The organism is Nocardioides pacificus, assembly GCF_054775955.1.
Window position 1 is genome coordinate 236,684 of sequence record NZ_BAAHCI010000014.1, and the last position, 54,201, is coordinate 290,884.

Below are 54,201 nucleotides of genomic sequence, written 5' to 3' on the forward strand. Positions count from 1 at the left end.
AAGAAGGAGGCGTCGCCGGCCTTCTCGGTCAGTCGCCCGGCTCTCATCAACCCGAGGTCCTCCATCCAGGACTCGAACTCAGGCAGGGGACGCAGGCCGAGGGTCTGCCTCAGGCTGGGAGCGTCGTGGAAGCTGGTGCACTGGTAGGACAACATCGCGTCGTCGCCCATCGGCACGCCCATGAAGTAGTTGCAGCCGGCCGCCGACAGCAGCACCGCCAGGTTCTCGATGTCGTTCTGCGCCGCCTTGGCGTGGTTGGTGTAGCAGGCGTCGACGCCCATCGAGATGCCGGTCAGCTTGCCCATGAAGTGGTCCTCGAGCCCGGCCCGCGTGATCTGCACGGTGTCGTAGAGGTACTCCGGCCCGATGAAGCCGACGACCGTGTTGACCTGGAACGGGTGGTAGCGCTTGGCCATCCCGTAGATCCGGGCCTCCATCACCAGCTGGTCGGCGTCGTAGTGGGCGTCGGCCGAGAGCGCCGTCCCCTGCCCCGTCTCGAAGTACATGTAGTTGGGCCCGGCGGTCCAGCAGTGCTTCTTGGCCAGCGCATAGGCCTCGTCCATCATCGCCACGCTGACGCCGAAGGCCTCGTTGGCCTTCTGGGAGCCGGCCAGGCTCTGGAAGACCAGGCCCACCGGGGCGCCGCGCTTCATCGCCTCCATCTGGGTGGTGACGTGGGCGAGCAGGCAGTTCTGGGTCGGGATCTCCCAGCGCTGGATGACGTCGTAGGTCATGTCCAGCAGGCGCATCACGCTGCCGACGCTGTCGTCGGAGGGGTTGATGCCGATCACGCTGTCGCCGGACCCGAACGACAGGCCCTCGTAGAGGGAGGCCCGGATGCCCTCGACCGAGTCGGTCGGGTGGTTGGGCTGGTTGCGCGAGGCGAGCGTGCCCTCGAGCCCGATGGTGTTCTGGGCGTGCGCGACGATCCTGATCTTGCGGGACGCGCAGATCAGGTCGAGGTTCGACATCAGCTTGGTGACGCCGGCCACCATCTCGCCGGTCAGCGCGTTGCTGATCCTGCGGATCATGTCGCCGGTCGTGGTGTCGGCCAGGAGCCACTCCCGGAAGTCTCCGACCGTCCAGCTCTTGATCTCGTCGTAGATGGCCTCGTTGACCGCGTCGTCGATGACGCGGGTCACCTCGTCCTCGTCGTACGGAACGGCGGGGTTGGCGCGGATCACCGACAGCGGTACCTCCGCGAGGACGTAGCGAGCGGCGACCCGCTCGGCGACGCTCTCCGCCGCGATCCCGGCCTGCCGGTCGCCCGACTTCTCCTCGTTGGCCTTGGCCAGGAGCTCCTTGATGCTGCCGAACTCGTACGTCTGGCCGAACAGCTTCGTCCTCAGCAACATGTTCGTGACCTCTCGCTCTCGGTCATCGCGGCTGCACCTTTCCTCATTGGTAGAAGACCAGGGTCTTGACGGACACGGGCACGACACGGCCGTCCACGACGGGCTCTCCGATGTCGATGAAGTCGCCCTCGCCGAGCCCGATCTGGTCGATGGCGACGAGTGGCAGCTGGGGCGCGAGCCCCTTGATGGTCTGGCCGAGCGCCTGGGCGTAGTCGCGTTCGGTCACGAGCACGACCGGACTCTGCTCGCGGTGCGTCGCGCCGACGTAGGCCACGACGCCCTCGGCCAGGCGGGAGAGCGCCGGGTAGTCCAGGTCGCCGGGCAGGTCGAGGGCCAGCGCGATGCCGGTCTCGGCTCCGCGGTCCCACCGCTGTACGGCGGCCCTCAGCGCCTCAGCCAGCACGGCGGGGGCCGGCATCGCGACGCCGTCCCCGGCACCGAGCACGGGCTGGATCACCGGGAGGTCGCGCAGCGGCAGCAGGTCCGGCTCCGCCCAGATCGTCGACCCCGACAGCGTGACCGTCTGACTCGCGGCCCCCAGCACGGTGGCGCGCAGCGTCTCGGGAGGGCGTACGACGTTGAGCCGGCGCAGCCGCACGTCCTCGCGCAGCGAGCGGGCCAGGAGCGGACCGCAGTCGCCGTACGCCGAGATCTGCTCGAGCCCCTCGGCGGGATCCTCGTCGTAGAACGACCGCCCCACGCCGCCCGAGAGGAACACCGCGGTGACGTTGTCGATCCTCGGCAGGGGCGGGGTGAGCGACAGCCGGTCGGCCAACGCGCGGTGCTCCCCCAGCACGAGGTCGACGATCAGGTCGGCCATCGCGTCGGTCAGCTGGCGCAGCGCCGGGACGCTCGCGCGCTGCCCCTCCACGAGGTCGATCCCGAGCTCCTCGACGATCGCCCGCCCCGAGGGCCCCAGGTGCGTGACGATCCCCGACGCGCGGTCCAAGGTGAGCTGGCGACCGCCGACCATGATCGCCGCCGAGGCCACGTGGGCTCCGGCGCGGAAGACCGCGGCGTTGGAGGAGCCTCCGCCGACGTCGACGTTGACGACGGTGGTGTAGCGCTCGGAGGAGTACTGCGCGGCGCCGGACCCGCGTCCGGCGATCTGCGCCTCCAGATTGGGGCCGGCCACCGTGACGACGAAGTCGCCGGCGAGCCCCGAGAGCCCGTTGAGGATCGCCTCGGCGTTGCGGGTCCGGGCGGTCTCACCGGTGATGATCACCGCGCCCGTCTCCACGTCCGCGGGGCCGACGCCCGCCGCGGCGTACTCCCTCTCGACGAGCTCGGTGAGGCGGACGACGTCCACCTCGTCGGGAGATGCCAGCGGGGTGGCATGGACGGGGCTCTGGTAGAGCACTGCCCGGGTGTCGACCTCGAGCCTGGGCACGAGACCGAGTCGGCGGCTGTTGCGCACGGTGAGCTGCGAGAGGACCACCTGGGTGGTGGTCGTGCCGACGTCGATCCCGACGCTCAGCATCTCGCGACTCCCGTGCACCTCCTCCGCCTCCTCAGGACTTCCGGAAGGTCATGGAGCCCTCGACGTCGAGCGAGTCGAGGATGGCCATGATCAGGGCGTCGACGGGCCGGTCCTTGGTCTGCTCACTCTGCCGAGCAGCGCTGCCCCGGGCCACCAGGACCAGCTCGCCCTCGCCGGCGCCGACCCCGTCGACGGCCACGAACGGGTCGCCGACGAGCTCGTCGGAGGGGGTCGCCTCTCGCAGGACCAGCAGCTTCAGGCCGCGGAGCTCGGCCGCCTTGATCGTCGAGACGGCCGAGCCGACGACGCGCGCGATGAGCATCCCAGTCCCCGTCTACACGCCGGACTTGTGCTGGGGGGTCGTTCTCTTCTCGGTGGGGGTCGTGGGGTCCGCACCCGATCCGAACTCCGCCGCCTCACGAGGTACGGCGTCGGGCGCGACGGCGGTCGCCGGGTCCAGCGTGCCGCCCGTCTCGCCGGCGTACGCCGGGTAGGTCTTGCGGAAGAAGAGCCAGGCGACGGCGACGGCGGTGAAGCCGGCGACCAGCTTGCCGACGATCATCGGGAAGATCATGTCGCGCTCCACGCCGGCGGTGAAGCCGAGGTGGTCACCGAAGGTGAACGCGGCGCTCACGGCGAAGGCCGCGTTGAGCACCTTCCCGCGGTTGTCCATGTCCTTGAAGATCTGGAACATCGGGATGTTGTTGGCCAGCGTCGCGATCATGCCGCCGGCAGCGCTGTCGTTCATGCCGAGGAGCCCGCCGACCTTCGACAGCGGCTTCTCTCCGAACTTGATGACCAGGAAGACGAACGGGAACGCGCCGAGCAGCATCATGCCGATGGAACCGATGATCGCGAGACCCTCGGTGGGCGGCGCCAGCTCCCAGCCGTCGGGCATGATCTGCGTCTCGGTCATGTACTCGAACACCGCGAGCACGAGCCCGATGGTGATCACGAAGACCAGGCCCTTGCCGAAGTAGAGGAACCCGGTGGTCATCTTGTCCGGCGCGCGCCACAGACCGATCGCGATCAGCGCCGCAGCGATCACGATCGGGACCAGGTTGGCGAAGACCAACGAGGGCGAGAAGCCAGCGACCAGGCCGCCGACAAGCACCCCGAGCGGGATCGTGACGATGCCGGCCAGGACGCCCTGGGCCAGGAACTTGCGGTCCTCGACGTCGATGATCCCGAGCGCCACGGGGATCGTGAAGACGATCGTGGGGCCCATCATCGCGCCCAGGATGGTGCCGGCGAGGAGGCCGGCGTCGGTCGAGTCGGCCATCTCCATGGCAAGCGGATAGCCACCCATGTCGTTCGCCAGCAGGGTGGTGGCGAACATCGAGGGGTCCGCACCGAGGAACTCGTAGACCGGCACGACGACGGGCTCCAGCAGCTTGGCGAGCACGGGGGCCAGCGAGACGACACCCACCATGGCGAGTGCCAGGGCGCCGAGGGCCATGAAGCCCTCTTCGAACTTCTCGCCGATCCCGAACTTGTTGCCGATGGCCCGGTCGATACCGCCGATGACCATGCAGATCATCATGATCCAGACAATGACTTCGTTGATGTCCATGGCCGCCTCCGGGGGCGGTGCGTCCGTGAGCTCGCAGGGGATCCCGCGACTTATACTCCGGAGCGCTCCCATCTCGGATTCTCGCGGTCGATCGTCCCTCTGGGGGGAGGCAAAGGTCCCTCCGAACGGGCTACGCGCGTCACTTGCAGATAGCCCGAACGGACTAGTGCCTCTCGCGCCGCGGAGGCTTCGACGCGACGGCCGGTCTAGCGTCGGGGCCCGTGCTCGCGTGCGACGGCCCGATCCTGCAGCTCCACCCAATCCAAGGTCGCGGCCCCGCCCGCGAGCTCGTCCCCGGCGTGACGGACCACCGGACGTCGAGTACGACGTGCGCCGCCGTCGCGGCGGAAGACCAGGACCGCCAGCACGGGGAAGGTCCAGGGCCACGTCATCATGCCGTCCACGTAGCCGACGGTCAGCTCCAACCAGGAGCTCACCACCAACGAGGCGACGAAGGCGCTGGCGACGACGTCGTCGCGGGAATGGGTCATGGTCGTCAGACGAGTGACGACGCCGATCTGCAGGATGAAGAGACCGAGGAGGATCACTCCGCCGGTGACGGCGGCCTGCACCGCCTGGTTGTGAGCGTGGCTCGCCGCCGAGATGACCGATGATGCCGAGTTCTCCTGCATGTCGGTGAACCATCGACTACCGAGTCCCCACAGGGGATCGCTCTGCCACCATGCCGTGATCGAGTTGCGCCAGATCGAGCCGCGGCTCGTGAAGGCGTCGTCCTCTGGCCTCAACAGGAACGGCAGCGCTACCAACACGCCGACGGAGGCCCCTATCACCAGGCGCTCCGCCCGCGAACGAAGTCCTCGGTCGGTGATCAACGACAGCCCCAGGACCAGGACAACGGTGAGGGCGATCGCGGCGAGCGAGCCACGACTCGAGGACCAGACGCACGCCACGACCACGACCAGGCCACCCAACCAGCGTGCCCGGGAGCGGCGCAGGAGCAGCACCAGCGGAAACCCCAACGCCATGGATTGCCCCAGGCTGTTCTCGTGCGGATACATCCCGACGAGCATGCCCAGCCCGGGGAGCAGTTGCTTGTCGGTGCGCAGGTTGCCGGCGGTGTCCACCTCGGTCAGCCCGACCGAGGGCACCAGGACCCCCATCAACAGCGCCGTGGCGGCCGTGACGATCAGCAGCACAGCCAGGACCCGGAGCACCCGCAGCCGTGGCCGTGCAGCCGCGATCGCCAGCGTGATGCCCACGAATGTGAGGGCACGATGGTCGAACTGTCCCTCGTAGAGGTCCCGCACCGTCAGGTAGAGCGCCGGCGAGATCAACAGCGCAGCCCGGCCGAGCCCGGCCTCGACGATGTCCTCGTGCCACACCACACACACTGCGACCGAAGCGAGACTCACCCCGAGGATGAAGATCTCCGCGACTATGCCCAGGGCGGCGCTCGGGAACCGGACGTTGATCACGATGGCCATCACGTAGACCCACAGCCCGGCCAGCAGGAAGGCCACCACCTGATCACCACGTGCTTCGCGCGCAGTTCTCCGGCGCCCGGCCGCGCGTGGACCGCGTGCGCGGGCGGAGCCGACCATCCGGCGATGCTACGACACCGCTACCATCTGCGGCATGACCGGGCTGCGCATGTCGGTGGTCGTCCCAGCCCACAACGAAGAACGCGTGATCGGCCGGTTGCTCACCGAGCTGTCTGCGCACTCCCACGAGCTCGAGCTGGTCGTCGTGGCCAACGGGTGCACGGACGACACCGCCGACGCCGCGCGGAGCGCGGCTCCTGACGCGATCGTCCTGGAGATCGACACGGCCTCCAAGATCGCCGCCCTCAACGCGGGCGATGCCGCCGCATCCGTGCTGCCGAGGGCCTACGTCGACGCCGATGCCCGCATCACGGGCCCGGCACTCCTGGCCCTGGCCGACCTCCTCGGAACCACTGCGGCACCGCTGACGGCGGCTCCACGGATGGTGGTGGACACGGCGGGCGCCAGTTGGGCGTCGCGCGCCTACCACGCAGTGTGGACGTGCACCCCCTACGTCCGACGCGGCCCGATCGGCTGCGGTGTCTATGGGTTGAACGCGGCCGCGCGCGCGCAATTCGGGAAGTTCCCCGATGTCGTGGGCGACGATCTGTGGATCGAGCGAATGGCCGGTGAGGACCGAACGGTCCTCGAGGGCCACGAGTTCGTCTACACCGCGCCCCGCACGGCGCGGGCACTGGTGGGCCGGCTGACCCGCTCGACCACGGGCAATCTGCAGCTCCAGCGGGACCATGCCATGGCCGCCAGCACTGGCGCTCCCCCGGGGCTGGTGCGGTCCGTGAGTCGCCAGCCGCGACTGTGGCCCGCGTTCACGGTCTACCTCGGGGTGCGACTCCTGGTCGAGCTGCGGGCACGACGACGGCTGGCCGCTGGTGACCTCCGGTGGACCCGCGATGAGACGAGTCGGCAGACGATGGGGTGAACGGCAGCTCTTGCCGGTGAGCGATTTCCCCACGGGCAGCCACCGGCATCGATAGCATTCTCGAAAATTCGTCAGCCACCAGGAGCGCCGTCAGTGACAACTCATCGACTGGTCTCCCTCGTCCGCCGACGGCTGCTGGTGATCATCCTGGGCGTCGTCCTCGGTGTCGGTGCCGCCGGCCTCTACTCGGTGCTCGCGACGCCGGTGTACTCCTCGACGACCAAGCTCTACGCCTCCCCGACGATCACCGACGCCAACGGCTCCGAGCTTCTCAACTCCGGTCTCTACACACGAGACCAGGTGAAGAGCTATGCCCAGCTGGTCACCACACCGACCGTGCTCGACGACGTGATCGACGAACTCGACCTGGACGTCAGCTCCCGAGAGCTCTCCCGACAGGTCTCCGTCACGGTTCCGCTGAACACAGTCGTCGTGGAGATCACGGCCCACGACGATGCCCCCGACGAGGCAGCCGAGCTTGCCGCGGCGATCGCCAAGGAGCTCCCGTCCGTCGTCGAGGCCCTCGAGCAGCGAAGTGAGGGCAAGCGGGCGCCGATGCGGCTCAGCGTCATCCAGGACGCCACCGCTCCCGAGTTCCGGGACTCCCCCAACATCCGCGTCAACCTCTTGGCCGGTCTCCTCCTGGGAGCGATTCTCGGCCTCTCGATCGCCATCGCCCTGGAGGCGCTGCGCCGCCGGGTGACGTCGGTCGGCGAGGTGGAGGAGCTGACCGGTCTGCCGGTGCTCGGGCTGCTCCCCGAGCCCGGCTCGGAGTCCACCCCCGACAGTCAGCGCGCCACCCGCTTGGTCTGGGCCTCGATGCTCGCCGCGGTGGGTCATGCCCCTCGCGCGTTCCTGCTCGCCTCCATCGCCGAGGGCTCCTCAGCCTCCCGACTCGCCTCCCGCCTCGCACCGATAATCGCCGAGACCGAGCGAAGCGTGGTCTGGGTCGACGCCGATCTGCTGGGCGGACGCACCACCACCGCGCTGGGCGTAGGCGTGACTCCCGGGCTGGCCGACGTCCTCTCTGGCGAGGCGACCCTGGACGAGATCGTCGTCCCGTGGGGTGACTCGACGATGAGTGTGGTGCCCTCAGGGTCCTCCACGAGCGACGCGTCCAGTCAGTACGCCGGCGCCGCACTCGCCGCCGCGATCGAGGATCTGCGTGGCGGCTTCGAGACCGTGGTCGTTGACGGGACCTCCACCACGGACCTGTCCGCTCTGGCGCTGCTGGCTCAGCACGTCGAGGCAGTCGTGCTCGTAGTCACCCCGGCCGTGCAACGCGATCAGCTGGCACAGGTCGCCAGGGAGATCCGGGCCGCGAGCATGCGTGTCGTGGGCCTGGTGATCGACGACATCGCCGCTCGGGACCGCGCCGACTTCGAGCGCCGACTGGTGAGCCAGGGGGACGTGGTCGACGACTGACGGATCCTGCGAGGCCGCTCAGGAGCGGTAGTGCTGGAACCGGCGATCGGCGATGCCCGTGAGTTGTCCGGTGTACGCGACGGCCCGCCGGAACCAGGTGAACGCGGACGCTCGGGACTGCGGCACGTGCACCAGTGCCATGAGAAGGGCCACCGGGATCCTCGCCAACGACCCCACCAGCAGCACCACCGAGCGGCGGACGCGCGATGCGCCGCGCAGCCGGACCACCTGGGTCCGCGCGTAGGTCTGCCCGCCGCTGAAGGACCTCACCAGCAGCCACCGACGCGTCGCTCGTTCGGGCGGCACGATCTCGTTGACCATCGCCTCGGCACACCACACGAGCCGGGCCCCGAGGCGTTCCAGGTCCCCGAACATCATGCAGTCCTCGCCTCCGGTTCTCCCGAAGTCGGGGTCGAACGGGCCGGGCAGCGCGCCGAGCAGCTCCCGTCGTACGAGGGCGTTGCCCGTGAAGCTCTCGTTGGGACGCATCCGCTGACCGGTGGGGCGTCGGGGCACGGCGAAGAACCCGCCGTCCCTGATCCAGGGGTCGACGCCGTCGGCGAAGTGCGGACGGACAGGTCCCAGGACAGCATCCGCATCGAAGCGTCGTTGGGTCTCCAGAAGCGCCGTCGCCCAGCCGGGCTCGGGCCATTCGTCGTCGTCGATCATGAGGACGAACACCCCGCGGGCAGCTGCCACCGCCGCATTGCGGGCCAATGCGATGCTCGGCTCGAGGACCCGGCGCACCACCACCGGGAAGGGCATGCTGGATCGGTGCCCCTCGACGACCGGCAGAGCGGACCCATCAGGGTCGTTGTCGACGACGATGATCTCTGCGGTCACCGTCCCGAAGTCGTGGCTGGCCAGCCTTGCCAGGAGACTCGAGAGCAGGGCGGGACGCCGATAGGTGCAGATGCACACGCTGATGTCGGGCGTCGCGTCCGGGCGGGGGTTCATGGCTCCTCCTTGGACGTGGTCAACGGCTTGCCCCGGTGCGGGTAGGGCGGTAGCCCCGGAGCGCGTGCGGCACGAAACGTCCCCACACCAGGACGCCGGTCATCACTTCCACGACCACGAGTGCCGACACCGCTCCGGCCGTACCGAAGAGCAGCAGCAGGACCGGCAGCGCAACAGCGAGCAGCCCGAGGCTCACGACCGCACTGACGAGCAGCACCTTGTAGGCGTCCAGACTCAGCAACAGGACAGTCCCGATCGACCTGAGCGAGTAGGCCAGGAAGTAGACCGCCCAGGCGATCACGAGGGCACCGAGATCGTCGTAGTCGCCGCCGAGGACATGCTCCTCGAGCCAGGGCAAGCCCGCGACGACCACGGCCGAGTAGGCAAAGGCGACCACCACCAGGGCGACCGACGACGTCACGACGAGTCGTCGAAGCACGCCTCGGTCGTCGTCGGCCAACACCCGTCCCAGCATGGGCCGCGCGACCCTCGCCCAGGCGACGACGCTCAACGAGATCGGAACCAGGAGGAGACGCGAGGCGTTCAGCTCAGCGGCGGCTGCGGTGCTGACCAACGCCGCGGCCACGTAGAGGTAGCTGAAGTTCACCACCCATGAGATCAGGGCGCCCGGAAGAGCGAGGCGGGCCCGCACCAGCGCCTCCCTGCGATGGTGCGCATACTCCCCTCGGTCGCCTTCCCGGCCGGGCAGCCGGGCTCCCACCACGAGCGGGACCAGGGCGGCACCCGCCATCGCGAGCAGCACCATCGCGAGATCGAGGCGGCCCCACCAGGCGAGCGCCCCGACCGCACCGAGCATCACGACGCCGTAGGCGATGTCGGTGACCAGCACGGAGCCCGGTCGTCCCTCCAGGAATCCGATCGCACGCTGAAGCTCACGCCTGACGGTGAGGTAGGTGTAGACCGTGAAGGCTCCGGCGACGGCAGCAGCCTTTCCCTCACCGGGTCCCAGCACCAGGTAGGCCGCGAGGCCGAGCACCAGGACGATCAGGCCGGTCGTACGGCGATGGAGAGCCACCAGGTCACCGACCAGAGAGCCACGCTCATGCTCGCGGCGAGTTGAGCCCAGCGTGGTGAGGGGGTTGACCACGACGGCCTCGGCCACCGTGACAGCAAGCAGACCCGCCGCGAACAACTGGGCGTAGGTGCCGTAGTCCGTCTGGGACGTGCCGCGCACCAGCGCGAGGCCGACCCCCATGTTGAGCAGGCTGAGCCAGGCCTGGTCGATGACCGAGGTGAACGAGTGCGCCAGCAAACGCCGTCCCGATGCGGTCCCTGCCGATGGCGAAGTGGCCGTCTCCGGCGCCGAGGGCACGTTCACGCAACGACACCCATCGGGCAGCTCCTCGGTTGCGCCGTCGCGCGTATCTCAGTCGTGGCGATGTGCCGATTCCCCGAGTTGGCGTTGGTCGGCAGAAAGGGTACGTGCTCCTGGCCGACTCGCAGACTCGGGCTCACCGCAGCGGTAGCATGCTGCGGTGAGCTCAGTGCACGTCGCCGTCGTGATCGACGACGACCTGGATCAGATATCTCTGATCTCGACCATCCTGAGCCAATCGGGTTTCGACGTCGTGACCGCCGTTGACGGCCCTGCCGGCATCGAGGCCGTGCGCCGCCATCAACCATTGCTGGTCACCGTCGACTTGGACATGCCCGGCATCGACGGGTTCGAGACCACGCGACGCATCCGGGAGTTCAGCAACTGCTTCGTGCTCATCGTGACCTCCAAGCAGACCGAGATCGACGTCGTCCTGAGTCTGGGAGTCGGGGCTGATGGATACGTCGCCAAGCCGCTGAGCCCTCGCGCGTTCCGGGCCCGTGTCGAGGCACTCGTGCGACGCCCGCGCGCCATGGTGGGCGGGGCAGATCGGGAGCGTCCGGCAGTCACAGCGGTCGCTGCCAGCACGCCGTCGCCGCTTGCAGAGGTCGCCGAGCTGGTGGGCAGCGCCCCCGACGTCCCGCAGCCTCCTCGCATGCCTCCCGTGCCCCCACTTCCCATGCCCCCGCCCCCCATCCCTGCGTCATCACCATTGGCACCGTCACCTGCACCCGATCCCGTCGATCCCGTCGATCCCGTCGATCCGGTCGAACCCGTCGAAGCCGACGAGCCCGACGAAGCCGTCGGGCCCGACGAGCCCGCCGAAGCCCTCGAGGCGGCCCCGGTCAGCGAGGTCGCCCCGACGCTCGAGCAGGCACCCGTTGTCGATCCGGTGACCGATGTCGATGACCCCTGGATCGAGACGCGTGGGCTGTCCCTGCAGTTGGCGACCGGCCAGGTCAGGATCGACGGCGAGAGCATCGACGTCTCTCCTGAGGAGCTGCTCGTCCTGCACGCCCTGCTCACCGGAGCGCGCAAGGTGCACAGTCGCGCGATGATCGCTCGGCTGATCACCGAGACCCCCGAGACACTCACCTTCACGGACCGCAGCGCGGCCGACGCGGTCGTGGTCAGCCTGCTCGCCAAGCTGGGCGAGAGCCGGGTGCGGCCGCGATGGATCGAGGCGGTCTCGGGCATCGGCTATCGGCGCGTCGCCCGATAGCAGCCCCGTCTCGCACCCGCGCCTGATCTGGACGATCACGGCTTCACGGGACCACGCCGCATCGACCTGGCGATGACGAGCGCGAAACGAGGCCCCTTCAGGAGGTAGCGCCCGGCCAGACGTCGAGGCTCCTGGGCCAGACGCCACACCCACTCGCCTCCCACCCGCTGGACCACGCGTGGCGCGCGGCTCACCGCACCGGCCGCGAAGTCGACCGCCGCCCCGGCACCGACGTACACGGCGGGTGGCAGCCGGTCGCGCCAGTGCAGGAACCACAGCTCCTGCTTGGGGGCGCCGAGGCAGACGAAGACGGCATCGGGGGCCTGGCGCGTCAGCTCCTCGATCACCGGCAACGAGGCCTCGTCCTCCACTCCCGTGACGATGGGGAACTCGACGGCGGAGACCTGGCTGTTGGGATAGCGCTCCCGCAGCTGAGCAGAGGCACGCTCGGCCACGCCGGGAGCCCCGCCGAGGACCGAGACCCGCCATCCGCGGGTGGCCGAGTGCTCGGCCACCATCGGCAGCAGGTCTGCCCCGGTGTGCCGGTGCACGTCAGCGGCGCCGAGCATCCGAGCCAGCTGCACGACCGGCTGGCCGTCGATCACGATGAGATCCGCACCCGCATAGACCTGACCGGTCGCAGACTCGCGTTCGAGGTCGAGCAGCTGGTCCACGTTGGCGGTGACCACGAGTGCGGGCCGCTTCTGGCTGAGCAACGAGTCGAAATGCTCGATGAGGGCGACGCTGTCCGAGCTGAAGAGCGGATAGGCGTTGAGGAAGAGCCTCCCCCTGCTGTCGACCCGCAGCCGGACCCTGCTGTCGGGAGCCGATGCCTGGAGATCCGCCTGCATCCGGCTCACGCGACGCAACAGCAGGGTGCGGACCAGCAGCAGTCGGAAGGTCCGCCAGACGATGCCGAGGTCGCGCAGCATCGACCAGTTCTCGACGTACTCCAGGTCGAGCTTCACCGCCTCGTCCCACGACATGTCGGTGCGGCCGCTGACCTGCCAGGTGCCGGTCATCCCCTGCTTCACGAGCAGACGGCGCTGGGCGAGCTCGCTCTGGTCACCTGCCTCCCCGGGGGTCCCCGGACGAGGTCCGACCACGCTCATGTCGCCGGTGAGCACGTTGAACAGCTGGGGAAGCTCTCGGATCGAGGAGCGGTCGAGGAAGGCACCGACCCGGGTGATCCTCGGGTCGTGGGCATCTGCCAGCAGTCGAGGGTTGTCCGGCTCCCCGATCTGTTCCAGACCATCCAGATCGATGGGGTTCGCACGCGGGGCGTCGACGTCCGCCCCCGGCCGGCTGGTCGCGAACCTCCACATCCCGAAGCGCTCGCCCTCGGAGCCGAGCCGCTCGACGCGTTGCAGCGCCGGGCCCGTGCCGCTGAGGCGTACGGCGACCGCGGCGGCCAGCAGCACCGGCCACAGGACGAGCAGGGCCACGCTCGCGAAGACGAGGTCGAAGGCACGCTTGGACGTCTGGTTGCTGCTCGAGTAGCGAGGGGCTTCGACGTGGACGAACGACTGCGACCCGACCTCACGCAGGTGGAGGCGCGGCTGGGAGACGCCGACGACGTTGGGCGAGACGAGGAGCTCGACGCCGAGAGGGTGCAGCTGCCACAGCAGATCGTTGAGCCCATCGGGGCCGAGCTGCTCGCTGGAGGTGGCCAGCACGGTGTCCGCCTCGGTCGACCTCACCACCTCAGTGACGTCACACTGCGCCGGGAAGACGGGGATCGCATGGTCGCCGCCCTCCAGGCCGTGCAGACTCGTCGGCTCGTCCTCCTGGTCGGTCAACAGGACACCGGTGACCCGATAGCCGAGCTCGGGCCTGGCAGCGAACGCCGTGGCGACCCGCCGGGCCGACCGCGTGGTGCCCAGGATCAGGACGCCGCAGTGAGCGCGGCCCACCCGCCGCTCACGGCGCAGCCAGCGCCGCCACAGCCAGCGCTCGGCCGCGAGGCCGGCACATCCGAACACCGCGGTGAGCAGTAGGTAGTGGCGCGAGAAGCTCAGATTGGCCACCAGGGCGGTGATCGCGAGCGCCCCGAAGAGGGTGAACGTCGCGTGTAGCACCCGTGGGAGCTCCTCGGGGGTGCCGAGCACCGCGGGCTCCTGGGCGCGCAGCCCCTTCAACAGCAGCCACCACACCAGCCCGATCACCCAGGCCGCGGTCAGATAGCGGAGGTCTCCGTTGATCCTGTCCGACCCGTCCTCACCGAATCGCACCCACCACGCGGCGTACAACGCCGCTTGGATGACCACAAGGTCACCGGCACTCACCCGCCGCGCCAACGTGAGCTGCCACCGTGGTGGGCGCGCGGGAGCCATCGTGATCTCCCCCCGTCCGGCGAGCGCCCAATGCCTCGCCGGCACGAAAGTAGGAGAGACCGAGCTGAAGTGCAGCCGTAGCGACAGAACGTGTCCGAGTGCTGTCCAAGTTGTTGCCTGGGGGCCCCGATGCCCTTGGCCCGATGCCTTGGCCCGATGCCTTGGCCAGATGCCGCCGGCCGGCCCGGGTGTCCCGGGCCGGCCGACGGTGTCGCTCTAGGTCGTGCTGTGCGTGTCGCTCAGAGGTCGATCGGGCGCAGAACGAGGTTGATGCCGTGCGCGATCTGCTTGTTGCCCTTGTTGATGTCGAGGGCGACCACGCGCGGGTTGGGGTCGTTGCGGTCGGCGTCGTTGAGGAAGACCTTGCCGCCGCGCACACGGACCGTCAGCTTCGAGCCCAGTGCCGTCGTCACCTCCTTGTTGTTCAGTGCCACGACCCGACGAGAGTTGAGGGTCTTGCCGGGCGCGACGTGGTAGAGCAGCACGGTCTCGAGGGTGTCCACGTCCGCCACGCTCGCGATGGCGTTGAAGACACTCTTCTCGGAGTGGAAGCGCTTGCCGGTGAGGTCGTGGGCGAGACGCCGGAATGCGCGGTCGTTGGGCACGAACGCGGTGAGACGCGTGCCTCCCTGGGTGAGGACCTTGACCGCGCTGTCCGGCTTCGCGTCGAGGACCGTGAGGACCGCCTGCTCCACGATGTCGAAGTCGGTCCACTTGCGGTCGAAGCCACTGTCTGCGGCGAGCACCGTGGCCAGGCTGCGATTGCCGGCCTTGCGCGCCGACTCGTCCGCGGCCTGAGCGGGGGCGACGCCCAGGGTGCTGCCGGCCAGGGCTGCCGTGACGACGCCGACGAGGCCGAGCTTGATGCTGTGACGCTGGTTCATGATGCTTCCCTCCGAAAGAAGTGCCGGGACGCGGGCGGATCTGGCTCGCGTTCTCTGTCGATGAGAGTTCGGCACCGGGTCAGGACCGGATGGGTGAATCTTGAACTTTTTTCTGAGGAGCCTCCGAGGCCGGCGTCCTGGCCCCGATCAGAACTTCCGGGACCCACCCCCACCGCTGCGCCGAGAGCCGCCGCCACCGAAGCTGCGGGAGCCCCCGCCGCCCCGCGAGCCGCCCCGCGAGCCACCGCCGCTGCTGCGCCGCGACGACGAGCTGCTCGACCGCCCTCGCGCGGCACTCGCCGCTGACGCAGCCTGCCGACGACGCCGTGCCTCCGCATCACGACGCTGCTGGGCCTCTCGCTGATCGCGACGGGCACGGGCGCTCGCCTCGTTGGCGCGCTCCTTCGCGGCATCGGCAACGCGTCGCGTCTCGACGAGGTCGTCGGCGACATCGGCCCGCCGCAGGAGGTCGGCGGCCTCTGCCGCGATCGAGCGGGCGGCTGCCCCCACATCGGAGTGCCGGACCTCCTGCTCAGCCTCGGAGAGCGCCGACGCGGCGGCCCGCAGCGCGCGCTGCGCGTCGTCGTACTCTGCGATGACGGCGTCGATCACACTGCGGCCCTGCACCAGGCGATCGTCGAGCTGGTGAGCCTCGGCGTCCAGCTCGAGCAGCGCTGCCTTGGGCTCCCGGGCACGATCGCCCAGCACCTGCGCCTCCACACGCAGCTCCTCGACCGCAGGCACGGCAGGCAGATAGGCGACCGCAGCGGAGTGGGTGTCGATGAGCTCCCCCAGCGCCTCTGCCTGTGCCTCGAGACGCTGCGCGGTCAGGGGCAGCTCGGCCGCCAGCTCACGCAGCTGTGCCTCGAGGGCTCCCGCCGCGGCGGCACTCGCGGCGATGCCGTCGCATGCGGTCTGGGCACGGCCGATCTGCTCGCGTGCGGCGCGAAACTCCTGGGTCCTCATCGAGGAGTTGGTCTCGATGACGGACAGTGCGCCGTCGAGCCGTCGGCGCTCGAGCATGGCAGCGTCGACGCCCTCACGCAGCCCGATCACGCAGGAGGGGTGGTAGTCGCGCTCGAGCGCCTCGGTGGTGACGTAGGCCTCGGCCAGCGCGGCGTCGAGCGTCTCGGCGCGCTGATGGAGCGTCGCGGTGTCCGTGGCCAGATCGGCGCGGTAGTCGTCGAGGCCCTCCAGCCAGGCTCGGTCGGCCGCGAGTGCGGCAGTCCCTGCGACCAGGACGGCGTCGGCGTCTCCGAAGCGGAGCTCCGCGCCGAGGCTCTCGGCCTCGCGAGCTGCCTGCTCAGCCTCGGTGGGCGCGGCATCGAGGCTCCCTGTCATGTATCCCTCCGCACGTCGGCGCCCCAGCAGAGCGTCGACCACGGCGGCCTGCTCCCGCAGGGTCGCCACCCGGCCGGGCAGCTCGGCGCGCAGGGTCTCCAGGGAGCTGACGGCCCGCTCGACCGCCGCGATCGCGGCCCGCGCAGTCGTCAGGGACGCGGTCGTCGCGCGGACCGGTTCGAGTCCGGCGACGGCCTCGTCCGTGCCCAGCTGACTCACCTTGGCGCTGTCATAGCTCGCCGACGCTTCGAGATACCGGGCGGTCGCGTCCGCGATCGAGGCCGTGGCCTCGTCGTGGGCTCGTCGGATCGCATCGACGGCCGAGTCCGACACCGCAGGCAGCGTGGTGACCCGCGCGTCGACGTACTCCTGGCTGTCCTCGAGCTCGACCCAGGCCTGGGCCATCTCGTTGGTCGCCGTCATCAGCTCGGCGCGTGCCTGCTCGCGGGCCTTCAGTCGGCGGCGTACGACGACCCTACCGGCCGCAGCGCCGCCCAGAGCGAGCGTGCCGAGAGGCGCTGCCACCATCCAGCCGTCGACGTCGACGCCTTCACCAGCGCTCGAACCGCCGCCCTGCGTCGTGTCGCCGGTCAGGGGGTTGCGACCGGCTCCCCCGCCGCCCGGCCCAGAGCCCCCTTCGATCCCGGAGCCCCCACCGTTCCCAGGCGCGGTGGCAGCGCGCTCGTAGGCCGCCGCATAGACACCGAGCCCCGCCACCATCCCCTCGGTGTAGGCGCCGTTGCCGAACTGAGGGCCCATCGCGTCGCCCTCAGCGGCATCGTTGACTCGGTCGAAGGCCTTGAGAGCAGCCCCGTCGTAGTGGGAGCCGAGCTCGCGATCCCCGGGCGCGACGGAGACTCCCAGGACGAGCAGCGACTGTCCGCCCCATGGCTCGAAGCCCCAGCCGCCGCAGGTGATGCGCGCATCCTGGAGCGCATCGTAGAGATCGCCGCTGCCCGGGATCCGGTCGTAGGTGATGACCTTGACGACGACGTCGTCTCCGAGCTCGCGGGCGGCCCGGCGGACCTGCCCGGCGTCGAGCACCCCGGCGGCGTCGCTGACCACGCCAGGGCTGCAGATCGTCGGGGCCGCCAGCGAGGTAGCCGGTGCCGCGACGGCTCCGGGGGCGAGCAACAGGGTCACCGCAGCAGCGGGTCCCGCCAGAAGGGTCGCCAGGGATGAGCGCATGGCAGACATAGTGCCGCTCTGCGGACGGATTGGGGCGCAAGCGCGACCTACTCGTCGGTCATGTAGGCCCCACCGATGAACCGGCCTGCCGCGAACAGGCTGGCCAGGACGACCAGGGACACGAGCACGAGCGGCGGCAGGGTGTCGTCGAAGCCCTCAACCGTCATCAGCACCATCGCCGCCACGATGCTCGTCCCCATCAGGACGGAGAAGACCAGAAGGGGCCCCACGAAGAACTGCCCGGCAGGGTTGCCCCGCAACGTCTGGTAGCCCGCCAGGATGAACGCCGGCAGCAGCACGGACAGATCGATGACGTGGACCGGGTTCACCCAAAGGCCGGCATCGATCAGGCTCTGCGGCGGCTGACCCGACAGCGTCGCGGGGATCAGCTCGCTCAGCCAGAGCAGCGAGAAGGCCACGCCGATGGCGATGGAGGTGTATCCGGCGAGCCGGCGGTGGCGAGCCGGAGGGTAGCCCTCATGCCTCGCGCGCAGTCCGTTCACCGTCAGCATCACCGCGTAGGCGCTCAGCCCCAGCACCGCGACATAGACCAGGAACAGCGCAGTGAAGTGGACCGCCATCGCATAGACGATGAAGGCGTAGACGAGGTAGATCAGCGTGCCGAGCCATACCATCGCCGCACGCTGCGACCCTCGGGAGCAGGCACGGCCGCTCACCAGCAGGACGACCACAGCGATCAGGTTGCCGATGTCCTGACCCTTGGCCTGGGTGGCCCAGTTCTCGGTCTCCTCGCCGTACACGCGAGAGTCCACCAGGCCCAACACGCTCGTTGCGGTCACCAGCACCGAGATCGCGAGAGACCACACCAGGAACGACCTCGATGCCTGCGTGCTCATGCTCGCCCGTCCGTCGTGACTCCCGGTCACACGACGCTACCGTGAGAGCACCGGAGCTGGAGGCCGAATGCGCCGGCTGGCACCGCGGGCCGCCAGCCTGACTCTGAGGCGCGCTACCTTGGGGGTGCCCGTTCCCACGGCCGATCCTGAGGATGACCCCCATGGTGCGCATGGCTCCACGCACGGTCGTGCTCCACGGCCACGAACTCTCCTACGTCGACAGCGGCGCCGGGCCGGTGGTGCTCTTCATCCACGGGATCCTCGGCTCCCAGCGGCAATGGACCCATCTGGTCGACGACATGGACGACGACCACCGGGTGCTGATCCCTGATCTCTTCGGTCACGGCGACTCGGCGAAGCCGCTCGGCGACTACTCGCTCAGCGCGCACGCGGCTGCCATGCGCGACCTGATGGACCACCTCGAGATCGAGCGGGTCACGCTGGTCGGCCATTCGCTCGGGGGCGGCATCGCCATGCAGTTCTTCTACCTCTTCCCCGAGCGGGTCGACCGGTTGGTCCTGGTCGCCAGCGGCGGTCTGGGACGCGAGGTGAACCTGATCCTGCGCTCCGCCACGCTGCCCCTCGCAGAGCAGGTGCTCAGCATCGCCGCTTCCGCGCCGGTGCTCTCCCGGGTCGAGGCGCTGGGCCGCGGGGCGTCGAAGGTCGGGTGGCGACCCGGGGCGGACGTCGGCGCGATCTGGCGCGGGTTCAGCTCGCTCGGAGATCGCGAGAGTCGCCGGGCCTTCCTCGCCACCACCCGCGCCGTCATCGACATCGGTGGCCAGAGCATCAGCGCCCACGACCACCTCGAGAGCGTGCTGCCGATCCCGACGCTGATCGTCTGGGGATCCAAGGACCGGATGATCCCGGCCTGGCATGCCCTCAGCGCGCAGCGCGCGGTCCCCGACTGTCGCGTCGAGCTGTTCGAGGGCGCGGGCCACTTCCCCCACCTCGAGGACCCCGACCGCTTCGCGCGCGTGCTGCGCGACTTCATCGCCTCGGGCAACGCAGGAGAGCAGCCGACCGCGGCCGAGGGCTGACATGCTGCGGTGCCAGACCAGGTGCTCGGGCCACCGCTGGGCAGGATCGGGATGGTCACGGCCGTCCTGACGGCTCAGCCTCGCAGGCCGTCCCGCAGCTCGGTCAGCGCCCGCTCCAGGTCGACGGTCGGGCGCCATCCCCAGCGCCGGGCACGGCCGGCGAGGATCTGCCCGGTCCACGCCGGTCCGTCCTCCCACACCGGGTCCACGCCGAGCGCCTCCCCCACCGCGCCGTAGTAGTCCCGCTGGGTCGCGGGCCCGCTCGCCACGTTGACCGGCGTGCACGCACCGGCGACCGGGCCGCTGTCCGGATCGGCGGAGGTGGCGACGGCGCCCGTCGCCACGTCCGCGGCCAGCGCCGCCAGGTCGTCGACGTGGACCCAGGCGAAGGTCCCCTCCGGCACGGTGTGCCGCTGGGACTCGTCGTCGCGGATGGCTCTGGGACGCTTCGAGTTCCACACCGACGTCTCGCCGGCGCCGAGGATCGCCGGCGGCCGCAGCAGCACCCGGGTCATCGCGTCGAGCTCGGCCCGCCCGGCCAGCTCGGCGTCGAGGTCCCGCTTGATCACCGGATAGTCGCCGGCGTCGTCGGGCGCGAGGTCCGCACGCTCGTCGACGTCCTGATCACCCGGCCGACGGTCGTAGACAGCGGCGGTCGAGAGGTGCACCAGCCGATCCACCCCGGCCTGCGCGGCTGCCGCGGCGACGACCAGTGTGCCGGTGTGCCCGACCTCGCGCTGGGTCGCGCCGTCCCCGCCCAACGGATGCACCGTCGTCACCAGCGTGTCCGCCCCGGCCACCACCTCTGCTGCGAAGGCGGGATCCGCGAAGTCGCCGACCCACTCCTCGATCCCGGGGAGCACGGGCGCACTTCCCGCACGACGTACGACGGCACGCACCGTCGCACCGCGCTCGCTGAGGGCCGCGCAGATCCGGCTCCCCACCAGGCCGTTGGCTCCGGTGACGACGACGACCGGGAGGGGCGGCTTGTTCGAAGAGGTCATGTCACTACCCTGCCAGTCAGACCGGTCAGGCGACCTCGAGGCGCATCATCGTCCCTACCAGCGTCGCGCAGTGCACCTCCCGGTCGCCGGTGACCGCGAGGACATCGCCCTGGCACACGGTGACGGTGCGCCCGGCCCGCACCACCCGCCCGCGCGCGACGAGCAGGTCCCCCTTCGCAGGGGCGAGCAGGTTGACCTTGAACTCGACCGAGACCACCTCGGATCCCGGCGGCATCAACGTCAACGCGGCGTAGCCGCACGCGGTGTCAGCCACGGCTGCTGACACCGCCCCGTGGAACCACCCCTGCTGCTGGGTCACCGCCGGACCGAACGGCACCTCGACGTCGACCCCACCGGGATCGACGCGCGCCAGCCGTGCACCGAACAGCTTCATCAAGCCCTGTCGTGCGAACGAGGAGCGTACGGCGGTCACGTAGTCCGCATTGCGAGGAGTCAGGTCGGCCATGGCTCCATCCTCTCGTCCGACCGGGCCGGGCCCCTCACCAGCATCCCGGCCGGGCGCAGCTGTTCGAGACGGCATCCCAGGTAGCGTCCGGGGGTGCCCGAATCTCGCCGATCCAGTGCTCGTCGACGCAGCGCGTCGCAGCGACGTCGCGGGACGCCGCAGCCGCTGCTGCCGTCGCCGACCGGGCCGGGCGAGCGGCTGTGGGTGCTCGACGTCCCCTACGGGACCCAGATCGACGGTGCTGCCTGGCACCCGGCGGTGAGGACCCACCTGTTCGTCGGGCGCGCTCTGCCCCCGCACCTCGCTCCCTACGCCCCCGGGCCCCACACACTGGGTCGGTTCATCGAGAACTCGCTGAACCCCGACGACCCCACGCCCGCCCCCGAGCCGACGGGGGAGCTTGAGCCCCGCAAGATCCAGTTCGAAGCAGCCGACGCGATCGCCGATCGTGCCATCGCGGGCGGTCGTCAGTTCCTCCTGGCCGACGAGCCCGGTGTGGGCAAGACGATCTCGGCCGTCCTCGGAGCGACGGCTGTGGGCGACCTCCGCGGCGCACGCCGGGTGCTGGTCGTGGCCGACCGGCCCGCGGCGATCACCATCGGCCACTGGTGCCGCACCATCACGGCGCTGGGTGACGGGGGGCTGGAATGGGTCGTGATCACCTGGGACAGGCTCGAGAAGGTCACGGACCACACGTGGGACGTGATCATCGCCGACGAGGCCCACGCGCTGCGACGTACGACGACGAAGCGGTGGAAGCTCTGGGCGAGGGTCTCGGGGCACGGGCGCCCGCACGACAAGGCGCCGTTCGTGATCGCCACGACCGCGACGCCCGGCCACACTCCGCTCGAGCTGCCCTACCTGGCCCCCGCCTATGCGCAGGTTCTCGGCGAGCCCATGCGGGAGTGGACCTCGGCGGCCCAGCCCGGGACCTCGTTCGCCACCGCGCTCGAACGCCACGGCGTCGGGGTGGAGCACGGCCGCTACGGGGCCGCCTGGACCACCGATCCCGGACAGCGCGCAGCGGATCTCAAGCTGGTGCGCGGGTGGCTCGCCGACGAGCGACCTCCTGCGATGCTGCACCGCGCCGCGCCGTGGGGGCCGGTGCCTATCTCAGGGATGCCGGTGACGCTCACGCCCACGGAGCGGACCGCCTATGAGGCCGAGTGGGGAGAGTTCTGTCGGGAGATGGACATCGCGCGACGCGGCCGCAACGTGGCGAAGGGCCGGGCCGCGCTGCTGCGCTTCCGGCAGAAGGCCGGGTTGATCCGGGTCGACTCGACGGTCGCGTGGATCGCCCAGCAGGTCCAGGCCGAGCGCCAGGTGGCGTGCTCGGTCGAGTTCGTCACGACCGCCGCCGACCCCATCGTCGACCGACTGCGTGACGCCGGCATCGACGTGGCCACGATCTATGGCCGCGACCGGTTCGACGTCGAGGCCGAGCGGCTGAGGTTCCAGACCGGACACGCGAAGGTCTGCGTCTTCACCACGGTCGCCTCGATCAGCCTGCACGCCGGTGAGACCCTCCCCGACGGCCGCCGGGCGAGCACCGAGCCGCGGGTCGGCATCTTCCACCAGGCCCGCTTCTCGGGCATCGCCGCGCGGCAGGTGACCGGTCGCACCCACCGCGATCACCAGGTCTCGCCGTGGCACATCGCCTATGCCGAGGGCACGGTCGAGGAGCAGGTCGGCAAGGTGATGGTGGAGCGGATCGCCGCGGCCTCCGACGCGGTGGGAAGCGACACCACCGGCCTCGCCGACCTCGCGGAGCTCCTCGGGGCCGACTGGCTGCCGCCTGCGGCGATGACAGCGGACGGGCCAGCGGCCGGGACCTGACCAGAGCTCAGGTGCGGCGCATCTCGTCAGCGCCGGGGCTCACGTGCTGCCGTCCGGCTGGTCGTTGTTCTTCTGCGCCCCCCAGCCGTGGACGCGGTCGATCTCGATCAGGGCGCTCACGCGTGCGCGATCACGCTGGGCGTAGGGCCCACCCGTGTAGTGGGTGGACAGGGCGTCGATGTCCGAGAGCCCCTCGTCGTCGTAGATCTCCACGACGCGACCGATGAGCGTGACGTGCGTGTACCACGACGCCTCGTCGATCACCGTGAGCGAGACCCGCGGGTCCCTGCGCAGGTGGTCGAGTCGTTTGCGCCCCTCGTCCATGTTGACGAGGACGCGGTCCCCGCGCAGGAGGTACCACGTGGCGGCCGAGACCGGCTGACCGTCGGAGCGGACGGTCGCGATCACGGCCGGGTTCGGCTTCTCGAGCATCTGCCGAGCCGAGTCGGTCAGGGACGTGGGAGGCATCAGGGTCTCCGTTCATCGAGGGGGCGGGACAATAGTGGGTACCCGGACCGGAACCTCGCCTATCCTCCGGAGCCTGACGGGAAGGCGATCTCGCCGCACGGGGCTCGGCCGGCACCCCCCTGCCGGCGCGGCCACGGTGACAGGATCAGGTCATGACCGACGCCGAGCACCTCGACACGATCGCGTCGTGGCTGGCGCTCGAGGACCCCGAGCCCGAGCACGTGGACCTGATGCTGCTCTTCGGCGGGTCGCTGCCGAGCGGGTGGGACCACGCTGCCGCCGCGCTGCTCGCGGGACGTGTGGGCACGCTGATGCTGGTCGGGGGCCAGGGCCACACCAGCCATGCGCTCCGCAGGATCGTCGGAGACGAGGGCGACAGCCTCGAGGCCGACCTGATGGCCGCACACCTGCGCGACGAGCACGGGATCGACCGGGTGCTGCTGGAGCGGCACTCCACCAACTGCGGCAACAATGTCACGCTCGCCCGCGACCTCGCTCACCGTCATGGCCTGCGTCCGCGCACGGTCGCCCTCGTGCAGGAGTCGACGATGCAGCGTCGCATGGATGCGGTGTTCCGGCTGGAGTGGCCGGAGGCGGTGCCGATCAACCGCCCGGCGCCTGATGGGCGCGGCACCTGGCCGCGCGATCGCTGGATCTCACTGGTGATGGGCGAGGTGCCGCGCTTGCGCGACGACGAGCACGGCTACGGACCACGGGGCCGCGGCTTCATCGCTCACGTCGACGTGCCCGACGAGGTCGAGGCGGCGTACACCGCGCTGCTCGACGCGCACCCGGAGTGGGGACGCCCGGCCTTGGCGGGATAGGCGTCTCCGGCAGAGCAGCGCGTGCTGACGAGTAGGACCGATAGGCGCACTATCAGTGCGCCGGGTGCGCCCGGACCCGGTCGAGCGCACTGAGGGTGACGGCGCGGTGCTCGGGACGGACGACGTCCACGAGATCCGCCAGGACCCGATGCAGGCGCTCGACGACGCGGGGTGCGTCGCCGCCGTAGTGGAGCAGCTCGGCGACGGAGTCCTCCATCAACCGCGCATATCGTTGCGGCCGGTAGACCGCGACCACCTCCCGGTCGGCCACCAGGTAGGGCGACGGGTCGCGCTCCGTGCCCATGGCGCGCAGGACCACGTGGAGCTCGTTGACTGCCTGGATGGCGGTGGTGGGGTCGTTGACCCCCGGAGAGAGCGCCCGGTCGGCGATGTCGAGGAGTTGGCGCACCCCGAACCCGGCGTCCGTGCCGACATCGCGCTCGCGCGAGAGGCCGACGACGGCACACAAGCGCTCACGCGCGTGATCGGCGATCTCGGCGCCCCAGACCCGGCCGAGCACCTGTCCCGCGACGATGTGGTCCCCGGGCGTCACGTCGAGCTCCACGACAGCGTCCAGCTCCCGGGCCGTCTTCACCAGGTGCGCCCGGTCCAGCGTGGTGAGGTATCCGCAGCGCAGGTCGTTGCGGAACTCCACGCTCGGAGTGCCGGGGCGAGGCGACCAGGTCGCGGTGGCGGACTCAGGAGCGAGCTGACGGGCGGCGGTGATCGTGCGCTGCCGCACGTCGGCCATCACGTGGGAGACCTGCACGGAGGTGGTGATGTGGTGGATGAAGGCCAGGAACATCGCCACGGCCACGACCACGTAGACATACGAGACGGTGACGGCCAGCTGCGGCACCAGGCCGTCCTCCCCACCGCGTACGGCGCGCAGCACCGTGAGCGCGTAGAGGAACGAGCCCGTGAAGCACCCGAGCGTCAGCTGCACCACCCGACTCTCCAGGAACGAGCGCAGGATGCGCGGGGAGAACTGGCTGCTGGCGAGCTGCAGCACCACGATCGTGATGGAGAAGACCAGCCCTGTCACCGAGATCATCGCTCCGGCGATGGCCCCGAGCACGCTGCGCGCCCCGTCCACACCGCCCTGGAACACCCAGTTGGGGGTGTTCTCCGCCCAGGCATCGACCGCCGGCAGCAGCAGGCCGAGGGCGAGCGACAGACCGGCGATGATCATCGGCAGCGTCCAGAAGCGGCGCCACAGGGCATCCCACCAGCTGAGGCGCGACACGTCCGGCCACCCCGTCCTCACGAGGACTCACCGCCCCCCACAGCGGCCAGCAGCCGTGGTCCACCCTCCACGACGACGACGTCCGCGCCCGTCTTGACGCCCGCCTCCGCCAGGGCGCGGAGCACGGCTCCCACCACCTCGTGCTGGGCGAGCTTGGTCTCCATCTGCCGTGCTCCGGACCAGAATCGGAGGTCCATCCGCACGGTCGCCGATCCGACCTCCTGCAGCAAGGCCTGCGGGGGTGGCTCCGCGGCCACCGCCGGGACCCCGACCATCGCCTCGTACGCCGTCCGGACGGCTTGGCCCAGGTCGGCACTGTCGTCGATGTCGAGGCCGATGGTCGAGCGCACCTGCTCGTAGCCCGTCTGGACCGTGACGATCTCCGAGTGCACGACCGAGTTGGGGATCAGCACGAGCCGACCGTCGTACGTCCGCACGGCCGTGCTGGTGAGCGTGACGCCCGTGACCGTGCCGGCCACGTCGCGGACCGCGATCTGGTCGTCCACCCGGAACTTGTCGCGCGCGAGGATCACGATGCCGGCGAACATGTTGCCCAGAACCGTCTGGAAGGCGATGCCCGCCGCGATGGACAGCACCCCGATCCCACCCAGCGCGTTCACCGGCCGGACGCTGGGGAAGATCACGGTCAGCGCTGCGGCGAACGACAGGAGCAACACCAGCCATCGCGTGAGCGCCGAGAACATCGTGCTGGCACTGGGCGAGCGCCCGCGCCACAGCAGGATCCTGTGCGTCAGCCAGCCGGCGAGGCGAGCCAGCAGATACCCGGCGAGCAGCGCCACCAGACCCAGACCCACGCCCTCCCACGTGATCGGCGGCAGCTGGAGGGCGTCCTCCGGCGCGTCGGAAAGCAGTGCTGATCCGGTTCTCATCCCCCGATGCTGCCACCCCGCCCCCGTCGATGCCGAGCGGTGGCGACCGCCGAGCGTTCTTCAGCCGTTCCCTCCCCCGACGCAACCTTCTGCGCCCGGCCGTCGTCAGGTGGAGTACGAAAGGGGTGCCCGATGGCCTTCTCCACCACGAAGCAAGCGCAGGACGCACCGACGTTCGACGAGTACGCCGTCTCCGCCTGGCCGTGGCTCTACCGGTGCTCCTACCTGCTCACCGGCCAGCACGCGGACGCCGAGGACCTCGCCCAGCAGACGCTGCTCCAGGCCTACCGCTCCTGGGCGAAGGTGAGCCGCGCCGACCAGCCGGCAGCCTATCTGCGGCGGATGATGACGAACCTCTTCATCTCCCAGCACCGTCCCCGGGGCCGTCGGCTGGAGCTGCTCACCGACGCTCCTCCCGAGCCTCGCTCGGGGGCGGGCCCCGGTCCCGAGGACCGGCTGCTGCTGTGGCCGCACATCGCATCCCTGCCCCCGCGGCAGCGGGCCGTGATCGTGCTGCGCTACTACGAGCAGCTCAGCGAGCGCGAGATCGCCGAGACCCTCGGCTGCTCCACCGGCACGGTCAAGTCCACGGCGCATCGTGCGCTCCACAGCCTGCGCGCCGCCATCGGCTCCGAGGCACACGACGCAGAGGAGGCCTGAGATGACCATGGAACTCGAGGAGACCCTGGCCCGTGAGCTGCGTGAGGTGGCCGACGGCATCCAGGTGCCGCCGATGCCGGCGCTCGCCCCCGTCGAGACCAGGTCCCGCGCCGCCCGGACCTGGCAGCCGCTGCTGGTCGCCGCCTCCGTAGCCCTGATCGTCGGTCTGGTGGCGCTCACCTTGGGTCGGGGCGACGACAGCACGCCCCAGCCCGCCCCCTCCCCGACCGTCACGTCCTCCGACAAGGGCGGAAGCGTCTCCAACGCCACCCCGACGGTCGCCTACATCCTCGGCCCACGACTGTTCGTCGACGGCGATCAGGTGCCGGGCGCCTGGTCGTTCGTCGAGTCCCGCGGCGACGTCTGGCTGGGCCAGAAGTCCGAGGGCTCCTGGTGGTGGTCCAACGGAACGAGCGCCGAGCCCATGCGAATCGACGCCCAGATCGACCAGCCCCCGGCGATCTCGCCGAACGGGGGCTATGTCGGGTACGTCGACGTGAGCGGCGGCGAGGCCACGCTGACCGGGTTCGACACCCAGCCGGCGGGCGAGGGCTTCGGCCCCGCGCCGATCGAGAACCTGCCGGTCTCGGAGGACGGTGTCCCGATCCGGGTCCGCGCCGTGACCGACGAGGGCGACGTGATCGTCCAGGGCACGCGCACCAGCCTGATGTGGCGCGCACTCTTCCAGGACCAGCGGACCGTCGTGGACCTGACCGGGACGGCCTCCGACCAGGTCATTCTGGAGGGGACGCCCGTCGGCCTCGTGGTCGTCGACGGAGCCGACGGTGCGACCGACGCGACCAGCACCGCGCCGTACCTCGCCGACATCTCGGTCGACGGAGAGCTCACCCCCCAGGGCGAGCTGCCGACGTACAGCGACATCTCCTTCAGCCCCGAGGGCAGCTGGCTGGTCCGGGCGCCCGCCGGCACCCTCGGGGGCGAGGTCGACTCGCTGTCGAGCCTGACCACCCAGCCCGTCGGCGGCACCGAGGAGACCATCCTGACGCCCCCGGAGGGCTGGGTCTTCTCGACCAGCACCTGGACCTGGGAGGACGAGGACACGCTGATCACGGTCCTGCTGCCGGAGGACCGTCGCGAGCAGCTCGAAGTCCTGAGTCGTTGCAGCATCGGCCTCGCCACCTGTAGCGCTCTCGGCGACGAGACGCCCGGCGCAGAGCCGCAGACCTTCACCGCCGCGGAGACCCTGGACGCCGTGATCGAGGCGGTCGTCGCCGGCGAGCGTTCCGGCCTCGCGGACGAGACCGTGGTCGACGACGGGCTGTGGAACGAGCTGGCCGGCTTCGCCGACGGCGCGGGCGGGTCGGGCTCGACCTGTCGCGACAACGGCGAGGGCACCCAGGACTGCGAGATCAGCTTCGACGCGGCCCCGGACACCGTCTACTACGCGATCCTGGAGCCCGCGCAGAACGGGTACGGCTGGCGCGTCACCTACGTCGGCATCGGCGGGGCCTGACCGGGGGGCGAAGACGGACCGATCCTGACCGCAATCCGCCCTAGGGTCGATGCCGTGACGACGAACGCCCGCGACATCGCCCGGTGGCGCCTGCACGGCCAGCACCTCGCAGCACCCCACGCAGCCTCTGCCCTAGCGGTCATCCGGGACCTCCTGGCCGTCCAGGCCGAGAACCCCGGTCAGGCCGCGCGGGCCGTGGCCGCGCGGACCGCCCGGCCCGACGCCGCCGACCTCGCCGCCCTGCTCGACGCCGGCGAGGTGGTCCGCACCCACGTGCTCCGCCCGACGTGGCACTTCGTGTCGGCCACCGACATCGGCTGGTTGCTCGAGCTGACGGCACCGCGTCTTCGCCCGATCTTCCTCACGCAGCTCACCGACGAGCTCGGCTGGGACGCACCCACGCTCGAGCGAGCGGTCACGTCGCTGACCGACAGCCTCGCCGCGAGGCCCGGCCTCACCCGTGAGCAGGTCAAGGTCGCGCTGGCCGGGCGCGGCGTCGCCGTCTCCGGGCGCGGGCTGATGCTGCTGCTCGGCCTCGCCGAGATGGACCGCCTCGTGTGCAGCGGTCCCCCTCTGGACGGAGTCCACACCTACGCGCTCTTCGCCGACCGGGTGCCGTTCACCCCCTCACCCGGCCGGGACGAGGCACTCGCCGAGCTGGCCCGGCGCTACTTCACCGGCCACGGCCCCGCGACCGAGCGCGACCTCGCCTACTGGGCGACGCTGACACTGAGCGACGTACGCCGCGGGCTCGAGCAGGTCCGCCACCGGCTGGCGTCGTTCGAGCACGAGGGCCGCACGTTCTGGCACGCCCCCGACACGGCAGCGCCGAGCACCGCCTCCGAGCCTGCCGGGCACCTGCTACAGATCCTCGACGAGACCTACCGCGGCTATCAGGACAGCCGGATGGTGATCGACGCCGAGGGCATCGCCCCGCGCGGCCGGGAGACCGCGATCGGGATGGCCGTCATCGATGCTCAGCTGGTCGGGCAGATGAAGCGGACGGTCGGGGCCGGCGTCCGCTTCGAGGTCAGCCCCTACCGGGCACTGCGACCCGGCGAGGTCGCTGCACTCGAGGACGCAGCCATCCGGTACGGCGAGTTCCTGGGGCTCGAGCCCGAGCTGCGGATCCGGCGGTAGCGCCGCCCTCCGGTTCTAGACGGAATCCTCGAGCCGGCCAGCCAGCTCCGCCGCGGCAGCGCGCAGCGGCTCCGGGCCGACGAGCGTGAACGGCGCGTCGAAGCGAGCGCCGGCACACCGGCCCACGACCACGACCACGACCACGACCCCACGACGATCCGCGACGAGTGCTCGGAGAGCGCCTCGAGCACTCCGTCGCCGATCCACGGCGCTACATCGCGGGCCGCGAGCTCGCGGTGAGGAAGGCTGGGGCGTCCGGTCCGGGCAGCTCACGTGGTGTGAACCTCGCGCCCGTCGGGGTGCGTGGCGACATCCGATCGATCCGGAAGCTGCGCCAGTCCTCCCGGTCGAGGTCCCACGCCACCAGGCACCAGCGCCCCCTGCGGGCGACGAGCGCGTGCGGCTCGGTGCGGCGCGCGGGCTCCTCGCCGTCGCCGTACTCGCCGTCGCCGTGGGCGCCACGATCGTCGAGCCGCTGGCCGCCTCGGCCTGGGCACCGGGCTTCGGCATGCTCACCGACCGGTTCGGCGTGACCTGGGTCCTCGACGTGGCGGCGCCGTACGGCGGGTGACTCACGGAGGTGGCTCCTAGGCGCGCAGGACCTTCTCCATCGCCTTGCCCTTGGCCAGCTCGTCGACCAGCTTGTCGAGGTAGCGGATCTTCTGCATCAGCGGGTCCTCGACCTCCTCGACGCGGACGCCGCACACGAGCCCCGTGATGAGGGTCGCGTGGGGGTTCAGCCGGGCGCTCGCGAAGAAGTCCTCGAACGTCGTGCCCGCGGCCAGGTGGTCGTCCAGCTCCGACTCGTCGAAGCCGGTCAGCCACGTGATCACCTGGTCGAGCTCGGCCTTCGTGCGGCCCTTCCGCTCCACCTTGTTCACGTAGTGGGGATAGACCGAGGCGAAGCTCATCGTGAAGATCCGGCTCATGCTGGCGAGGGTAGCCCGGGCTTGCCGGCCTCGGCATAGGAGCGCACCGTCGAGATGTTGAGCGGGAAGTCGATCGCGAGCTCACGGAAGAGCAGCGCTCCGGCGGAGGCGGCCGCTGCCGCTGCCTGCTCGGCGACCGCGTCGGCCAGAGCGATCGGCGTGTGCACGACGACCTCGTCGTGGAGGAAGAACACCAGGTGCGGCCGAGCCACCAGCGGGCCGCCCTCCCCCAGCTCCCAGAGCCGGTTGCGCAGGTCGGCGAGCCAGCACAGCGCCCACTCGGCGCCGGTGCCCTGCACGACGAAGTTGCGCGTGAAGCGGCCGTGCGCGCGCCGGAGTCGAGCGTCGGCCTCAAGGTCCGGCGGCGGCTGGTCGGGGTCCCGGTCGAACGCATCGCCCACGCTCGGCGAGCCACGTCCCAGCAGCGTGCGCACGACGTCGCCCCGCTCGCCAGCGCGGGCCGCCTCCTCGACGAGTCCGAAGGCGGCGGGATAGCGCTTGGTGAGGCCGGCGACCATCCGACCGCTCTCGCCGCTGGTGGCGCCGTACATCGCACCGAGCAAGCCGAGCTTGGCGTCGTTGCGGCTCGCGACGGCGCCGTCGTCGACCATCCCCTGGTAGAGGTCGGCCCCGCGGGCCGAACGCGCCAGTGCGCGGTCGCCGCTCATCCCGGCGAGCACGCGCGGCTCGAGCTGGGCGACGTCCGCGACGACGAAGGTCCAGCCCTCGTCAGCCACCGCGGCGGGCCGCACCTGGACCGGGAACGACAGTGCCCCTCCCCCGTTGGACGACCAGCGGCCGGTCGCCGAGCCCGCCGGTTGGTACGACGGGTGGAACCGGCCGTCGCGCACCCACTGGTCGATCCAGGTCCAACCGTTGGTCTGGAACAGGTGCGCCAGCTGCTTGTAGCGCAGCAGCGGGGCGATCCCGGGATGCTCGAGCGCGCGCAAGGTGGAGGCTCGGGTGTCGCTCACGTCGAGCCCGGCCCGCCGCAGCGCGGCCAGGAGCTCGGGGCGCGAGTCGGGGTTGAGGCCGGGCGCGTTGAAGGCGACGCGCACCTCGGCCACCAGCCCCTCGAGCCGCTGCGGGCGCGCTCCGCGCGGCGGCCGCGGCCCGAGCTGCTCGGCCAGGAGCCGCTCGTGGATGTCGACGCGCCACGGGACGCCGGCGTGCGTCATCTCCGCCGCGACGAGGGCGCCCGCCGACTCGGCCGCCAGCAGCAGCCGGAGCCGCGACGCCTCCGGCGAGGCCGCCACGGCGGCCAGCTGCCGAGCATCCTCCAGATCGGCACGCAGGTGCTCGGCGATGTCGTCGATCGAGAACAGCACCGGTTCCGACGCCGTGCTCGGCCCGAGGCGGTGCCAGTGCTCCGACTGCGCGCCCTCGAGCCATTGGGCGTCGACGGCCGGCGCCCGCTGCAGAAGCTGGTGCCCCAGACGCAGGTCGTGACAGCGCTGGATCCGCACCCCGGCCGCCAGCAGCGGCGGGTACCACCGCGCGGTGTCGTCCCACACCCAGCGCGGACCCTGAGCCTCGCGCGCCTCGACGTACGCCGGCAGGTCGGCCAACGTCAGCTCCTGCTCCGCGTCGCCCTCGACGACCAGCACACGCTCGCCCGGCAGGCGCGAGAGCGAGACCCTGGACATGCGCACACCCTGACATGCCGGGCCGACAACGAGTCCTACCGGCGCCCCACCCGCAGCTCGACCGTCAGCACGTGCCCCAGCTCGATGCCCGCGGCCCGGCGCACCCTGTCCTTCAGCGGAAGCAGGTAGCGGCCGTCCTTGGGGAACAGCGCGGTCGTGAACTCGGTGTCGTCGATGCACACCACGACCGGCACCTGCCCCCAGTACTCCACGCCCTGGGCGGCGAACTTGATGTCGGCGCTCTCCTCCTCCGGGATGTCCACGAAGTAGTACGGCGCAGGACCACGCCACTCGACGACCGGCCCGTCGAACTCGAAGTCCATGGCGCTCATCGGGCGAGTATCCGGCGGTGAGCCCGGCCGGGCAACCGCACCGCCCGCACTCAGTGACTGCCCTTGAGCACCATCCGCATGATGCGCGTGTTGAACACCGCGAACCGGGTCAGCTGGAAGGGGATGCTGCGTCGTCGCCGCAGCGTGGCGGCGGTGGGCAGCGGCGCCTTGGTCAGGTCGGCGACCGGTTGCCGGCCGTGGCCCTGCGCGTCGCGGGACGGTGAGCTCGAGTTGGTCATGGCCTCACTCCGGGATCAGGAACCAGCCAGGGTGGCCCTTGGCCTTGTAGATGAAGAGGTGGTGCAGCATCAGCTTGACCCAGTGCCCGCTGAGCCCGATCTCGCCGCGGGTGTCCTGGAGGCTGCGCCCGGTGGGATAGCGGCTGTAGTCGGGAACGACCGGCATCATCGTCATCGCGGCCGCCGAGCCGGTCCGCATGTTGGCGCCGGCGGAGGCGACGCAGGCCGCACCCATGTCGGCCATCGACGCCCGGTGGGGCTGCGCGGACTGGCCGCTGCGGATCCGGTCGACGATCGTCAGTGCCGCGGTCTTGCCCATCACTCCCGAGGGCATGCCGGTGCGCGGCGGCGAGGGCGCGATCACGGTGCCGTTGACGCTCTTGCGGGGCCGCGAGATCGGGTGCGGCGGCGCGAAGGCGATGCCGACGGCGAAGATGTTCTCGTGGCCCGGCACCTGGTAGGTCTGCGGCCAGTCGGCCGCCCGCCACTCGTCGTACGGCCGGGCGGTGTAGTCGGCGTCGACCTTCATGAACCCGCTCGGCGCGAACAGCTGTCCGGTGATGTCCTCACCCTGGCGGTCGTACGCCGCGAGGCCGACGCCGCCGAACGGCGGCAGCAGCATCGCGAAGTCGAAGGCCAGGCTGTGCGAGGTCCCGTCGAGCGTCTCGTAGACGACCAGCCCCTCGTGGACTCGCTCGACGTGCGCGCCCAGGATCGGCAGGACGTCGCGCTCCCGGAACAACGAGGCCGTCCAGAGCTCGCTGGAGGTCTGGAAGCCTTGGTCCTCGAAGGTCATCCCGTCAACCCCGAAGTCGCCGAGGTCGGCCTCGTTGGTGAGGTAGTAGAGCGTGGCGAGGTCGCGCACGCCGGCGTCGCGCAGCACGTGGTCGACGTTGAAGACGTATTCGAACGCCGCGCCCTCGCAGGTGCAGGTGCCGTGGCCCATGCCGACGACGAGGGTCTGCTCCTGGCCGGCCTTCAGCCGCTGCACCACCTTGTCGAGCTCGCGCGCGGCCTCGATCGCGTGGTCTGCGGTGCAGACCGAGAGCGAGTAGCCGTCGGGGCCGAGCCCTTCGGTGGCCTCGAAGCGGAGCCGAGGACCGGTGGCGTTGATCAGGTAGTCGTAGCGCAGCCGCTCCTCGCGGCCGGCCTTGCCCTGGCCGGTGTAGACGATGTCGACGGCCCCGCGTCGGTCGTAGACATCACCGTCGGGTCGAACGGCGACCGCCTTGGCCTGGCGGAAGTCGATGCCCTTCCTGCGATAGACGGGCTCGAGGGGGAAGACGACGTCCTTCTTCCCCATCTTGCCCACGCCCACCCAGATGTTGGACGGGATCCAGTTCCACTGGGCGTTCGGCGAGGCGACCGTGACGGTGTGCTCGACACCCAGCGTCTTGCGACCCAGCAGCCGGGACAGGTGGAGAGCAGCAGTGTGTCCGGAGACCCCGGCGCCGAGTACGACGATGTCGGTCATGGCGACCCTTTCGAGGGCAGGATTCCTTCCCTTCTACCGCTGCCCCCGGACGCGCGATAGGGCCGTCGGACCCGACCTGGTGGCCTACTCGGCGAGCCGGGGCCGTGCCAGCGGCGGATGGAGCTGCTCCGCGCTGCCGCGGCGGTAGAGCAGCGCCGGCCGGCCGCCGTCGCGACTCGTACTGCCGCCCGTGGGCTCGAGGAAGTCGGGCGTCTTGGTCGCCTTGCGGTGGAAGTTGCGCGCGTCGAGCTCGGCCCCCCACACGATCTCGTAGACCCGGCGCAGCTCGGCGACGGTGAACTCGGTCGGGCAGAACGCCGTCGCCAGCGCGGAGTACTCGATCTTGGCCCGAGCCCGCTCGACCCCGTCCGCCAGGATCTCTGCGTGGTCGAAGGCCAGCTCTCCCTCGCGCAGCAGGTCCTCGACCGGCCGCCAGCCGGCCGCGTCGGCGTCCGAGCCGGCCTCGGGCGAGGGCAGGTCGGGTGCCAGCGCCAGATGAGCGACGCTGACCACTCGCATCCGAGGATCCCGGTCCGGTGCGCCGTACGTCCGCAGCTGCTCGACGTGGACGACGTCGGGCGCCAGCCCGGTCTCCTCCATCAGCTCGCGGGCGGCAGCGGTGTGCAGGTCCTCGTCGGGCTTCACGAAGCCGCCGGGCAGGGCCCACTGTCCCTGGAACGGCTCCTCCCCCCGTCGTACGACGAGCACGTGCAGGCGGTCGCCGCGGATCGTCAGGACCACGAGGTCGACGGTGACAGCGAGCGCCGGATAGGCGGACGGGTCAAAGCTCATGGGGCCACGATAGCCGCTTCGCGTCGAGTTGACGAGAAGTAGTCGACGGACTTATCGTCATTTCGACGACAACCCATCGAACCCCGAGGTGATCCCCGTGGCAGACATCGCCCGCTACCCGCTCGTTCGCCACCTGCGTGGCACGCCGACCATGTTCGTGCAGCACGTGCGCAACGGCCGCACCGTGCACGCGGGCGTCGGATCCGCGTTCTGGTTCCGCCCGCTGAGCGCGGTCCTCTCGGAGGTCCCGGTCGACGACCGTGAGCTGCCCCTGCTGTTCCACGCCCGGACGGCCGACTTCCAGGACGTCACCGTGCAGGCGACGGTGACCTTCCGGGTCGTCGACCCGGTCCTGGTGTCGGGGCGCATCGACTTCTCGATCGACCCCGAGACCGGCCAGTGGCGCAGCACTCCCCTCGACCAGGTCGCGGGCCTGCTGGCGCAGACCGCTCAGCAGTACGCCCTCGACCTGATCGCCGGCGTCGACCTGACCACCACCCTCAGAGGGGGCGTCACTCCGGTTCGCGAGGCGATCGCCGCGGGCCTGCACCAGGACGGCCGCCTCGCCGAGACCGGGATCGCGGTGATCGGCGCGCGCGTGGTCGCGATCCGTCCCGAGCCCGAGGTCGAGCGGGCGCTGCAGACACCGACGCGCGAGCAGGTCCAGCAGGACGCCGACAAGGCGACCTTCGAGCGACGCGCGGTCGCCGTCGAGCGCGAGCGCGCCATCGGCGAGAACGAGCTGCAGACCCAGATCGAGCTGGCCCGCCGCGAGGAGCAGCTGGTCGCGCAGCGGGGTGCGAACGCCCAGCGCGAGGCCCAGGAGGCCGCGGCCGCGGGGGCGATCGCCACCGACGCGGAGGCGGAGCGCGCCGAGCGTCTGGCCGAGGCCCACGCCAGCGCGATCCGGGTGACCGGCGTGGCCGAGGGCGAGGCGGAGACCGCCCGACTCGCGGCGTACCGCGACCTGCCGGAGGCGGTGCTGCTGGGCCTGGCGGTCAAGGAGCTCGCCGCCAACCTTCCCCACATCGAGTCGCTCGTGCTCACCCCCGACCTGCTCGCCCCTGTCCTGGCGCGTCTGGGCACCGGCCCGAAGGAGGCCTGATGGCCGCCCTGGCCCCCCGCGTCGTCCTGGTCCACCGGCGCACCGAGCTCGAGGAGCTCACCGCCCGGCACGGGACCCGCGGCCAGGTCGCGTTCTTCCTCAAGGGCCGTGGCCGCGACCTCGACGAGCTCGAGCAGCGGCAGGCGGCCGACCGGTCCGCGATCGAGACCGTCACCGGGGCGATCCCGGTGGACTGGCGGCGCGGCAGCGTCGAGCGCGCGGACCTCGACCGGTTCCTGTTCGCCCCCGACGACATCGTCGTGGTGGTCGGCCAGGACGGCCTGGTCGCGAACGTCGCGAAGTACCTCGACGGCCAGCCCGTCCTCGGGGTCAACCCCGAGCCGGACCGCAACCCGGGCGTGCTCGTCGCGACGGCGCCTGGGGACGCCGCTCCTCTGCTCCACGGCGAGGGCACCGTCGAGCACCGCACGATGGTCGAGGCGCGCACGGACGACGGCCAGCGGCTGCTCGCCCTCAACGAGATCTACCTCGGCCACCCCAGCCACCAGACGGCGCGCTACCGCCTCGCCGCCCCCGGCGCGGCGGCCGAGCGCCAGGCGTCGTCGGGGCTGATCGTCGCGACCGGCACGGGCTCGACCGGCTGGTGCCGGTCGGCCTGGCTCGAGCGCCGGAGCTCCCTGGCCCTGCCGGGACCCACCGAGCGGCGGCTGGCGTGGTTCGTCCGCGAGGCCTGGCCCTCCCCGAGCACGGGTGTGGGATGCACCGAGGGCGAGCTGCACGACGCCGGCCCGGCCGCCGCGCTCACGATCGAGGTCGAGACCGACGGCCTGGTCGCGTTCGGAGACGGCATCGAGTCCGACCGGTTGACGCTCAGCTGGGGCCAGAGCATCCGGATCGGCGTGGCGCAGCGACGGCTCGCACTAGTGTCCTGATCCCCTCATGGCCGAGTCGGCGCGAACGCACACCCCAGACCCGCCGAGTCGGCGCGAACGCACACTTCCCGATGTGCACTTGCGCCGACTCAGCGGGTTCTGAGCGTGCACTTGCGCCGACTCAGCCCGCTCCCTGGTCGAAGACCCTCCGCAACGAAGCGCGTGCGGCCGCGCGCACAGCCTCGCTCAGCGCCTCGAGCGCCGGGCTCTCCAGCCGCCAGCGCTGCCAGTGCAGGGCGACCGTGACCGGCTTGCCCCCGGGCAACCGGACGAGTTCGCCGGCCTCGACGGCCGGCGTGAGCTGCGGGTCCGGGACCATGCCCCACCCCAGTCCGCACCGCACCGCCTCGAGGAAGTCGGCGCTGCTCGGCACCCGGTGCACCACCGCCGGCCGAGCCACCTTGTGGGCAGCGAGGACCCCGTCCTGCAGCGAGTCCTTCTCGTTGAACACCACCACCGGGATCGACGACCAGTCCACGCCCCGCCCCTTGCGGTGGAGATCCAGGAGGTCAGGCGTCGCCGCCGGCCAGTAGCGCAGACCGCCCAGCCTCTCGACCCGACACCCCTGCACCGGGTCCGCCTCGAGGGTGACCGCCCCCAGCGCCTCACCCCGTCGCAGCAGGTCGAGCGAGAACGACTCGTCCTCCACGTGCAGCCTCAACGCCGTACCCGGCCGGGCCGCGACCGCCGCCAGCACCGGCCGGAACCACGTCGCCAGCGAGTCCGCGTTGACCGCCACCGCCAGCTCCACGACGTCGTCATCGCCCAGCGTCGCCGCGGCCTCGGCACCGAGCAACCGCATCTGCCGGGCGAGCCGCACCAGCGGAGCACCGGCGTCGGTCACCTCGGCCGGCGAGGTCCGTCGGACGACCACCTGACCGGCCGAGCGCTCCAGCGCCCGGACCCGCTGGCTGATCGCACTCGGCGTCAGGTGGAGGCGCCGCGCGGCCCCCTCGAAGGAGCCCTCCTCCGCGATCACCATCAGTGTCTCGAGCTGGGCGGGGTCGAAGCGCATGCGTCCAGTGAAGCACTGCTTCATCAGGTGGAGAATCATTTGCTGGTCTTCACCTTCCGTCGCCCCTACCGTCGACTGCGTGCTTCAGCCTCTCCTCGCCGGCTTCCTCACCGGCGGCTCCCTCATCGTCGCGATCGGCGCGCAGAACGCCTACGTCCTGCGCCAAGGTCTGCTCCGCCACCACGTCGTCGCGGTGGTGGCGATCTGCGCCGTCTCGGACGCCGTCCTCATCGTCGCCGGCGTCAGCGGCATGGGCGCCGTCGTCGACAACGCGGCCTGGATCATCGACGTCTTCCGCTGGCTCGGCGGGGCGTTCCTGCTCTGGTACGCCGCGGGCTCGATCCGCCGCGCCCTCCGACCCGAGTCACTCCACGCCGGCGGCACGAACGCTGCCCGCGCCGAGCCACGTCGTACCGTCGTGGGGCGCGCCGTGGCTCTCACCTGGCTCAACCCCCACGTCTACCTCGACACCGTGCTGCTCGTGGGGTCGATCGCGGCCACCTACAGCGTTCGCGACACGGGAGCGGTCGACGGTCGCTGGCTGTTCGCGATCGGCGCCGTGACGGCGAGCATCACCTGGTTCGCCGGGCTCGGCTTCGGCGCCCGAGGTCTGGCGCCGCTGCTGTCGCGGCCCCGCGCCTGGCAGGTCCTCGAGCTGGTCATCGCCGCCACGATGATCCTGGTCGCTGCGAAGCTCGCGCGCGGGTAGCCCTCACGGTGCGATGCTGGCTCGCATGGAGACGGACCTGGTGGTCGAGGCGGAGGACGCCACCCTCCCGGCAACGCTCACACTCCCCCGCGGCCGCGCCCGCGCCGGCCTCGTCGTGCTGCACGGCGCAGCGGCCGGGGAGCGCTCCTACTTCCTCTACACGCACCTCACGCAGTTGCTGACCCGGGAGGGCGTCGCGGTCCTCCGCTACGACCGTCGCCCCTCCCCCGACGGCCACGACGTGCCGCTGCACGTCCAAGCGGCGGACGCGCTCGCGGCCGCACGGCGGCTGCGGAGGGAGCTCGACGGGGTCCCCATCGGGCTGTGGGCCTTCAGCCAGGGAGCATGGGCCGCGACGCTCGCGGCCGCGACCGAGCCGGAGCGCGTGGCGTTCCTGGTGACCGTGTCGTGCTGCGGCGTCACGCCCGCGGAGCAGATGCGCGTGGCCTGCTCCGCGCAGCTGCTCCAGCACGGGTACGACGAGCACGACGTCGCCGACATGCTCGCCGTACGGCTCCTGCTCGAGCACTACCTCCGCACGGGCGAGGGACCGGAGGCCACCCGCGAGCGACTCGCATGGGCCGCGACCCGGCCCTGGTCCCCCCATGCCTACCTGCCCCCGACGCTCCCGAGCCCCGGGTCCTGGCGGGACCTCGACTTCGATCCCCTCCCCGTGCTGATGCGGCTGACCTGCCCGGTGCTCGCGTTCTACGGCGAGAGCGACGAGTGGATGCCACTCGAGGCGAGCATCGCGGCATGGCGCCTCGCCCGAGCCCAGGGGGCGCTCACCGACCTCGAGGTCGTGCGGCTGGACGGCGCCGGCCACCTGCCGACCGTCGGCGGCCGGCCGGACACCGCGGTCACCCCCGCCTACAGCGAGACGCTCGTCCGCTGGCTCAGCTCGATCCCCTGAGGGTGCTCCGCGAGCGCCTCCAGCACCGCGCCCGCCTCCCACGCCTGCCCCGGAGCGACGGCTCCCGCCGCGAGCCCGCGCCCCTCGAGCAGCCGCGCCACCCCCTCGACCAGGAGCGGCGCGGTGACGGCGTAGATGTCGCGCCCGGACGCAGAGAGCCGACGCTGCCAGGAGCCGCGTCGTACGGCGACGTCGACGACGAAGCGCTGGCCCGAGCGGCCGTAGTCGTCCTCGGCCGTCGGCGCCGGCGTGGCCGGGTCGCGCAGGTCCGCGAGGGCACCGGTGGTGAGCCAGGAGCGCAGCTCGCCGACCGCCAGGTGCCGGTCGATCGTGATCACCTCGGAGAACGGCAGCTGCACCACCTCACGCTCCCCGAACGGCGCATCGAACGCCCACACCTCGACGGGGGCAGGGTCCGCCAGCGGCGCCAGCCGCCCCGCTCGGATGACCTGACGCGGCGCGGTGTTGCGCGCCCTGGTGGCCCGGGTGCCGGCGGTGGGCCACCAGTGGTCCAGGGCGATGGCCACGTCGACCTCGTCGGCGCCCGGCTGAGCGTGGGAGGGGGCCTCTGCGAGCGCGGTCGTGACCAGCAGGTCCGCCAGACCGCCGTAGAACGCCATCGCCGGCACCACGGCGACGCCTGCCTCCCGGGCCGGTCCGTCGAGCTCGCGGTAGAGCATCTCGACGGCCGGCTGCTCGGCCGTCACATCCAGGTAGTGCGCCCCGCCCGCGACCGCCGCCAGCGCGAGGGGTTCGGCGGTGTCGAGGAAGGGGCCCGCGCAGTTGATGACCGCAGCCACGTCCTCGACGCTCCGGCGCAACAGCTCGGGGTCGTCGAGCCCCAGCACCCGCCGCTCCAGGTCGGGACCCCCCACCCTCGCCAGCCTCTCGGCGCTACGCCCGGCGAGCACCGGCGTCAGACCCCGCCGCACCAGCTCGTCGACCACGAAGCGCCCGGTGTGCCCATTGGCGCCGTACACAAGGACTCGCTCTGTCTTCGTCATGGGACGATCGTCGGATCCGTCGAGGGTCTGCCGCGAGTGTCCGAAACGACCTGATGCGTACAGTTTCGGACATGCGCCGGGTGGTCCTCGTCCTTCATGACACCGCGATGCTCTACGAGACCGCGATCGCCGCGGAGATCTTCGGGGTCGACCGCTCCGACCTCTCCCCCGGCGGCGTCTGGCACGACCTCGTGGTCGCCACCGCCGACGGTCGGCCGCACCCGTGGCTGGCGACGACGCCCACCTCGTCGTACGACGCGATCGCCACCGCCGACCTGGTCGTCGTGTCCTCCGTCGACGACACCGAGGCCCCGCCGGACCCCGCTCTGCTCGAGGCTTTGCGCGCCGGGCACCGGGCGGGTGCTCGGATCGCGTCGCTGTGCACCGGGTCCTTCGTGCTGGCGGCGGCCGGGCTGCTCGACGGCCGCGTCGCGACGACCCACTGGATGCACGCCGACGAACTCGCCCGGCGCTACCCGGCCGTCCAGGTGCGCTCCGACGTGCTCTACATCGACGAGGGCGACCTGCTGACCTCGGCCGGCAAGACTGCCGCTCTCGACCTCTGCATCCACCTGGTACGACGCGACCTCGGCGCCGCGGCGGCCAACGGGCTGGCCCGCCGCCTGGTGGTCCCCGCGCACCGGGACGGTGGGCAGGCCCAGTACATCGCAGCGCCGCCGGCACCGCGCGGCTCCGACGGCCTGGCTCCGACGCTGGAGTGGGCGCGCGCCCGGCTGGACCAGCCCGTCACCGTGGCCGACCTCGCGCGCCATGCCGGACTCAGCACCCGCCAGCTCGCCCGCCGGATGCAGACCGAGCTGCAGGCCGGACCGCTCGAGTGGCTGCACCACCAGCGCATCGTTCGCGCGCAGGAGCTGCTCGAGCGCACCGACGCCTCCATCGAGCAGGTGGCCGACAGCTGCGGGATGGGGACCGCCGCCACGCTGCGCCGCCACTTCCACCGAGCCCTCGGGGTGAGCCCGACCGCCTATCGCGCGACGTTCCGGCTGCGGTGAGCCCAGCGATGGTCCTGGCTGCCTCCCGGCCAGGCACGAGTCCGGGACACTTGCCGCCATGGATCACCTGAGCGTCGCAGGCGCGACGTACGCCGTCGCCCGCGCGTCACGAGAGGACCTCGCCGAGATCGTCGCGCTGCTGCGCGACGACCACCTCGGCGGCACCCGCGAGCTCGACGAGCTCGCGCCGTACGAGACGGCCTTCGCGGCGATCGACGGCGACGACCAGCACCTCCTCGTCGTCGTGCGGGACCAGGACGGGACGGCCGTCGCGACGATACAGCTCACGGTGCTGCCCTGCCTGGCCCGGGGCGCGTCGACCCGGCTCCAGATCGAGGCGGTGCGCATCGCCGCCTCCGCTCGCGGAGCTGGTCTGGGGACGGCGCTCTTCACCTGGGCCCATGACTGGGGCCGGGGCCGCGGGGCCGTGCTGGCGCAGCTGACGACCGACAGGACGCGGGTCGACGCGCAGCGGTTCTATCGGCGCCTGGGCTATGTGAGCAGCCACGAGGGTCTGAAGCTCGCGCTCCGCCAGCAGCCGTCTGGAGATCCAGGACCAGACCTGTCCGCTTGACGTGGCACGGTGCCCGGATGGACACCAGCCCTCGCCAACTCCAGATCACCTTCGACGCTCGCGACCCCCGCGCCCTCTCCCGCTTCTGGCGCGACGCGCTGCACTACGTCATCCCGGGCCCGCCCGGCGTCGACCTGCCGGCGGACGCGGACCCGCTGGCCGCCTGGGACGACTTCCTCGCGCGCCTCGGCGTACCACCGGACCAGCGGAACTCGCGCTCGGCAGTCGAGGACCCCACCGGGCACGGCCCCCGGCTCTTCTTCCAGCAGGTGCCCGAGGACAAGGTCGCCAAGAACAGGGTCCACCTCGACATCCGCGCCACCCCCGGGCTCGACGGCGGCGAGCGGATGGCGGCCCTCGAGGCCGAGTGCGAGCGGCTCGTCGCGTTGGGCGCGACCCGGGTGGCCCGCGTCGAGCCGGATCCCCCGATGGCCTCGGGCCACATCGTGATGAGGGATCCCGAGGGCAACGAGCTCTGCCTGGACTGAGTTCCTGTCAGCCCGCGGGTCGCGGGGACACCAGCACGCCCACCTTGTCGATGCGGTGCTCGGGGTTGCCGAACCGGTCCGACCAGTAGTTGCCGACCGCGTGGTCCTCGGCGGTGGCGCACGTCGACAGCGTGATCATCGCCCGCGCCGGCTCGACCCCCGGACGCCCGGGGACCGCGGCGGACTGCCGTGCCAGGGACCGCTTCGAGCGGAACGACGTCGAGCGCGTCGTCGTGATCCGATAGACGTAGGTCGTCCCCGCGGAGCGCACCCGCACCCGTTGCCCGACCTGGAGAGCGGGAAGGTCGCGGAACGGCGCCGAGTCGGAGGTCCGGTGCCCGGTCACGATGAAGTTGCCGACCTGTCCCGGTCCGACGCCGCCGCCCGGACCTCGGGGAGAAGCGGTCGGACCGCCGTTCTGGATGCGGGTTCCGGGTCCGTCGTCCGGCGTGCCGCGGTAGCGGATGACCGGCACCCGGTCGAGGCCGATCGCCGGGATGCTCAGGTGCGAGCGACGCGGCTCAGGGTCGGGCGGCGCGGGCGCGGGCCTCTCGGCTTCCTCCGGCCGCTCGGTCGCGGACTCGCTGGGCGGCTTCATCTCGGGCGACCCCACCTCGGCCAGCTGCTCCTCAGCCGCGCCGGACTCTCCGGCGCCGGCGTCCGAGCAGCCGGCGAGCAGGAGCCCCGCCACCACCCCGGCGAGGAGGCCTGCGCTCCTCACGACTCCGCCAGCTGGTCGTCGAGGAACCGCACGGTCTGGTCCATGGCGGCGTTGAACGCCGGCCCGAACGCGTGCCCGTCGTCGTACCACCGCAGCCGGGAGCTGACTCCCGCCCGCTCGAGCGCGCGCTGCGTCGCGGTGGCCCACCGCGGCGGACAGGTGTCGTCATAGCGCCCGTGCACCATCAGCACCGGCTCGGTGATCTCGTCGAAGTAGGGCCGCGAGGAGTTCTCCCGCCAGGCACGCGGGTTGTCCTCGGGTGTGCCGTGGCGGCGGACCAGCTCCTCGCGCCGGGCGGAGTCGCCCGGGTCCGGTGCGATGAACTGCTCGAAGTTCTCGCCCTCCAGCGAGGAGACCGACGCCCACAGGGCGGCCCCCTGCACGAGACCCGGCTCGGCGACCAGCGCCTTCAGCACCACGCCGCCGCCCATGGACCGGCCCATCAGCGCGACGCGGTCCGCATCGACCGGGACATCGTCGGCGTCGCGCAGCGCCTTGACCGCGTTGATCACGTCGGCGCTGTAGCCCAGCCGCAGCCGCGCCAGCGACCGGCGGTCGTCGTCGGACTCGGCGTGGTTGCGATAGTCCACGTGCAGCGCGATGTAGCCCCGGCTCGCCAGGTAGCCCCGCTCGCGCGTCATCCCCTGACCCCGCTCGTAGACCGCCGGATCGATGTAGCCGTGGGCGAGCACCACCGCCGGGAAGTCGCCGCGACCGGTCGGGACGTTGAGCACCCCGGAGATCGTGTAGGACTCCTCGCCCTGCGGGGTCGTCGAGCGGCTGCGATAGGTCACGTCGTACGACGTGTAGGCGTCGGTCCGCTCCCGCACCGCGCCCAGGCGGAGCCGGTCACCGCGATGCTGCTGCTCGGCGAGGCCCAGGACGGAGACAGGGCGAACCTTCGGCTCCGGTGACGCCGATGGCTCCGACGAGGATGAGTCGGTCGGCTCGGCCGCGCTGGGCGAGCTGGAGGGGTCCGGCTGATCAGCCGTCCCGGGCTCGGCGTCGGAGCTGCAGCCGACCAGCAGGAGCACGCCCGCCAGCAGGGCGACCCCGAGCCGTCCACCTGCACGCATGGGGCACCTCCACCGGTCCGGACCGTGAATGAGCTTTCAGCCTAGCCATCGCCCCCTCAGGTGCTGCGGTGCTCGGACACGTCGGAGAAGCCGTTTCGAGAGACCACATGGACGACTGACTTCTAGACGTTCGGGCACGGAAAGCCGCGACGGACGGCACGCTCCAGCAGGCCGAGCGAGGCCCGCAACGCCTTCTCGTCGATCACCGGGAAGATCGCCTTCCACTCGGGCAACGCGTGCGACCAGTCACAGAAGGACGTCACGCGTGTCCGGTCGGCGCCCACCGCCTCGAGCTCGTAGCCGTACACGTGCCCGATGGGCGGCTTCACGGTGCCTTCGATCGTCCACTCGACGACGGTCGGGTGAGTGAGCCGGGTGATGATGACGCGCACGTCGTAGGTCCCCATCGGCAGATCTCCCAGGGCCTCGCGATCCATGTGCACGACGAACGCATCGCCCACGGCCGTGGCCGGACCGCCGTCGGCCGACTGGAGCATCCCACTGGAATCGATCGCGACGTGTCCGTCGGGATCGGTGAGCACCGCGAAGACCGCATCTGGGGCGGCCGGGATGATCCGGTGTGCTGAGATCCGTTCGGTCATGCAGGGCCTCCCGGCGCGATGGCGTGCTCGTCCGACCAGCATGACGGGTGCCGGGGCCGGTCGCACCCGGCTTTGATGCCGGCTGGTGGGGTACCTGCGCGGCATGAGTGCGATCGACGACCTCCTGACCCGCTGTCAGAGCAGCCTCGACCGGGTCGAGCCTCGCGATCTCGCTGCCGAGGTCGCGGCCGGCGCCCTGGTCGTCGACACCCGTCCCGTCGAGCAGCGCGAGCGCGACGGCGCCCTTCCCGGGGCGCTCGTCGTCGACCGCAACGTCCTCGAGTGGAGGCTCGACCCGACCAGCCCGGACCGGATCCCGGAGGCGACGTCGGCCGACCTGCGCATCGTGATCGTCTGCAACGAGGGGTACAGCTCGACCCTGGCAGCGGTCACGCTGCGGGCCCTGGGACTGCATCGGGCGACCGACCTCGTGGGCGGCTACCAGGCCTGGCTCACCGAGGTGCCTGTGAAATTGCGCCGACTGGGCTGTGAAACTGCGCCGACTGGGCTGGGGGTGGGAGCTGACTACCCCCGCCCCAGCAGGTCCTCGACGCTTGCCAGCGGCACGAGGGCCCCGACCTGGCGGTGAAGGTCGGGGTCCACGCTCACCAGCGCGTCGGCCTGCAGCCGCGTGATCGCGACGTACTCGGCCGGCTCGAGACTCTCCCAGCCCTGCTCCACCGCGACCCGCCACGCCGTACGACGCGAGACCCGGTCGCCGAGCAGGCGCATCTTCACCTCGGTGAGCCGCTCGTGGCAGGCCAGCGCGTCCTTCTCGGTGCGGCCTCCTGATCGGACCTCGTCCAGGAGCAGTTGCAGCGCCTCCGAACGGATCCAGTTGGGGGCGACGAGCTGATGGCCGGGATCGACCGGCAACGCGTGGTCGACGAGGTGCAACAGCGTGGGCGCATCGATGACATAGCGGGCCATGCACCGAGGCTAGGCCCGGATCAGCTGTCGCGGCTCTTGTCGAGCACCGAGAAGTCAGCGTCCAGGTCGACGTCCCACTCGACGTCATCACCGTCGCGGACCTCGACCTCATAGGCCTGGGTGCCGTCGTCGCTGGCCTCCACGTCGACGATCGTGCCGCCACCGACGGCCTCCAGGGCCGCCTTCTCGGCGGAGGTGCGCTCTGCGTCGCTCAGCACGCGGTCGTCGGCGTCCCGGGTGTCGGCCCGCCCGTCGTCGCCGTCGTCGCTGCCGTCGCTGTCGTCGTCCCGGTCATCGACGTCCTGGCCGACCACCTCGAGGTCCTTGTCGAGGGCGACGTCGGTCTCGGTGCCGTCCTCGCCACGCACCTCGACCTCGTAGGCCTCGCCCGCGTCGTCGCTGGTCTCGACCTCCACTGCCTCCCCGCCGCCCACGGCCTCGACGGCGGCGGCGGCGACCCGGTCGCGTTCGCCGCCCTGGACACTCTCGTCACCCGCGGTGGCGGTCCACACGGTCCCGCCGATGCCGAGCACGGCGACCGCCGCGATCGTGGGGATGAGGACGCGCTTGCCGGGGAGCTTGGCGATGTTCATGGGGAGCCTTTCGTCGAGGTGGCGAGGGGGTTCCTCACCTGATGACTCCATGCTGCGACGACCTCGCTGAAGCCAGCCTGAACGCCGCTGAAGGCGCGTTCAGGAAGCGCCCGGCAGCCGTACGACGAAGCGGGCGCCGCCGAGCGCGGAGACGGCGACGCCGACCGACCCACCATGGGCGGCGACGATCTCACGCACGATGGCCAGGCCGAGCCCGCTCCCGCCCGCGTCTCGGGCACGCGCCTCGTCCAGCCGGACGAAGCGCTCGAAGACGCGCTCGCGCTGGTCCTCGGGGATCCCCGGGCCGTCGTCCTCGATGACGAGCTCCACGCCGCTGTCCTGCTCACGGACGCTCACGGCCAGCCTGGTCCGCGCATGCCGCACGGCGTTGTCGACGAGGTTGCGCACCACCTGCGCGAGCGCGGCCTCGTCGCCCCGGACCCGACCGGCCCCGACCCCGGAGGTGTCCACGGCAAGGCCCGCGCGACGTACTCGCTTGGCCTCGGAGAGCACCAGGTCGTCGAGGTCCACGTCCTGCTCGGGGCGGGCCGTCGCGCCCTCGTCGGCGCGAGTCAGCATCAACAGCTGCTCGACGAGGCGCTGCATGCGCACGGACTCCTCCATCACGGCCTCGGCGAGCTCCCCCTCGGGAAGGGCACCCGGATGAGCGCGGGCCACCTCGGCGGTCTGACGGATGCTGGCCAGGGGCGATCGGAGCTCGTGGGAGGCGTCGGCGACGAACTGGCGTTGCTTGTCTCGTGAGTCCTGCAGGCGTCCCAGCATCTGGTTCATGGTGCGAGCCAGGCGGTGGACCTCGTCGCGCGAGGACGGCTCGGGCACCCGCCGGTCGAGTCGGTCCCCGGTGATCTGCTCGACCTCGCGGCGGATCCGCTCCACAGGGGCGAGCGCACGGGTGGCGACGACCCACGTCGTACCGCCGACGAGCAGCAGGACCAGCGGAAGTCCGACGACCAAGGGGGTGACCAGCGCGTCGGTGGAGTCGTCGACGTCCTCCAGCGAGACCGCGACCACCACCACGTAGTCGGCGTCACCGTCCGAGGCGTCGTCGGTGACCACGAGGTAGGGGTGGTCGCCCTCGGCGAGGCTCACTCGGTCGCCATCGTCGGCGGGCAGCACCTCGCCGAGCGGCTGCGAGGCACGGACCACGCCGCCCTCCTCATCGAGGACCTGCCAGACGAGCTCCTCCGGCTCGTCGAGATCGTCCTCGTCTCCTTCCCCCTCCCCCTCCCCGTCCCCGTCACTTGAGGGCTCGGCGGGGAGACCGGTGCGCTCGATCTCGTCGGCGAGCGACGAGGCACGCTGCTCGGCGCTGGACTCGAGCCCGTCGCGCAGCGACCCGCGGACCAGCGCCACCAGCGCGAGCGCCGCGACGACCAGCACGACCGCGACGACCAGCACGGCGGCGGCCGTCGTCCGGAGCCGGACCGACGCGCGGCTCCCCCGCTGCTCAGCCACCGTCGCTGCCCAGCCGGTAGCCCGCCCCGCGCACGGTCTGGATCGCCTCGCGGGCGAAGGGCCGGTCGATCTTGTTGCGCAGGTGGCGGATGTAGACCTCGACGATGTTGGGGTCGCCCTCGAAGTCGACGTCCCACACCGCCTCGAGGATCTGCCGCTTGGAGACCACGTCGCCCTTGTGGCGGGCCAGGAACGCCAGCAGCGAGAACTCGCGCGAGGTCAGCGAGATCTCGACATCCCCGCGCCAGACTCGGCGGGCGGCCGGGGCGACGCGGATGTCGCCGGCCTCGAGCTGGGTGGGTCGCTCGCGGGCCCCGCGACGCGCCACCGCGCGCAGTCGCGCGACGAGCACCGGGAACGAGAACGGCTTGGTGAGGTAGTCATCCGCGCCGGTGTCCAGCCCCTCCACCTGGTCCCACTCGCCGTCCTTGGCGGTCAGCATCAGGATCGGCGTCCAGTCCTGCTCCGCGCGCAGCGTCTCGCACACCTTGTAGCCGTTGATCCCGGGCAGCATCAGGTCGAGCACGATCACGTCGTAGGTGTTCTCGCGTGCCAGCCACAGCCCGTCGGTGCCGTCGTGGGCCACGTCGACCGCGAAGCCCTCGGCCTCCAGGCCCAGCTTCAAGGAACGGGCAAGCCGCCTCTCGTCATCGACGACGAGCACGCGCATGAGGGCCTCCGGGGATCGGGAGCGGCCATTGTGGCGCAGATCGACTGAACGCCCGCTGAACGCTCAGTCTCCCTCGATGAGGTTCTGGTAGGAGTCCGCCTGCTGAGCCGTCAGCCCGTCTGCGCCCACGTGGATGCGCAGCAGCACGTGGTCGTCACGGTAGTGCCGCTCGACGCCTCGCGGGTCGGACATCCCCAGCTGGAGGGCCATGAGGTACTCCGCCCTCGCCCGGGCCGCGTCGGCGTCGCTCCACACCTCGAGGACCGCGCCGCACTCGATGCCCACCACGTCGCAGGAGGCGCGCTCGTCGTACACGACCGCGCTCTCGGCGGACGCCTCCGGGCGTTGGATCGGCCCGTTCGCATCCGCCTCGGTGGGCACCTCGACGACCTTGGTCACCGAAGGATGCCCCTCGAGGTCCTCCACCACGGAGTCGAAGTCGCGCTCCTGCGCACCACAGGCAGCGAGCAGCACCAGCGTGACCAGGCCCGAGAGGATCCGCAGCATGCGGACAACCTAGCGGCCGTCCACGCTAGACCCGCGGCCCGTAGACCAGATGGACCACGCCCGTCTCGAACGGCGTCGCGGAGAGCAGCCGCAGGTGACGCTCGGGCCCGCCGTCCTCGAAGAGCCGCAGCCCCGACCCGGCCGTGGCCGGGTGCAGGAAGAGGTGCAGCTCGTCGAGCAGCCCGGCGTCGATGAGCTGGCGCACCACCGACACCGATCCGCTGAGCGCGATCCGGTCGATGCTCGGGTCGCTCTTGAGCGCGGCGACGGCCGGCACCAGGTCGCCGTGGAGCTGCTCGGTGTTGCGCCAGGTGAACTCCTGCGGGGTGCTCGAGGCGACGATCTTCCGCATCTCCCCGAGCCGCTTCGCGAACGGCGCGTCCTCCCCGCCCGCTGCCTCGCGCTCGGGCCAGGCGCCGGCGAAGCTCTCGTAGGTCACGCGACCGAAGAGCATCACGTCGGCCTGGTGCGTGCCGTCGACCGCCTCGCCCATCTGGTCGTTGAAGTAGGGGAAGTGCCAGTTGCCGAGGCCGGGGTCGACACCACCGTCGAGGGCGGTGAAGAGGCTGGCGGAGATGGTGGCCATGAGGGTCTCCTTCGTCGTCCTGTTCGATCCTGACGCATACGACCCGCGCCGACGGCCGAAGTCATCGGACGCCGCGGCCGGCCGCCGCCTCCGTCCACACCCGGCTAACGTGGGGTGATGACCTCCGAGATCCCCAACGCACTGCTCCGCGGCGGCCCCGGCGACGGGGAGCTGGCCTACATCGCACGACCGGACGACACGCTCTCCTACGAGGACGTCGGCGGCGGCTCGATCACCTATGTGGGCACCGGCGGGACCGAGGAGCGCGACGGCGTCACACTCCAGGTGTTCGAGCCCAAGTAGCCCTGGACCGACGGGTAACTGGAGTTCTCCACGCGCCTGGCGCCTGAAGAACTCCAGTTACCTACGAGTCCCTCCTACAGCCGCCAGCACGACGACGCAGCCGGCAGCCCGGCGAACCTCGCCTCCAGGAACCCGTAGACCTCCGTCGCGTTGTTGAGCATCCCGCCGACGTGGCCCGGGCTCACGTTGGCGCTGAAGCGGACCTTGGCCCCGCCGTCGCACCAGTCCCTGGCCAGCTGCTTGCCGACCCGGAAGGGAACGACGTCGTCGAGCGCGCTGTGCGTGACCAGCACCGGCACCTGGGGAGCGCGACGGCCGATGCGCTGGTCGTCGATCATCGTGCGGAACGGCTCGCGGGTGATGAGCTCCGCGAGGTCGGCCCCGTCGGCGGTGAACTGCTCGGAGCTCTTGAACGCGGAGCCGAACAGGTCGAGCACGCAGTCGTCGGCGATCTCGTCGTACATCTGCCTGCCGGCGTCGTTGAGGAAGGGATCCATGTCGACGCCGTAGCTGGCCGTCTGCCCCGCGATGGCGAACCACGAGAAGAGGGAGAACAGCGAGCCGTCGATGGCTCCCGGCAGCGCGGTCAGGTCGGCCGGCACCGCGCCGGCGACAGCGCCCTTGACCTTCAGCTCGGGGGCGTACGACGGGGCGAGCTCGGAGGCCGACGCACTCCCGGCGCCGCCCTGCGAGTAGCCGTAGAACGCGACCGGGCTGGTCACGCTCAGACCACTTCCGGGCAGGCGCTGCGCCGCCCGGACCGCGTCGAGGACCGCGTGGCCCTGCGACTCGCGGTCCATGTAGGTGTGCATGCCCTCGGTGCCGAGCCCCTCGTAGTCGGTCATCGCGAGGGCATAGCCGCGGGCCAGCAGGCCCGCCATGAAGAGGCCCTCGTACTCGAAGCCCTCGCTGAACATCCGCGACGGCGCACAGCTGTCACCGATCCCCTGGGTCCCCACGGCGTACCCGATCACGGGCCGCTTCCCGGGGCCCACCCATGGAGCCTTCGGTACGAAGACCGACCCGGAGACCGCGATCGGGTCACCCGTGCGGTCGGTCGAGCGGTAGAGCACCCGCGTCGAGGAGAAGGCCACCGTGGTGGCGCCGGCGGGGTCGAGCAGGAACTTCATCGGCTCGCTGCGCACGAGGTCGCCGTTGGCTGCGGGCAGGGTGGCCGGCGCCTGGTAGAAGGCCGGGAGCGGATCCTCGGCGTGGACGGGTGAAGCGGTCATCGAGACGGTGACGGCGATCGCGATCGCAGCCACCACCCCCCTGAGATTGATGAACGGCACTAGGCTCCCTCTCGTTACCTGCGGGTAGGTCGGGGGAAGCAGACCATGTGACGCGTGTCATGAGCAATGGTTGATCCACCGGCACGACGAGGAAGGCGGCAGAACCCATGAGCAAGGTCAGAACGAGGGCGACCACCCTCCGGCTCCTGGGCGCCGGAACACTGCTGGCCAACGCGGTCCCCCACGGCGTCAAGGGCCTGACCGGCCAGCGATTCCCCTCGCCCTTCGCCAGGCCGCCGGGAGTCGGATTGTCGTCGCCCCTGACGAACGTCGCGTGGAGCACGATGAACCTGGCGGCCGGGGCGCTGCTGCTCCGGGGCGGGGCCACCACCCCTCGGGACCGGCTGACGGTGGCCGCGGGCGCGACCGGGATGGCCTTCTTCCTCGCCCACTACTTCGGATCGCTCGAGGGCGAGCGCTGACCACGAACGAGCGCCGTCTCCTCCTCGCCGTCGACGCGCCCTCCCTGCTGCACCGCAACCACCACGCTCGCGTCGAGAGCGACCTGCGTGACCGGACCGGCCGCCCCGCCTGGGCGCTGCACGGGATGCTGCGCCAGATCCTCGAGGCGATCGACCAGTTCGCTCCGGACGCCGTGCTCTTCGGGCTCGACGACCGCGTCTCCTCGGTGCGGGAGACCGCCTACCCCGCCTACAAGGCCGGCCGCGCCGCCAAGGACCCGGCCCTGATCGACCAGCTCGAGCGTGCGGGCGCACTGCTGGACGCGCTCGGCTTCCACACCCTCACCCCTCCTGGCCTGGAGGCCGACGACGTCAACGCGTCAGCCGCGACCTGGGCCGAGCGCGAGGGCTGGAACTGCGTGATCATCACCTCCGACCGCGACTCCTTCGCCCACATCAGCCCGCACACCCAGGTCCTGCGGCTGATCAACGGCGGCATCAACGCCTCGCCCCTGCTCAACCCCGCGCGCATCCAGGCGCTGTACGGCGTGGCGGCGGAGAACTACCTGGAGTTCGCGGCCCTGCGGGGCGACGCCAGCGACAACCTGCCCGGCGTGCCGGGGATCGGGGAGAAGACCGCGCCGCTGCTCCTCTCGCAGATGGGCTCGATGCAGGCGGTGTGGGCCGACATCGACCATTGCGCCGGCGAGAACCTGGTCGCAGCGCTCGACTCCTACTGCGAGGAGATGGGACTGCGCCGGATCGGCTCCGGGCTGCTCAAGCGCCTCACCGCTCCGGGCGCCCGCGAGCGCTACGAGTTCAACCTCTCGATGATGTCGGGACGCACCGACCTCGACCTCGGTCTCACCCCGGACGTCCCGGGCTCCCCCGGCCTGCTGCCGCTGCCGCCCGACCGGGTCTCGCGGGTCGTGGGGCACCTCGGCGTCGGCGCGACGACGCAGCTCGCGCTGCGGGTGCTCACCGAGCCGCCGGCCTCGACGCAGTAGTTGTCAGCCTCCCGCGCCCTGGATCGTGCGGTGGTTGCGGATCACCTCGTCGATGATCAGGTTGAGGAACTTCTCGGCGAAGCGGGGGTCGAGCCCGGAGCTCTCGGCGAGGGCGCGCAGCCGCTCGATCTGGAACGCCTCGCGCGCGGGGTCGGCCGGCGGCATCTGGGCGCGGGCCTTGAGCTCGCCGACCTGCTGGGTGCACTTGAACCGCTCGGCGAGCAGGTGCACCAGGGCCGCATCGAGGTTGTCGATGCTCCCCCGCAGTCGTCCCAGCTCCTCGGCGGCGTTCTCGTTCGTCACGACGCCCATGCAACCAGATCCCCGCCAGGCTCCTACGCCCCCACCACGTCGCGGACGATTCGCCTCACCAACGGGAGGCGTCGACGCACCGGCAGTCGCCCCGCCGCGACGTCCTCGAAGAGCGAGCCCACGGTCTCGGCGGCGCAGCCCCGGTTGGTGCCGATGCCGCCGACGGGACCCCGCTTGATCCAGCCGGTGACGTAGGTGCCCGGCAGCGCGAGCCCGCTGACCGGGTCGACCACGCGGCCGGACTGGTGCGGGATCGTGCCGGTGGCCTCGTCGAAGGGCAGCCCCGGCACCGGCACGCCGCGGTAGCCGATCGAGCGCAGCACCAGCCCCGCCGGGATCTCGGCCTCCGCGCCGGCGCCCGTCGTCTCCTTGAGCCGCACGCCGACGGCCGCGGCGTCGCCGACCACCTCGACGGGCGTCGCGTGGAACCGCAGCACCAGGCGCCGCCCGGCGGCAGGTGCGGCCGACCAGTCGATCGGCGCCACGGGGGCGCCGCTCAGCCACGAGGCCTTGTCGCGCGGACCCGCCGCGGCGATCGTGTCTGCCAGCTCGGCGTCGCCGTCCACGACGACCTCCAGCCCCGGCGTCTCGCGCAGGGCGTGCAGCTCCGACCGGCTGTACGACGCGTGCTCGGGGCCGCGTCGACCGACCAGGACGACCTCGCGCACCCGACTGCGCCGCAGCGCCGCCAGGGCCCTCGGCGCGATCGCGCTGCCGACGAGCGAGTCCGGCTCGGCGAGCAGGATCCGGGCCACGTCCAGGGCGACGTTGCCGTTGCCGATGACGACGGCGCGCTCAGCGGAGAGGTCGATCGCGGCGTCGGGCACGTCGGGGTGGCCGTTGTACCAGGCGACGAAGGTGCGCGCGGCCATCGAGCCGGCGAGCTCCTCGCCGGGGATATCGAGCGAGCGGTCGGAGGCGGCGCCCACGGCGTAGATCACGGCGTCGTGCTCGGCGAGCAGGTCGGCATGGCTGAGGTCGACGCCGATCTCGGTGCCGAGCCGCATCCGGACCCGCGGGTGGTTCTGGAAGGCGGCGAAGCGGTCCCCCATCCGCCGGGTGTCCAGATGGTCGGGGGCGACGCCGTAGCGCAGGAGGCCACCCGCGTGCTCGAGTCGGTCGACCATCGTGATCCTGCAGCTGGTCGTCAGCAGC

General features: G+C 71.3%; 58 protein-coding genes and 1 pseudogene (1 of these 59 running past the window's edge). 21 read left to right on the plus strand and 38 right to left on the minus strand.

Features of this window, described 5'->3' with window-relative positions; translation table 11 throughout:
• The 5 genes from ACYU7L_RS17505 to ACYU7L_RS17525 form a co-directional block, all read right to left on the minus strand.
• Positions 1-1,355, minus strand: a 1,355-nt coding sequence (locus tag ACYU7L_RS17505; protein ID WP_460799307.1) for an ethanolamine ammonia-lyase subunit EutB, incomplete at its 3' end; no start/stop codon positions are given.
• 43 nt (positions 1,356-1,398) lie between these two features.
• Entirely contained in the window at positions 1,399-2,853 is a 1,455-nt protein-coding gene (locus tag ACYU7L_RS17510) for an ethanolamine ammonia-lyase reactivating factor EutA (protein WP_460799309.1), read from the minus strand.
• A 13-nt stretch (positions 2,854-2,866) separates the two neighbouring features.
• Positions 2,867-3,157, minus strand: coding sequence for a EutN/CcmL family microcompartment protein (locus ACYU7L_RS17515; RefSeq protein WP_460799313.1), 291 nt, complete (start codon positions 3,155-3,157; stop codon positions 2,867-2,869).
• A 12-nt stretch (positions 3,158-3,169) separates the two neighbouring features.
• Positions 3,170-4,408, minus strand: a complete 1,239-nt coding sequence (locus ACYU7L_RS17520) for an ethanolamine utilization protein EutH (protein WP_460799315.1) — start codon at positions 4,406-4,408, stop codon at positions 3,170-3,172.
• A gap of 206 nt (positions 4,409-4,614) precedes the next feature.
• Complete coding sequence (locus ACYU7L_RS17525; RefSeq protein ID WP_460799317.1) at positions 4,615-5,970, minus strand: O-antigen ligase family protein; 1,356 nt, start codon at positions 5,968-5,970, stop codon at positions 4,615-4,617.
• Between the two features lie 34 nt (positions 5,971-6,004).
• Here ACYU7L_RS17525 and ACYU7L_RS17530 point away from each other — a divergent pair, with 34 nt between their 5' ends.
• Together ACYU7L_RS17530 and ACYU7L_RS17535 are read left to right on the plus strand one after the other, a co-directional pair.
• Complete coding sequence (locus tag ACYU7L_RS17530) at positions 6,005-6,850, plus strand: glycosyltransferase (protein ID WP_460799319.1); 846 nt, start codon at positions 6,005-6,007, stop codon at positions 6,848-6,850.
• A 93-nt stretch (positions 6,851-6,943) separates the two neighbouring features.
• The gene (locus tag ACYU7L_RS17535) at positions 6,944-8,275 is read left to right on the plus strand and encodes a Wzz/FepE/Etk N-terminal domain-containing protein (RefSeq protein WP_460799321.1); all 1,332 of its coding nucleotides are present in this window, start codon (positions 6,944-6,946) and stop codon (positions 8,273-8,275) included.
• An 18-nt stretch (positions 8,276-8,293) separates the two neighbouring features.
• Here ACYU7L_RS17535 and ACYU7L_RS17540 read toward each other — a convergent pair whose 3' ends face one another.
• Complete coding sequence (locus tag ACYU7L_RS17540) at positions 8,294-9,232, minus strand: glycosyltransferase family 2 protein (protein WP_460799323.1); 939 nt, start codon at positions 9,230-9,232, stop codon at positions 8,294-8,296.
• Positions 9,233-9,251: 19 nt separating this feature from the next.
• Entirely contained in the window at positions 9,252-10,505 is a 1,254-nt protein-coding gene (locus ACYU7L_RS17545) for a lipopolysaccharide biosynthesis protein (RefSeq protein WP_460799325.1), read from the minus strand.
• Positions 10,506-10,728: 223 nt separating this feature from the next.
• On the opposite strand from ACYU7L_RS17545, the gene ACYU7L_RS17550 reads away from it, so the two are divergent.
• Positions 10,729-11,790 (plus strand): response regulator, encoded by a 1,062-nt coding sequence (locus ACYU7L_RS17550; RefSeq protein WP_460799327.1) that lies wholly within the window; start codon positions 10,729-10,731, stop codon positions 11,788-11,790.
• Positions 11,791-11,825: 35 nt separating this feature from the next.
• Here the strand turns inward: ACYU7L_RS17550 and ACYU7L_RS17555 are convergent, their stop codons facing one another.
• The 4 genes from ACYU7L_RS17555 to ACYU7L_RS17570 form a co-directional block, all read right to left on the minus strand.
• Positions 11,826-14,075, minus strand: coding sequence for an exopolysaccharide biosynthesis polyprenyl glycosylphosphotransferase (locus tag ACYU7L_RS17555; RefSeq protein ID WP_460799330.1), 2,250 nt, complete (start codon positions 14,073-14,075; stop codon positions 11,826-11,828).
• A 287-nt stretch (positions 14,076-14,362) separates the two neighbouring features.
• On the minus strand, positions 14,363-15,007 hold the full coding sequence (locus ACYU7L_RS17560; protein ID WP_460799332.1) for a fasciclin domain-containing protein: 645 nt from the start codon (positions 15,005-15,007) through the stop codon (positions 14,363-14,365).
• 147 nt (positions 15,008-15,154) lie between these two features.
• The gene (locus ACYU7L_RS17565; RefSeq protein ID WP_460799335.1) at positions 15,155-17,536 is read right to left on the minus strand and encodes a coiled-coil domain-containing protein; all 2,382 of its coding nucleotides are present in this window, start codon (positions 17,534-17,536) and stop codon (positions 15,155-15,157) included.
• Between the two features lie 47 nt (positions 17,537-17,583).
• Positions 17,584-18,393 carry a hypothetical protein gene (locus tag ACYU7L_RS17570; protein ID WP_460799338.1) on the minus strand — a complete coding sequence of 270 codons (810 nt, stop codon included), beginning with the start codon at positions 18,391-18,393 and terminating at the stop codon, positions 17,584-17,586.
• 161 nt (positions 18,394-18,554) lie between these two features.
• On the opposite strand from ACYU7L_RS17570, the gene ACYU7L_RS17575 reads away from it, so the two are divergent.
• On the plus strand, positions 18,555-19,433 hold the full coding sequence (locus tag ACYU7L_RS17575; protein ID WP_460799341.1) for an alpha/beta fold hydrolase: 879 nt from the start codon (positions 18,555-18,557) through the stop codon (positions 19,431-19,433).
• Between the two features lie 74 nt (positions 19,434-19,507).
• On the opposite strand, the gene ACYU7L_RS17580 is transcribed toward ACYU7L_RS17575, so the two are convergent.
• Both ACYU7L_RS17580 and ACYU7L_RS17585 read right to left on the minus strand, forming a co-directional pair.
• Positions 19,508-20,437 carry an NAD-dependent epimerase/dehydratase family protein gene (locus ACYU7L_RS17580; RefSeq protein ID WP_460799343.1) on the minus strand — a complete coding sequence of 310 codons (930 nt, stop codon included), beginning with the start codon at positions 20,435-20,437 and terminating at the stop codon, positions 19,508-19,510.
• A 25-nt stretch (positions 20,438-20,462) separates the two neighbouring features.
• The gene (locus ACYU7L_RS17585) at positions 20,463-20,903 is read right to left on the minus strand and encodes a PaaI family thioesterase (RefSeq protein WP_460799346.1); all 441 of its coding nucleotides are present in this window, start codon (positions 20,901-20,903) and stop codon (positions 20,463-20,465) included.
• A 93-nt stretch (positions 20,904-20,996) separates the two neighbouring features.
• On the opposite strand from ACYU7L_RS17585, the gene ACYU7L_RS17590 reads away from it, so the two are divergent.
• Positions 20,997-22,739 (plus strand): DEAD/DEAH box helicase, encoded by a 1,743-nt coding sequence (locus ACYU7L_RS17590; protein ID WP_460799348.1) that lies wholly within the window; start codon positions 20,997-20,999, stop codon positions 22,737-22,739.
• A gap of 39 nt (positions 22,740-22,778) precedes the next feature.
• Here ACYU7L_RS17590 and ACYU7L_RS17595 read toward each other — a convergent pair whose 3' ends face one another.
• Positions 22,779-23,207 carry a PPOX class F420-dependent oxidoreductase gene (locus ACYU7L_RS17595; RefSeq protein WP_460799350.1) on the minus strand — a complete coding sequence of 143 codons (429 nt, stop codon included), beginning with the start codon at positions 23,205-23,207 and terminating at the stop codon, positions 22,779-22,781.
• Between the two features lie 152 nt (positions 23,208-23,359).
• Between ACYU7L_RS17595 and ACYU7L_RS17600 the strand changes: the two genes are divergently transcribed.
• Entirely contained in the window at positions 23,360-24,031 is a 672-nt protein-coding gene (locus ACYU7L_RS17600) for a YdcF family protein (protein ID WP_460799352.1), read from the plus strand.
• Between the two features lie 52 nt (positions 24,032-24,083).
• Here ACYU7L_RS17600 and ACYU7L_RS17605 read toward each other — a convergent pair whose 3' ends face one another.
• Both ACYU7L_RS17605 and ACYU7L_RS17610 read right to left on the minus strand, forming a co-directional pair.
• Positions 24,084-25,277, minus strand: a complete 1,194-nt coding sequence (locus tag ACYU7L_RS17605; RefSeq protein ID WP_460799355.1) for a DUF2254 domain-containing protein — start codon at positions 25,275-25,277, stop codon at positions 24,084-24,086.
• Between the two features lie 17 nt (positions 25,278-25,294).
• The gene (locus tag ACYU7L_RS17610) at positions 25,295-26,167 is read right to left on the minus strand and encodes a mechanosensitive ion channel family protein (RefSeq protein ID WP_460799357.1); all 873 of its coding nucleotides are present in this window, start codon (positions 26,165-26,167) and stop codon (positions 25,295-25,297) included.
• 132 nt (positions 26,168-26,299) lie between these two features.
• Here ACYU7L_RS17610 and ACYU7L_RS17615 point away from each other — a divergent pair, with 132 nt between their 5' ends.
• Genes ACYU7L_RS17615 through ACYU7L_RS17625 form a run of 3 tightly spaced genes read left to right on the plus strand, consistent with a single transcriptional unit; the run spans position 26,300 to position 29,441 of the window.
• The gene (locus ACYU7L_RS17615; RefSeq protein ID WP_460799360.1) at positions 26,300-26,827 is read left to right on the plus strand and encodes a SigE family RNA polymerase sigma factor; all 528 of its coding nucleotides are present in this window, start codon (positions 26,300-26,302) and stop codon (positions 26,825-26,827) included.
• A 1-nt stretch (position 26,828) separates the two neighbouring features.
• The gene (locus tag ACYU7L_RS17620) at positions 26,829-28,301 is read left to right on the plus strand and encodes a hypothetical protein (protein ID WP_460799364.1); all 1,473 of its coding nucleotides are present in this window, start codon (positions 26,829-26,831) and stop codon (positions 28,299-28,301) included.
• A gap of 54 nt (positions 28,302-28,355) precedes the next feature.
• Positions 28,356-29,441, plus strand: coding sequence for a winged helix DNA-binding domain-containing protein (locus tag ACYU7L_RS17625; RefSeq protein WP_460799367.1), 1,086 nt, complete (start codon positions 28,356-28,358; stop codon positions 29,439-29,441).
• A 15-nt stretch (positions 29,442-29,456) separates the two neighbouring features.
• On the opposite strand, the gene ACYU7L_RS17630 is transcribed toward ACYU7L_RS17625, so the two are convergent.
• Both ACYU7L_RS17630 and ACYU7L_RS17635 read right to left on the minus strand, forming a co-directional pair.
• Positions 29,457-29,585, minus strand: coding sequence for a hypothetical protein (locus ACYU7L_RS17630; RefSeq protein ID WP_460799369.1), 129 nt, complete (start codon positions 29,583-29,585; stop codon positions 29,457-29,459).
• A 67-nt stretch (positions 29,586-29,652) separates the two neighbouring features.
• Positions 29,653-29,814: pseudogene (locus ACYU7L_RS17635) on the minus strand (WYL domain-containing protein); the annotation flags it as partial.
• Positions 29,815-29,838: 24 nt separating this feature from the next.
• Here ACYU7L_RS17635 and ACYU7L_RS17640 point away from each other — a divergent pair.
• Entirely contained in the window at positions 29,839-30,012 is a 174-nt protein-coding gene (locus tag ACYU7L_RS17640; protein ID WP_460799373.1) for a hypothetical protein, read from the plus strand.
• Between the two features lie 16 nt (positions 30,013-30,028).
• On the opposite strand, the gene ACYU7L_RS17645 is transcribed toward ACYU7L_RS17640, so the two are convergent.
• The 6 genes from ACYU7L_RS17645 to ACYU7L_RS17670 form a co-directional block, all read right to left on the minus strand.
• Positions 30,029-30,370, minus strand: coding sequence for a DUF2200 domain-containing protein (locus ACYU7L_RS17645; protein ID WP_460799376.1), 342 nt, complete (start codon positions 30,368-30,370; stop codon positions 30,029-30,031).
• On the minus strand, positions 30,367-32,016 hold the full coding sequence (locus ACYU7L_RS17650; RefSeq protein ID WP_460799379.1) for a bifunctional 3'-5' exonuclease/DNA polymerase: 1,650 nt from the start codon (positions 32,014-32,016) through the stop codon (positions 30,367-30,369). Before ACYU7L_RS17650 ends, ACYU7L_RS17645 begins: the two co-directional genes overlap by 4 nt.
• Before the next feature lie 35 nt (positions 32,017-32,051).
• Positions 32,052-32,348 (minus strand): DUF1905 domain-containing protein, encoded by a 297-nt coding sequence (locus ACYU7L_RS17655; protein ID WP_460799381.1) that lies wholly within the window; start codon positions 32,346-32,348, stop codon positions 32,052-32,054.
• A 50-nt stretch (positions 32,349-32,398) separates the two neighbouring features.
• Entirely contained in the window at positions 32,399-32,587 is a 189-nt protein-coding gene (locus tag ACYU7L_RS17660; RefSeq protein ID WP_460799383.1) for a hypothetical protein, read from the minus strand.
• A gap of 4 nt (positions 32,588-32,591) precedes the next feature.
• Positions 32,592-34,061 carry an NAD(P)/FAD-dependent oxidoreductase gene (locus ACYU7L_RS17665; protein ID WP_460799385.1) on the minus strand — a complete coding sequence of 490 codons (1,470 nt, stop codon included), beginning with the start codon at positions 34,059-34,061 and terminating at the stop codon, positions 32,592-32,594.
• Between the two features lie 84 nt (positions 34,062-34,145).
• Complete coding sequence (locus tag ACYU7L_RS17670) at positions 34,146-34,853, minus strand: NUDIX hydrolase (protein WP_460799388.1); 708 nt, start codon at positions 34,851-34,853, stop codon at positions 34,146-34,148.
• 97 nt (positions 34,854-34,950) lie between these two features.
• Here ACYU7L_RS17670 and ACYU7L_RS17675 point away from each other — a divergent pair, with 97 nt between their 5' ends.
• Together ACYU7L_RS17675 and ACYU7L_RS17680 are read left to right on the plus strand one after the other, a co-directional pair.
• The gene (locus tag ACYU7L_RS17675; RefSeq protein ID WP_460799391.1) at positions 34,951-35,958 is read left to right on the plus strand and encodes an SPFH domain-containing protein; all 1,008 of its coding nucleotides are present in this window, start codon (positions 34,951-34,953) and stop codon (positions 35,956-35,958) included.
• Positions 35,958-36,851: an NAD(+)/NADH kinase gene (locus tag ACYU7L_RS17680; protein ID WP_460799395.1), complete on the plus strand. Its 894-nt coding sequence runs from the start codon at positions 35,958-35,960 to the stop codon at positions 36,849-36,851. Before ACYU7L_RS17675 ends, ACYU7L_RS17680 begins: the two co-directional genes overlap by 1 nt.
• Positions 36,852-36,972: 121 nt before the next feature.
• Here the strand turns inward: ACYU7L_RS17680 and ACYU7L_RS17685 are convergent, their stop codons facing one another.
• On the minus strand, positions 36,973-37,866 hold the full coding sequence (locus tag ACYU7L_RS17685; RefSeq protein ID WP_460799397.1) for a LysR family transcriptional regulator ArgP: 894 nt from the start codon (positions 37,864-37,866) through the stop codon (positions 36,973-36,975).
• A gap of 79 nt (positions 37,867-37,945) precedes the next feature.
• On the opposite strand from ACYU7L_RS17685, the gene ACYU7L_RS17690 reads away from it, so the two are divergent.
• Both ACYU7L_RS17690 and ACYU7L_RS17695 read left to right on the plus strand, forming a co-directional pair.
• Positions 37,946-38,575, plus strand: coding sequence for a LysE/ArgO family amino acid transporter (locus tag ACYU7L_RS17690; RefSeq protein ID WP_460799399.1), 630 nt, complete (start codon positions 37,946-37,948; stop codon positions 38,573-38,575).
• A 25-nt stretch (positions 38,576-38,600) separates the two neighbouring features.
• Positions 38,601-39,488: an alpha/beta hydrolase family protein gene (locus ACYU7L_RS17695; RefSeq protein WP_460799404.1), complete on the plus strand. Its 888-nt coding sequence runs from the start codon at positions 38,601-38,603 to the stop codon at positions 39,486-39,488.
• Here the strand turns inward: ACYU7L_RS17695 and ACYU7L_RS17700 are convergent.
• On the minus strand, positions 39,446-40,492 hold the full coding sequence (locus tag ACYU7L_RS17700; protein WP_460799406.1) for a saccharopine dehydrogenase family protein: 1,047 nt from the start codon (positions 40,490-40,492) through the stop codon (positions 39,446-39,448). The genes ACYU7L_RS17695 and ACYU7L_RS17700 overlap by 43 nt on opposite strands.
• A gap of 71 nt (positions 40,493-40,563) precedes the next feature.
• Here ACYU7L_RS17700 and ACYU7L_RS17705 point away from each other — a divergent pair, with 71 nt between their 5' ends.
• The 3 genes from ACYU7L_RS17705 to ACYU7L_RS17715 are packed head-to-tail and all read left to right on the plus strand — an operon-like array spanning position 40,564 to position 42,570.
• A complete protein-coding gene (locus ACYU7L_RS17705) occupies positions 40,564-41,508 on the plus strand; it encodes a GlxA family transcriptional regulator (protein ID WP_460799409.1) in 945 nt (314 codons plus the stop codon).
• Between the two features lie 58 nt (positions 41,509-41,566).
• A complete protein-coding gene (locus ACYU7L_RS17710; RefSeq protein WP_460799411.1) occupies positions 41,567-42,082 on the plus strand; it encodes a GNAT family N-acetyltransferase in 516 nt (171 codons plus the stop codon).
• A gap of 17 nt (positions 42,083-42,099) precedes the next feature.
• The gene (locus tag ACYU7L_RS17715) at positions 42,100-42,570 is read left to right on the plus strand and encodes a VOC family protein (RefSeq protein WP_460799414.1); all 471 of its coding nucleotides are present in this window, start codon (positions 42,100-42,102) and stop codon (positions 42,568-42,570) included.
• Positions 42,571-42,577: 7 nt separating this feature from the next.
• Here the strand turns inward: ACYU7L_RS17715 and ACYU7L_RS17720 are convergent, their stop codons facing one another.
• The 3 genes from ACYU7L_RS17720 to ACYU7L_RS17730 all read right to left on the minus strand — a co-directional run bounded on the left by ACYU7L_RS17720 (position 42,578) and on the right by ACYU7L_RS17730 (position 44,969).
• On the minus strand, positions 42,578-43,291 hold the full coding sequence (locus ACYU7L_RS17720; RefSeq protein ID WP_460799417.1) for a class E sortase: 714 nt from the start codon (positions 43,289-43,291) through the stop codon (positions 42,578-42,580).
• A complete protein-coding gene (locus ACYU7L_RS17725) occupies positions 43,288-44,367 on the minus strand; it encodes an alpha/beta hydrolase family protein (protein ID WP_460799419.1) in 1,080 nt (359 codons plus the stop codon). Before ACYU7L_RS17725 ends, ACYU7L_RS17720 begins: the two co-directional genes overlap by 4 nt.
• Before the next feature lie 122 nt (positions 44,368-44,489).
• Positions 44,490-44,969, minus strand: coding sequence for an SRPBCC family protein (locus ACYU7L_RS17730; protein WP_460799423.1), 480 nt, complete (start codon positions 44,967-44,969; stop codon positions 44,490-44,492).
• Between the two features lie 103 nt (positions 44,970-45,072).
• On the opposite strand from ACYU7L_RS17730, the gene ACYU7L_RS17735 reads away from it, so the two are divergent.
• Positions 45,073-45,558, plus strand: a complete 486-nt coding sequence (locus ACYU7L_RS17735) for a rhodanese-like domain-containing protein (RefSeq protein ID WP_460799426.1) — start codon at positions 45,073-45,075, stop codon at positions 45,556-45,558.
• On the opposite strand, the gene ACYU7L_RS17740 is transcribed toward ACYU7L_RS17735, so the two are convergent.
• From ACYU7L_RS17740 to ACYU7L_RS17765, 6 genes are all read right to left on the minus strand, one after another.
• Positions 45,495-45,899, minus strand: a complete 405-nt coding sequence (locus ACYU7L_RS17740) for a hypothetical protein (protein ID WP_460799429.1) — start codon at positions 45,897-45,899, stop codon at positions 45,495-45,497. The genes ACYU7L_RS17735 and ACYU7L_RS17740 overlap by 64 nt on opposite strands.
• A 20-nt stretch (positions 45,900-45,919) precedes the next feature.
• Positions 45,920-46,492 carry a PepSY domain-containing protein gene (locus ACYU7L_RS17745; protein WP_460799432.1) on the minus strand — a complete coding sequence of 191 codons (573 nt, stop codon included), beginning with the start codon at positions 46,490-46,492 and terminating at the stop codon, positions 45,920-45,922.
• 99 nt (positions 46,493-46,591) lie between these two features.
• Positions 46,592-47,968 (minus strand): sensor histidine kinase, encoded by a 1,377-nt coding sequence (locus ACYU7L_RS17750; protein WP_460799435.1) that lies wholly within the window; start codon positions 47,966-47,968, stop codon positions 46,592-46,594.
• Positions 47,961-48,638, minus strand: a complete 678-nt coding sequence (locus ACYU7L_RS17755; RefSeq protein WP_460799438.1) for a response regulator transcription factor — start codon at positions 48,636-48,638, stop codon at positions 47,961-47,963. Before ACYU7L_RS17755 ends, ACYU7L_RS17750 begins: the two co-directional genes overlap by 8 nt.
• A 63-nt stretch (positions 48,639-48,701) precedes the next feature.
• Positions 48,702-49,145, minus strand: a complete 444-nt coding sequence (locus ACYU7L_RS17760; RefSeq protein ID WP_460799440.1) for a hypothetical protein — start codon at positions 49,143-49,145, stop codon at positions 48,702-48,704.
• A 25-nt stretch (positions 49,146-49,170) separates the two neighbouring features.
• Entirely contained in the window at positions 49,171-49,731 is a 561-nt protein-coding gene (locus ACYU7L_RS17765) for a dihydrofolate reductase family protein (RefSeq protein ID WP_460799442.1), read from the minus strand.
• 117 nt (positions 49,732-49,848) lie between these two features.
• On the opposite strand from ACYU7L_RS17765, the gene ACYU7L_RS17770 reads away from it, so the two are divergent.
• Positions 49,849-50,034 (plus strand): hypothetical protein, encoded by a 186-nt coding sequence (locus tag ACYU7L_RS17770; protein ID WP_460799444.1) that lies wholly within the window; start codon positions 49,849-49,851, stop codon positions 50,032-50,034.
• A 74-nt stretch (positions 50,035-50,108) separates the two neighbouring features.
• Here ACYU7L_RS17770 and ACYU7L_RS17775 read toward each other — a convergent pair whose 3' ends face one another.
• Positions 50,109-51,302: a lipase family protein gene (locus ACYU7L_RS17775; protein WP_460799446.1), complete on the minus strand. Its 1,194-nt coding sequence runs from the start codon at positions 51,300-51,302 to the stop codon at positions 50,109-50,111.
• Between the two features lie 131 nt (positions 51,303-51,433).
• On the opposite strand from ACYU7L_RS17775, the gene ACYU7L_RS17780 reads away from it, so the two are divergent.
• Together ACYU7L_RS17780 and ACYU7L_RS17785 are read left to right on the plus strand one after the other, a co-directional pair.
• A complete protein-coding gene (locus tag ACYU7L_RS17780; RefSeq protein WP_460799847.1) occupies positions 51,434-51,748 on the plus strand; it encodes a hypothetical protein in 315 nt (104 codons plus the stop codon).
• Positions 51,745-52,734, plus strand: a complete 990-nt coding sequence (locus ACYU7L_RS17785; RefSeq protein WP_460799839.1) for a 5'-3' exonuclease — start codon at positions 51,745-51,747, stop codon at positions 52,732-52,734. The genes ACYU7L_RS17780 and ACYU7L_RS17785 overlap by 4 nt, the downstream gene beginning before the upstream one ends.
• A gap of 3 nt (positions 52,735-52,737) precedes the next feature.
• Here ACYU7L_RS17785 and ACYU7L_RS17790 read toward each other — a convergent pair whose 3' ends face one another.
• Both ACYU7L_RS17790 and ACYU7L_RS17795 read right to left on the minus strand, forming a co-directional pair.
• Complete coding sequence (locus ACYU7L_RS17790) at positions 52,738-53,046, minus strand: chorismate mutase (protein ID WP_460799448.1); 309 nt, start codon at positions 53,044-53,046, stop codon at positions 52,738-52,740.
• Positions 53,047-53,069: 23 nt separating this feature from the next.
• Positions 53,070-54,201 carry the 3' portion of an FAD-dependent oxidoreductase gene (locus tag ACYU7L_RS17795; protein WP_460799451.1) on the minus strand. It continues 371 nt past the right edge of the window, so the window shows 1,132 of its 1,503 coding nt (coding positions 372-1,503); its start codon lies off the right edge, out of view — the gene reads right to left on this strand; it ends in the stop codon at positions 53,070-53,072.

What these genes read in the sequence shown, in the direction of transcription:
- ACYU7L_RS17515 (WP_460799313.1), bottom strand. Translation starts at nt 3,157, where the DNA reads ATGCTCATCGCGCGCGTCGTCGGCTCGGCCGTCTCGACGATCAAGGCG.
- ACYU7L_RS17520 (WP_460799315.1), bottom strand. Translation starts at nt 4,408, where the DNA reads ATGGACATCAACGAAGTCATTGTCTGGATCATGATGATCTGCATGGTC.
- ACYU7L_RS17525 (WP_460799317.1), bottom strand. Translation starts at nt 5,970, where the DNA reads ATGGTCGGCTCCGCCCGCGCACGCGGTCCACGCGCGGCCGGGCGCCGG.
- ACYU7L_RS17530 (WP_460799319.1), top strand. Translation starts at nt 6,005, where the DNA reads ATGACCGGGCTGCGCATGTCGGTGGTCGTCCCAGCCCACAACGAAGAA.
- ACYU7L_RS17540 (WP_460799323.1), bottom strand. Translation starts at nt 9,232, where the DNA reads ATGAACCCCCGCCCGGACGCGACGCCCGACATCAGCGTGTGCATCTGC.
- ACYU7L_RS17560 (WP_460799332.1), bottom strand. Translation starts at nt 15,007, where the DNA reads ATGAACCAGCGTCACAGCATCAAGCTCGGCCTCGTCGGCGTCGTCACG.
- ACYU7L_RS17565 (WP_460799335.1), bottom strand. Translation starts at nt 17,536, where the DNA reads ATGCGCTCATCCCTGGCGACCCTTCTGGCGGGACCCGCTGCTGCGGTG.
- ACYU7L_RS17570 (WP_460799338.1), bottom strand. Translation starts at nt 18,393, where the DNA reads ATGAGCACGCAGGCATCGAGGTCGTTCCTGGTGTGGTCTCTCGCGATC.
- ACYU7L_RS17575 (WP_460799341.1), top strand. Translation starts at nt 18,555, where the DNA reads ATGGTGCGCATGGCTCCACGCACGGTCGTGCTCCACGGCCACGAACTC.
- ACYU7L_RS17580 (WP_460799343.1), bottom strand. Translation starts at nt 20,437, where the DNA reads ATGACCTCTTCGAACAAGCCGCCCCTCCCGGTCGTCGTCGTCACCGGA.
- ACYU7L_RS17585 (WP_460799346.1), bottom strand. Translation starts at nt 20,903, where the DNA reads ATGGCCGACCTGACTCCTCGCAATGCGGACTACGTGACCGCCGTACGC.
- ACYU7L_RS17595 (WP_460799350.1), bottom strand. Translation starts at nt 23,207, where the DNA reads ATGCCTCCCACGTCCCTGACCGACTCGGCTCGGCAGATGCTCGAGAAG.
- ACYU7L_RS17600 (WP_460799352.1), top strand. Translation starts at nt 23,360, where the DNA reads ATGACCGACGCCGAGCACCTCGACACGATCGCGTCGTGGCTGGCGCTC.
- ACYU7L_RS17610 (WP_460799357.1), bottom strand. Translation starts at nt 26,167, where the DNA reads ATGAGAACCGGATCAGCACTGCTTTCCGACGCGCCGGAGGACGCCCTC.
- ACYU7L_RS17615 (WP_460799360.1), top strand. Translation starts at nt 26,300, where the DNA reads ATGGCCTTCTCCACCACGAAGCAAGCGCAGGACGCACCGACGTTCGAC.
- ACYU7L_RS17620 (WP_460799364.1), top strand. Translation starts at nt 26,829, where the DNA reads ATGACCATGGAACTCGAGGAGACCCTGGCCCGTGAGCTGCGTGAGGTG.
- ACYU7L_RS17645 (WP_460799376.1), bottom strand. Translation starts at nt 30,370, where the DNA reads ATGAGCCGGATCTTCACGATGAGCTTCGCCTCGGTCTATCCCCACTAC.
- ACYU7L_RS17650 (WP_460799379.1), bottom strand. Translation starts at nt 32,016, where the DNA reads ATGTCCAGGGTCTCGCTCTCGCGCCTGCCGGGCGAGCGTGTGCTGGTC.
- ACYU7L_RS17655 (WP_460799381.1), bottom strand. Translation starts at nt 32,348, where the DNA reads ATGAGCGCCATGGACTTCGAGTTCGACGGGCCGGTCGTCGAGTGGCGT.
- ACYU7L_RS17660 (WP_460799383.1), bottom strand. Translation starts at nt 32,587, where the DNA reads ATGACCAACTCGAGCTCACCGTCCCGCGACGCGCAGGGCCACGGCCGG.
- ACYU7L_RS17665 (WP_460799385.1), bottom strand. Translation starts at nt 34,061, where the DNA reads ATGACCGACATCGTCGTACTCGGCGCCGGGGTCTCCGGACACACTGCT.
- ACYU7L_RS17670 (WP_460799388.1), bottom strand. Translation starts at nt 34,853, where the DNA reads ATGAGCTTTGACCCGTCCGCCTATCCGGCGCTCGCTGTCACCGTCGAC.
- ACYU7L_RS17680 (WP_460799395.1), top strand. Translation starts at nt 35,958, where the DNA reads ATGGCCGCCCTGGCCCCCCGCGTCGTCCTGGTCCACCGGCGCACCGAG.
- ACYU7L_RS17685 (WP_460799397.1), bottom strand. Translation starts at nt 37,866, where the DNA reads ATGCGCTTCGACCCCGCCCAGCTCGAGACACTGATGGTGATCGCGGAG.
- ACYU7L_RS17695 (WP_460799404.1), top strand. Translation starts at nt 38,601, where the DNA reads ATGGAGACGGACCTGGTGGTCGAGGCGGAGGACGCCACCCTCCCGGCA.
- ACYU7L_RS17700 (WP_460799406.1), bottom strand. Translation starts at nt 40,492, where the DNA reads ATGACGAAGACAGAGCGAGTCCTTGTGTACGGCGCCAATGGGCACACC.
- ACYU7L_RS17705 (WP_460799409.1), top strand. Translation starts at nt 40,564, where the DNA reads ATGCGCCGGGTGGTCCTCGTCCTTCATGACACCGCGATGCTCTACGAG.
- ACYU7L_RS17710 (WP_460799411.1), top strand. Translation starts at nt 41,567, where the DNA reads ATGGATCACCTGAGCGTCGCAGGCGCGACGTACGCCGTCGCCCGCGCG.
- ACYU7L_RS17715 (WP_460799414.1), top strand. Translation starts at nt 42,100, where the DNA reads ATGGACACCAGCCCTCGCCAACTCCAGATCACCTTCGACGCTCGCGAC.
- ACYU7L_RS17725 (WP_460799419.1), bottom strand. Translation starts at nt 44,367, where the DNA reads ATGCGTGCAGGTGGACGGCTCGGGGTCGCCCTGCTGGCGGGCGTGCTC.
- ACYU7L_RS17730 (WP_460799423.1), bottom strand. Translation starts at nt 44,969, where the DNA reads ATGACCGAACGGATCTCAGCACACCGGATCATCCCGGCCGCCCCAGAT.
- ACYU7L_RS17735 (WP_460799426.1), top strand. Translation starts at nt 45,073, where the DNA reads ATGAGTGCGATCGACGACCTCCTGACCCGCTGTCAGAGCAGCCTCGAC.
- ACYU7L_RS17740 (WP_460799429.1), bottom strand. Translation starts at nt 45,899, where the DNA reads ATGGCCCGCTATGTCATCGATGCGCCCACGCTGTTGCACCTCGTCGAC.
- ACYU7L_RS17745 (WP_460799432.1), bottom strand. Translation starts at nt 46,492, where the DNA reads ATGAACATCGCCAAGCTCCCCGGCAAGCGCGTCCTCATCCCCACGATC.
- ACYU7L_RS17755 (WP_460799438.1), bottom strand. Translation starts at nt 48,638, where the DNA reads ATGCGCGTGCTCGTCGTCGATGACGAGAGGCGGCTTGCCCGTTCCTTG.
- ACYU7L_RS17760 (WP_460799440.1), bottom strand. Translation starts at nt 49,145, where the DNA reads ATGCTGCGGATCCTCTCGGGCCTGGTCACGCTGGTGCTGCTCGCTGCC.
- ACYU7L_RS17765 (WP_460799442.1), bottom strand. Translation starts at nt 49,731, where the DNA reads ATGGCCACCATCTCCGCCAGCCTCTTCACCGCCCTCGACGGTGGTGTC.
- ACYU7L_RS17770 (WP_460799444.1), top strand. Translation starts at nt 49,849, where the DNA reads ATGACCTCCGAGATCCCCAACGCACTGCTCCGCGGCGGCCCCGGCGAC.
- ACYU7L_RS17780 (WP_460799847.1), top strand. Translation starts at nt 51,434, where the DNA reads ATGAGCAAGGTCAGAACGAGGGCGACCACCCTCCGGCTCCTGGGCGCC.
- ACYU7L_RS17790 (WP_460799448.1), bottom strand. Translation starts at nt 53,046, where the DNA reads ATGGGCGTCGTGACGAACGAGAACGCCGCCGAGGAGCTGGGACGACTG.